This is a genomic window from Mycolicibacterium sp. CBM1 (assembly GCF_054073305.1).
In genome coordinates, this window is record NZ_JBSXPP010000013.1 from 1 (window position 1) to 57671 (window position 57671).

General features: G+C 63.6%; 38 protein-coding genes and 1 pseudogene (1 of these 39 running past the window's edge). 16 read left to right on the forward strand and 23 right to left on the reverse strand.

What is annotated here, in order from left to right:
• From ACXDF8_RS17530 to ACXDF8_RS17545, 4 genes and pseudogenes are all read right to left on the reverse strand, one after another.
• A pseudogene (locus ACXDF8_RS17530) lies at positions 1-5782 on the reverse strand (amino acid adenylation domain-containing protein); the annotation flags it as partial.
• A 28-nt stretch (positions 5783-5810) separates the two neighbouring features.
• A complete protein-coding gene (locus ACXDF8_RS17535) occupies positions 5811-6038 on the reverse strand; it encodes an MbtH family protein (RefSeq protein ID WP_457224554.1) in 228 nt (75 codons plus the stop codon).
• A 299-nt stretch (positions 6039-6337) separates the two neighbouring features.
• Positions 6338-7606 (reverse strand): glycosyltransferase, encoded by a 1269-nt coding sequence (locus ACXDF8_RS17540; RefSeq protein WP_457224555.1) that lies wholly within the window; start codon positions 7604-7606, stop codon positions 6338-6340.
• 25 nt (positions 7607-7631) lie between these two features.
• Positions 7632-8363: a class I SAM-dependent methyltransferase gene (locus tag ACXDF8_RS17545; protein WP_457224686.1), complete on the reverse strand. Its 732-nt coding sequence runs from the start codon at positions 8361-8363 to the stop codon at positions 7632-7634.
• A 101-nt stretch (positions 8364-8464) separates the two neighbouring features.
• Here ACXDF8_RS17545 and ACXDF8_RS17550 point away from each other — a divergent pair, with 101 nt between their 5' ends.
• The 7 genes from ACXDF8_RS17550 (at position 8465) to ACXDF8_RS17580 (ending at position 17215) form a co-directional block, all read left to right on the forward strand.
• The gene (locus tag ACXDF8_RS17550) at positions 8465-8965 is read left to right on the forward strand and encodes a DUF2505 domain-containing protein (RefSeq protein WP_457224556.1); all 501 of its coding nucleotides are present in this window, start codon (positions 8465-8467) and stop codon (positions 8963-8965) included.
• 73 nt (positions 8966-9038) lie between these two features.
• Positions 9039-11243, forward strand: a complete 2205-nt coding sequence (locus ACXDF8_RS17555; RefSeq protein ID WP_457224557.1) for an acyltransferase family protein — start codon at positions 9039-9041, stop codon at positions 11241-11243.
• A gap of 96 nt (positions 11244-11339) precedes the next feature.
• Positions 11340-13538, forward strand: a complete 2199-nt coding sequence (locus ACXDF8_RS17560) for an acyltransferase family protein (protein ID WP_457224558.1) — start codon at positions 11340-11342, stop codon at positions 13536-13538.
• Positions 13539-13553: 15 nt separating this feature from the next.
• A complete protein-coding gene (locus ACXDF8_RS17565; protein WP_457224559.1) occupies positions 13554-14621 on the forward strand; it encodes an NAD-dependent epimerase/dehydratase family protein in 1068 nt (355 codons plus the stop codon).
• Positions 14622-14736: 115 nt separating this feature from the next.
• Complete coding sequence (locus ACXDF8_RS17570; RefSeq protein ID WP_457224560.1) at positions 14737-15666, forward strand: efflux ABC transporter ATPase subunit, DrrA-related; 930 nt, start codon at positions 14737-14739, stop codon at positions 15664-15666.
• Positions 15663-16418, forward strand: a complete 756-nt coding sequence (locus ACXDF8_RS17575; RefSeq protein WP_457224561.1) for an ABC transporter permease — start codon at positions 15663-15665, stop codon at positions 16416-16418. The genes ACXDF8_RS17570 and ACXDF8_RS17575 overlap by 4 nt, the downstream gene beginning before the upstream one ends.
• Positions 16415-17215 carry an ABC transporter permease gene (locus ACXDF8_RS17580; protein WP_457224562.1) on the forward strand — a complete coding sequence of 267 codons (801 nt, stop codon included), beginning with the start codon at positions 16415-16417 and terminating at the stop codon, positions 17213-17215. Before ACXDF8_RS17575 ends, ACXDF8_RS17580 begins: the two co-directional genes overlap by 4 nt.
• A gap of 2 nt (positions 17216-17217) precedes the next feature.
• Here the strand turns inward: ACXDF8_RS17580 and ACXDF8_RS17585 are convergent, their stop codons facing one another.
• The 6 genes from ACXDF8_RS17585 to ACXDF8_RS17610 form a co-directional block, all read right to left on the reverse strand.
• Positions 17218-18495 carry a glycosyltransferase gene (locus ACXDF8_RS17585; RefSeq protein ID WP_457224563.1) on the reverse strand — a complete coding sequence of 426 codons (1278 nt, stop codon included), beginning with the start codon at positions 18493-18495 and terminating at the stop codon, positions 17218-17220.
• Between the two features lie 314 nt (positions 18496-18809).
• A complete protein-coding gene (locus tag ACXDF8_RS17590) occupies positions 18810-20084 on the reverse strand; it encodes a glycosyltransferase (protein ID WP_457224564.1) in 1275 nt (424 codons plus the stop codon).
• Complete coding sequence (locus ACXDF8_RS17595; protein ID WP_457224565.1) at positions 20081-21313, reverse strand: acyltransferase family protein; 1233 nt, start codon at positions 21311-21313, stop codon at positions 20081-20083. Before ACXDF8_RS17595 ends, ACXDF8_RS17590 begins: the two co-directional genes overlap by 4 nt.
• A 12-nt stretch (positions 21314-21325) precedes the next feature.
• The gene (locus ACXDF8_RS17600; RefSeq protein WP_457224566.1) at positions 21326-22315 is read right to left on the reverse strand and encodes an NAD-dependent epimerase/dehydratase family protein; all 990 of its coding nucleotides are present in this window, start codon (positions 22313-22315) and stop codon (positions 21326-21328) included.
• A gap of 46 nt (positions 22316-22361) precedes the next feature.
• The gene (locus tag ACXDF8_RS17605; RefSeq protein WP_457224567.1) at positions 22362-23687 is read right to left on the reverse strand and encodes a nucleotide sugar dehydrogenase; all 1326 of its coding nucleotides are present in this window, start codon (positions 23685-23687) and stop codon (positions 22362-22364) included.
• Positions 23688-23879: 192 nt separating this feature from the next.
• Positions 23880-25148 carry a glycosyltransferase gene (locus ACXDF8_RS17610; RefSeq protein WP_457224568.1) on the reverse strand — a complete coding sequence of 423 codons (1269 nt, stop codon included), beginning with the start codon at positions 25146-25148 and terminating at the stop codon, positions 23880-23882.
• A 176-nt stretch (positions 25149-25324) separates the two neighbouring features.
• Here ACXDF8_RS17610 and ACXDF8_RS17615 point away from each other — a divergent pair, with 176 nt between their 5' ends.
• Together ACXDF8_RS17615 and ACXDF8_RS17620 are read left to right on the forward strand one after the other, a co-directional pair.
• Positions 25325-26962, forward strand: a complete 1638-nt coding sequence (locus ACXDF8_RS17615) for a GMC oxidoreductase (protein WP_457224569.1) — start codon at positions 25325-25327, stop codon at positions 26960-26962.
• A 45-nt stretch (positions 26963-27007) separates the two neighbouring features.
• Positions 27008-28120, forward strand: coding sequence for a class I SAM-dependent methyltransferase (locus tag ACXDF8_RS17620; protein ID WP_457224570.1), 1113 nt, complete (start codon positions 27008-27010; stop codon positions 28118-28120).
• On the opposite strand, the gene ACXDF8_RS17625 is transcribed toward ACXDF8_RS17620, so the two are convergent.
• From ACXDF8_RS17625 to ACXDF8_RS17645, 5 genes are all read right to left on the reverse strand, one after another.
• Complete coding sequence (locus tag ACXDF8_RS17625) at positions 28040-29335, reverse strand: acyltransferase family protein (protein WP_457224571.1); 1296 nt, start codon at positions 29333-29335, stop codon at positions 28040-28042. The two genes, ACXDF8_RS17620 and ACXDF8_RS17625, sit on opposite strands and share 81 nt — an antisense overlap.
• Before the next feature lie 2 nt (positions 29336-29337).
• Positions 29338-30612 carry a glycosyltransferase gene (locus ACXDF8_RS17630; RefSeq protein ID WP_457224572.1) on the reverse strand — a complete coding sequence of 425 codons (1275 nt, stop codon included), beginning with the start codon at positions 30610-30612 and terminating at the stop codon, positions 29338-29340.
• A gap of 131 nt (positions 30613-30743) precedes the next feature.
• Positions 30744-31742: a Gfo/Idh/MocA family protein gene (locus ACXDF8_RS17635; protein ID WP_457224573.1), complete on the reverse strand. Its 999-nt coding sequence runs from the start codon at positions 31740-31742 to the stop codon at positions 30744-30746.
• Positions 31743-31873: 131 nt separating this feature from the next.
• On the reverse strand, positions 31874-32866 hold the full coding sequence (locus tag ACXDF8_RS17640) for a Gfo/Idh/MocA family protein (protein WP_457224574.1): 993 nt from the start codon (positions 32864-32866) through the stop codon (positions 31874-31876).
• Positions 32866-33714: a class I SAM-dependent methyltransferase gene (locus ACXDF8_RS17645; protein ID WP_457224575.1), complete on the reverse strand. Its 849-nt coding sequence runs from the start codon at positions 33712-33714 to the stop codon at positions 32866-32868. The genes ACXDF8_RS17640 and ACXDF8_RS17645 overlap by 1 nt, the downstream gene beginning before the upstream one ends.
• Before the next feature lie 254 nt (positions 33715-33968).
• Here ACXDF8_RS17645 and ACXDF8_RS17650 point away from each other — a divergent pair, with 254 nt between their 5' ends.
• The 3 genes from ACXDF8_RS17650 to ACXDF8_RS17660 are packed head-to-tail and all read left to right on the forward strand — an operon-like array spanning position 33969 to position 37554.
• Positions 33969-35045 carry a glycosyltransferase family 4 protein gene (locus tag ACXDF8_RS17650; RefSeq protein WP_457224576.1) on the forward strand — a complete coding sequence of 359 codons (1077 nt, stop codon included), beginning with the start codon at positions 33969-33971 and terminating at the stop codon, positions 35043-35045.
• 60 nt (positions 35046-35105) lie between these two features.
• Positions 35106-36755, forward strand: a complete 1650-nt coding sequence (locus ACXDF8_RS17655) for a GMC oxidoreductase (protein WP_457224577.1) — start codon at positions 35106-35108, stop codon at positions 36753-36755.
• A 22-nt stretch (positions 36756-36777) separates the two neighbouring features.
• Positions 36778-37554, forward strand: a complete 777-nt coding sequence (locus ACXDF8_RS17660) for an alpha/beta fold hydrolase (RefSeq protein WP_457224578.1) — start codon at positions 36778-36780, stop codon at positions 37552-37554.
• Here the strand turns inward: ACXDF8_RS17660 and ACXDF8_RS17665 are convergent.
• The 4 genes from ACXDF8_RS17665 to ACXDF8_RS17680 form a co-directional block, all read right to left on the reverse strand.
• Complete coding sequence (locus ACXDF8_RS17665; protein ID WP_457224579.1) at positions 37551-38540, reverse strand: Gfo/Idh/MocA family protein; 990 nt, start codon at positions 38538-38540, stop codon at positions 37551-37553. The two genes, ACXDF8_RS17660 and ACXDF8_RS17665, sit on opposite strands and share 4 nt — an antisense overlap.
• 3 nt (positions 38541-38543) lie before the next feature.
• Positions 38544-39356, reverse strand: a complete 813-nt coding sequence (locus ACXDF8_RS17670; RefSeq protein WP_457224580.1) for a TylF/MycF/NovP-related O-methyltransferase — start codon at positions 39354-39356, stop codon at positions 38544-38546.
• A 92-nt stretch (positions 39357-39448) separates the two neighbouring features.
• Positions 39449-40717: a glycosyltransferase gene (locus tag ACXDF8_RS17675; protein WP_457224581.1), complete on the reverse strand. Its 1269-nt coding sequence runs from the start codon at positions 40715-40717 to the stop codon at positions 39449-39451.
• A gap of 29 nt (positions 40718-40746) precedes the next feature.
• Complete coding sequence (locus tag ACXDF8_RS17680; protein WP_457224582.1) at positions 40747-41694, reverse strand: sulfotransferase family protein; 948 nt, start codon at positions 41692-41694, stop codon at positions 40747-40749.
• 175 nt (positions 41695-41869) lie between these two features.
• Here ACXDF8_RS17680 and ACXDF8_RS17685 point away from each other — a divergent pair, with 175 nt between their 5' ends.
• From ACXDF8_RS17685 to ACXDF8_RS17700, 4 genes are all read left to right on the forward strand, one after another.
• Positions 41870-43264, forward strand: a complete 1395-nt coding sequence (locus ACXDF8_RS17685) for a hypothetical protein (RefSeq protein ID WP_457224583.1) — start codon at positions 41870-41872, stop codon at positions 43262-43264.
• A gap of 533 nt (positions 43265-43797) precedes the next feature.
• Positions 43798-44217, forward strand: coding sequence for an MmpS family transport accessory protein (locus ACXDF8_RS17690; RefSeq protein WP_457224687.1), 420 nt, complete (start codon positions 43798-43800; stop codon positions 44215-44217).
• Positions 44214-47096 carry an MMPL/RND family transporter gene (locus ACXDF8_RS17695; protein ID WP_457224584.1) on the forward strand — a complete coding sequence of 961 codons (2883 nt, stop codon included), beginning with the start codon at positions 44214-44216 and terminating at the stop codon, positions 47094-47096. Before ACXDF8_RS17690 ends, ACXDF8_RS17695 begins: the two co-directional genes overlap by 4 nt.
• Positions 47097-50036, forward strand: a complete 2940-nt coding sequence (locus ACXDF8_RS17700) for an MMPL/RND family transporter (protein ID WP_457224585.1) — start codon at positions 47097-47099, stop codon at positions 50034-50036.
• Positions 50037-50045: 9 nt separating this feature from the next.
• Here ACXDF8_RS17700 and ACXDF8_RS17705 read toward each other — a convergent pair whose 3' ends face one another.
• The 4 genes in view from ACXDF8_RS17705 to ACXDF8_RS17720 are tightly spaced (at most 19 nt apart) and all read right to left on the reverse strand, a layout consistent with a single transcriptional unit that may run on beyond the window.
• On the reverse strand, positions 50046-51482 hold the full coding sequence (locus ACXDF8_RS17705; RefSeq protein ID WP_457224586.1) for a sugar nucleotide-binding protein: 1437 nt from the start codon (positions 51480-51482) through the stop codon (positions 50046-50048).
• Between the two features lie 17 nt (positions 51483-51499).
• A complete protein-coding gene (rfbB, locus tag ACXDF8_RS17710; RefSeq protein ID WP_457224587.1) occupies positions 51500-52498 on the reverse strand; it encodes a dTDP-glucose 4,6-dehydratase in 999 nt (332 codons plus the stop codon).
• Positions 52498-53367, reverse strand: a complete 870-nt coding sequence (gene rfbA / locus ACXDF8_RS17715) for a glucose-1-phosphate thymidylyltransferase RfbA (RefSeq protein WP_457224588.1) — start codon at positions 53365-53367, stop codon at positions 52498-52500. Before rfbA ends, rfbB begins: the two co-directional genes overlap by 1 nt.
• 19 nt (positions 53368-53386) lie before the next feature.
• On the reverse strand, positions 53387-57671 hold the 3' portion of the coding sequence (locus tag ACXDF8_RS17720; protein ID WP_457224589.1) for a beta-ketoacyl synthase N-terminal-like domain-containing protein. 2135 nt of this gene lie beyond the right edge of the window; 4285 of the gene's 6420 nt are visible here — the last part of the coding sequence; its start codon lies off the right edge, out of view; it ends in the stop codon at positions 53387-53389.

The window sequence follows — 57671 nt, forward strand, 5'->3', positions numbered from 1 at the left end:
CGGCTTTGCGGGATCGGCGATCATCGCGGCCAGGACCCGCTCGAGCCGCTCGATCAACGACGCGACTGCGGCCGCGTCGAATACCTCGGTGTCGTACTCCACCCGCAGCGTCAGCTCATCGCCGGGAATGGCTTGCACCGACACCGGGTAGTGGTTCGTTTCGTGGTGGCTGAAGTCGGTGATAGCCAATCCGTCGGCGCCCGACAATCGCGCCGCATCGATCGGGTAGTTCTCGTAGACGAAGAACGTGTCGAACAGATGATCCTGACCAAGCACCCGATGAATCTCACTGAGCGCCAGATGCTCATGATCCAACGTCCGGACATGATCGTTCTGCAACTGCGTCAACAACTCGACGGTGGTCGTCGACGCCCAAATCCTCGCTCGTACCGGCACCGTATTGATCAACAGACCCACCATCGAGTCCGCACCCAACACCTCATCAGGCCGCCCCGACACCGTCGTACCAAACGCCACATCGCACCGACCCGTCAGCGACATCAACACCCGCGCATACGCCGCCTGCAACACCGTGCTGACCGTCGTCTGACACGACCGCGCCAACTCCCCCAACGCCCGCGTGGTATCACCCGAGACCGAAAACGACGCAACAGCCCGCTCTCCCGGCACCCGGGCCGGCGGCCCGACCAGGCTCGGGGAATCGAAACCGGCGAGCACCTCGCCCCATACCGCGCGAGCCGGATCGAGATCACGCCCGGTCAACCAGCTGACGAATCGCCGGTAGGGCGGCGCCGGAGGCAGCCGCTGCCCGTAGTAACTGGCGAAGATCTCGCCCAGCAGAATCGGCAGTGACCATCCGTCGAGAACGATGTGATGATTGGTCAGGACGAATCGGTAGCGATCAGGCGCCGTCCGGATCAAGGCCGCCCGAAATGCCGGCTGATTCCCCAATTCGCATACAGCAATTCGCTCGTCAGCGCAGAGCTCGTCGATATGGTCGTCAGTGTCCAACGCGACGTACTGCCACGGCACCTCAGGATCGGCCGGGATGACCTGGACTGGCTCGGCGAACTTCTGCGAGAACCGGGCAGCCAGATTGGGATGCCGGGCCACCACCGCCTGCACCGCTGCCTGCAACCGATCCACGTCCAACGGACCCGACAACCCGACATACAACTGCACCGCGTACACGTCGTCCCCACCCAGCGCCGCGCTGGCGTGAAAGAATAACCCCTGCTGCAGAGGAGTCAGCGGCAGAGCATCAGCTATCCGCATACTGCCGCTGAAGCTCGTCGATCTGCTCCTGGGTCAGACAGGCCGCGATATCGGACGGTGTCAAACCGCCGCCACCGCTTCGGACATGGGCACAGATCCCGGAGAGAGCCTCGAACCACAGCTGGCTCATCCGATTGACCTGAGCCTGCTTGAGCGCCGACGGTGCCCACGTCCACTGGGCGGTGAGGACCGGGCCTGCGTCGGTGTCCACCGTGCCGGCGTTGAGCTCCAGGGTATGCATCAGCGGTATGGGCGGCTTCACGTTGGGACTGATGTTCGCCAAGCCGTCCCAGCAGATCTGCCATGCATCTCCGGACGTTTCGGCGCTTGTGGCACCCTGGCGTCCGAGATAGTTGAATCCGATCACCGGATCGGATCCATCCAGGTCGACCCCGTTGTTGAGGTAACGCAGAACGCCGTAATTGAGTCCCTCGGGGAGATTGCGAAGTTGTTCCTTTGCGGCCTTGACCACAGCGCCCAGCTTTGCGTCACCGGCCACCACCTGCGCCCAGGTCAGCCCGCCGACCTCCAGGGCGACCGGATATTTGGCGGTGAACCAGCCCACCGTCCGCGACAAGTCAACGTGGTCACCGACAGAGGCCACCAACTCCTCGTCGCGGCCGTGCCCCTCGACGTCGATCGAGATTGGTGTGCCACCGGTACCCAGGAATTCTGTTGCGGCTAAAGCAAAGGCGATTAACAGAATGTCGTGCACACCGGCATGGAATGCCGCCGGGACCTCCCCGAGCAGCACCTGGGTGGTCTCGATGTCGAGGTATGCCGATAGATTTCCCGAGGTGGTCAGCGTGTCCGTCTCAGGGCACACCACGGGCAACGCGGCCGGTGTGTCCGCGACCTGACGCCAAACATCAGCTCCTGCGACGACGTCGGCGCGCTGGGCGTAGTCGGCGAGCAGCGAGGCCCACCGCGCGAAGGACGTTCCCGGCTCGGGCAGCACGACCTGCTGACCGCCGCGGTGCTGAACCCAGGCGTAATTCAGATCCTCCAACAGGATTCGCCACGACACCCCGTCGATCGCCAGGTGATGCACGATGGCCACCAGCCGGCCGGTCGTTCTCACCCAGATCGCGCTGAACATGACCCCAGCGGCCGGGTTCAACTGTGTTCCGGCGTGCAGTACAGAGTCGTCAGTGAGCACGTCGACCGTGTGCAGGCGGGAGCGGGCATCGACCGAGCCTGCCTCCGGCACAACCAACGACCAGCCACCGGCATCGTCGCGATCGACCCGCAGGCGCAGCATCGCATGCCGATCCAGCAGAAGCTGCAGCATCGCGAGCACGTCGGCTTCACTGGTACCCACCGGCGCCTGCACCACGACTGTCTGATTGAAATGAGCGACCGGGCTGCCGGCGGCTTCCAGGCTCTCCAGCCAGCGGATGATCGGGGTGGCGATCACGGGACCGACTCCGTCGGTGGCCAGGTCGCTGTTGGCGTCCACCACCTGGGCGACCTGAGCCAACCGAGCCACCGTCTGCTCGAGGAAGACATCGCGCGGTCGGCACAGCACGCCGGCGGCGCGCGCCCGCGCCACCACCTGCATCGACAGGATGCTGTCTCCGCCCAACTCGAAGAACGACTCGTCCACGCCCACCCGTGCCAAGCCGAGGACCTGGGCATAAATACCAGCCAGGAGTTCCTCGACCGCGTCGGTAGGTGCCCGATAGGACTCGCCACCTTGATACTCCGGTGCGGGCAACGCCCGGATGTCGAGTTTGCCGTTGACGGTCAGCGGCAGCGCGTCGATCGCGACGACGGCGGCGGGCACCATGTACGCAGGCAGCGAGTCGGCCACCGCCGTCCGCGCCGCCGACGGGTCCGCGGATCCGGTGAGATAGGCGACCAGCCTCTTGTCGCCGGCGCGGTCCTCACGGGCGATCACCACTGCCTGCTCGACACCGTCCAATTGGCTGAAGGCAGCCTGGATTTCGCCGACCTCGATGCGATAGCCGCGGATCTTGACCTGCTCATCGGCCCGACCCACATACTCCAGCTGACCATCGGCGCTCCACCGCACGAGATCGCCGGTGCGATACATCCGCTGCCCCGGCGGCCCGAACGGACATGCCACAAATCGGGTTGCCGACAACCCGGCCCGCCCGACATAGCCGTACGCCAAACCGGATCCGGCGACGTACAGTTCTCCGACCACGCCGGCGGGCACCGGCTGCAACCAGCCGTCGAGGACGACGAAACCGAGGTTGGCCAGCGGATGGCCGATCGGACTGACGGCCTTGTCGGTGTCCGCCGGGGTGATCTCCCGAAATGACGCGTGCACGGTGGTCTCGGTGATGCCGTACATGTTGATCATGCGCGGAGACACCGGGTGGTTCTGCAGCCAGTTCCGAAGACGATGTGGTTCAAGGGCTTCCCCACCGAACACCACAGCCTTCAGCTTTAGCCGCTTCGACTCGTCCAAGGGGGCGTCGACGCTTTGCAGCGCATAGAACGCGGTCGGTGTCTGGCTCAGGACATCGACCTGCTCAGACACCAACAGAGCGTGTAACTCGTCGGGCGAGCGGACCACCGAGTCAGGAACCACGACAACCCGGCCGCCGTAGAGCAAGGCGCCCCAGATCTCCCACACCGAGAAGTCGAACGCCAGCGAATGGCACTGGGTCCACACCTGTTCCGCCAACTCCATCTCGGCGCCCAGGGCGTCGAGCAGACGAATCACGTTGTGGTGCGGTATCGCCACACCCTTCGGCGTGCCGGTGGTTCCCGAGGTGTAGATGACGTATGCGATATCGGCCCCGGTGGGCTCCGTCAACGCCGTAGCGGGTTGGCTGTCCACGGCGGGGTCGTTGAAGTCGACGATCTCGAGTGCGCGGCCGTCGAGGCGGGAACCGAACTCGGAAACGGTGATCGCGGCGACCGGTGCGGCGTCGTCGAGCACGAACTGCAGCCGGGCCTGCGGTACGGCAGGGTCGATAGCGACATATGTCGCACCGGTTTTCAGCACCGCGAGGATCGCCACGATCGCCTCAGCTGAGCGCGGCAGCACCAACGCCACCCGCTGGCCCGGCCCCGCACCACGACCTGCCAGCAGGTGGGCGAGCCGGTTTGAGGTTTCGTCAAGCCGGCGATATGTCCACGACTGGCCCGCGCAGCTGACCGCGACCGCGTCGGGAACTCGAACCGCCTGCGCGGCGAATGCCGCGGGGATCGACAACGACGTGCCGAGCGGCTGCGCGAGCGCGGCCCGATTGCCCCACAGGGCAAGGCCATCCCGCTCGGATGGACCCACTACGTCGATGGATGAGATCCGCCGCGTCGGATCGGCAGTCATCGCCACCAGGATCTGCACCAGCCGCCTGGTCACCTCGGCGGCATCCCAGTCCGCGAACAGGTGCTGCGCACCCACGGTACTGAGGAAGAGCTCGTCGCCGAGTCCGGAGAAGGTGAAGCCGGAATTGCCGCCGAGGCCGGAATTGGTCATCGATGCCGATGCCGGAGCACCACCGAAGTCCAGCGAGAACGCCGCCGGGAAGAAATTGATGACCTTCCGGTGGCCGTTCTGCGCACCGCGCTCCAGCGAGTGCACGGGAAAGCGCTGATGTTGCAAGGCTTCCTGGATCCGCGTGTCGACCTGAGCACAGAAATCACGCACGGACGCGTGCGCGGGGGTGGCCAGCACCAATGGCACCAGTCCGGCTGCCATTCCGGGCAGTGTCTTCAACTCCGGCCGCACTCGCCTGCTGACCGGGAAATCGAACACCACCTCGGAGCCCTCGGCGCACTGCCCGCGCAGCAGAAGTGCACTCGCCGCGGTGATGACCGAAGTGCGGGGCATGTCCCAGATCTGAGCCAGCTCGTCGACGCGGCGCAGGACCGCAGCATCCAATTGGACAGGCGCCGAACGCCAGTCGGATTCGGACTCGGCGGCATCCGCCGAGGCCCGATTGTCGGATGCGCCGTCCCCGGGCAGATTCGCAATCCAGTACGCCTGGTCCTCGAGATAGTCACCGGAGGCTTCGTAGTTCAGTTCGCACTCGAGCAGGTCGTGCAGGGACCCGAAGAACGCCGGTGGGATCAGATCACCGGAGATGGTGGCCGAGTAGAGGGATGCGACGCGGTTGACGAGCAACCAGATTCCCGCGCCGTCTATGACGATGTGATGGAAACACCCGAACACATACGATTCCGCGGGGCCCGTCTGAAATAGGGCGTATTTGAAAAGGGGTCCCGTGAATGGCATCGGGGTGCGCTGAATCGACAAGGCGATTTCGTGAACATCGCGTTCCGGATCATTCGAGGCGCTCACGTCGAAGAAATCGATATCGATCTCTGGGTAATCGATAACCCGCTGGAAAACCCTGCCCTCTTCCTCGAAGAACGCGGCCCGGACCGGCTCGGCCTCTCGCATCGCACGCTGCAACGCCCACTCGAAGGCGTCGCGGTCCAGCGGACCCTCGATCTTCATGAGCATGCCGATTTGCCAGTCGGTACCGCTGTGACCCGTCTCCTGCGCAAGCCAGATATCCAGCTGCGCGCGCGAAAGCGGAAGCGCGTCTTCGTTGAGCTCCATCAAGTCTCCCAGACCCAAACCCGTCGAATTAGTCGGAGGCTCGGCTACCCGCCAGCCGGTCGCGCAGACTCTTCGGCCGGATGTCCGGCCAGCTCTGTTCGATGTAATCCAGACATGCCGACCGGTCCGCTTCGCCGTAGATCACGCGCCAGCCGGCTGGGATGTCAGCGAATGTCGGCCACAGGCTGTGCTGCTCCTCGTCGTTGATCAAGACGACAAAGGTGCCCTCGTCATCATCGAACGGGTTGGTGCTCACCGCGTCTCCCGACACTCTCGTCAATATGGGTAGAACAAGTTCCAAACCATACTTCCTGGCTATGACGCATGTCACGAAGTTCGCTGTGACTCACATCACGAACAGCGACCCCTCGTCTAGATCGTCAGCACTCCGAGCCCGTGGCCACGGCTTTCCTTCCGGTTGGGCATTGAGCGCTGCTGGTTCAGCCATCCAACGACGGACTGCCGCAGCGGCGAACAAGTCTGCAACGGGCTTACGGTCGTTAGCGGCCAGAGCCAGCAACACCGCACGGCAGTGCCGACGGCGATCCGTTCGGGTCACTCGACGCAGTTGTCGCGGGCGTGCTCCTCCAAACGGTCGGCGGCAACTTTCGCGGCGATAGCTGGCTCCGTCATCCCGGTGGCCAGGTCGCGCGCCCGGGCCGTGTAGTCCGGGGCGAGGATGGTGCTCAGGTCGGCGACCAACGATGTTTCCGTAACGGTGGAGAACCGGCGTGCGGTGCCCACCTTCAGCCGCTTGACCGCGGTGCCGTAGACGGCGTGGACAAGATCCCAGAACAGGATCAGCTGGGGGACTCCCGCGCGCATCGCGATCGGTGTCGTGCTCGAGCCGCCGTGGTGGACAACGGCCCGGCAGGCGGGAAAAACGGTTGCGTAGTTCATCAAACCGACCACCTTGACGCGGTCAGAATGCGGGGCAGTGCTGAAATCGGTCGCGGCGGCGCCGACCAACGCACGCTCGCCGAGGCGGGTGCAGGCGGCGTCGATCATCGCAATCGTGTCGGCGGGCGATTCCACTGGGATGCTCCCGAAGCCGAAGAAAATGGGGGGTTTGCCTTTTGCGATCCATGCCAGAACCTCGTCATCGGTCTCAGCCCCCAACTCCAGCGTCAGCGTCCCGACAAAAGGTCGTTGCCGCTCGCGATCGGCCCATTCCGCGGCGAGACCGGGAAAGCAGGACTCGTCGTAAGCCTGGATTTCCAGCGATCCGCGGTCGGTGATCCGCCGGGGTGCGGAGTGCGTCGCCTTGGGTAAGCCGAGTTCTCGGCGCTGGGTGTCCTCGACCTTCTTCGTTCCGCGCCACGCCGCCCACCAGAACGCGCGGACCAGAGCGCGGCCCACCGCCGCCGGCAGGAAGGGCAGCACTCGGGCGTTGGGCCGCAGCGGGAAGTAGTGCAAGGTGGCCAGCGGTATTCCGTGGTACTCGGCGACGTTGGCCGCGGCATCCTCGAAGTTGATGCCGGTGAAAATCAGGTCGGCGCCGTCGGCCAGTGACATCAGCGTCGCGCTCATGTCCTGCCAACCCTGGAAAAGCGGGCCCGAGATTTTCCCTCGCGCCCTGGCCATCTCCCGGACTTTCCACGGACTACTGAAAAAGCAGGTCCAGTAATCGCGGTGGGCGTCCAGGACCGACCGGGAATTCGGTCCGAATCCGACCGTGTCGGGCACCGCAGCCTTGGCAAATTCGACCAGGTCGGGCGGCACCGCCATGGACACGTCGTGGCCCCGGCGCACCAGTTCCCGACCGACCGCAGCACTGGGCTCGATATCCCCTCGACTGCCCCACGTGGCGAGCACGAACTTCATCGAACTGTCTCTCGGGCAGCGGCCACTACTGCGGGGAAGAAGCGCTCATGGCGAGGAACTCGCCGAGATAGCGCGGCGGCTTGAGATTCAGCAGACGGGTGCGGTCGGCCTTGAGGTCGGCATAAGACAGCGCCGACACCTGCTCGGGCGAGTACGAGAGGGTCGATTCGGGAACGCCTTTCCGTACGAATCCAACCCCCTGGTCGCACCGGAGAACGCCAACCACGAGGTCGGGACGGGTGCTGCGCAATTGAACGATCGCTTTCCAGACATCACCGTTCCAGATACCGATCTTCAACGGCCCCGACTGCTGCGCCATGAATTCGTCCCACGACTGCGCACGCCGGCCGGCTAGCTCGAAGGGCGGGTTGCAGTCATGCAGGAAGATGACACCGTCGTCTTTCAGATGGCGCACCGTATTTTCGACGTCGCGCACTACCTGCTCGTAGGTGTGCAGCCCGTCGATCAGCGCAACGTCGACCCGATGTTGGTCGAGAAATTCCTTCTCGTCTCGGAAAAAAGCATCGCTGGTGGTCTCGAAATACCGCGTGATACGCCCCTTGGCGTCGGCGAGCTGACGGGTGCGCTCGGTAAGCCGAAATGCCGGGTCGACAGCGATCTTGACGTCGGCGGTGATCCGCTGGAATGCCTGCCCGCGGGAGACGCCGATCTCCAGATAGACCGGGTCCGACCGCATGGCTAGTGCCTGTTGAACGGCCCTGATCCGGTTCACTCCGGGCATTGCGTCTGCCAACATCACCAGGCCGTTGTTGATATTCACGCGACGATCCTTACCACAAAGGGGTTCGGGCACATGGGGGTTTCGGCCCACTGGCCGTTAGGTAACAATGGGCGGCTATGTCGCACGCATTCGAAGTCGTGAGTGATTCCGCCGCTAGCGTCGAGGCGATTTATGCCGCGTTCGGGCGTGAGGACTACTGGCTGGACCGTCTCGCCGGCGACAACGCATCCACATTGGATTCTCTGGTCGTCGACGCAGACGGTGTGGTCGATATACACATCACCCAGCACCTCGGTCGACAGGTGTTGCCGGGCCTGGTTGCCAAAGTCGTACCCGGAGATCTGAGGCTGACGTACCGCGAGACCTGGCGAGAAGTCGGTGACGGCCGCGTATGCGGCGAGGTCAAGGTGTCTGCTTCGGGCGGCGTCGGATCAAGCCGCGCGGCGAATTGGCTGGCTCCCGCCGGCGATGCGTCCCAACTGCGCTCCGCCGTGCAGGTTGAGGTCAGAATTCCGCTGGTGGGTGGGCAACTTGAGAAATCTATCGGTGCCGGCCTGGCAAAGAGCATCCCCGCGACGCTGCGCTACACCACCACCTGGATCGCCGAACACTTCTAAACCTCCTCTTATTGACGTGCACGAATGTAAGAATGCCTCGACCAACAGACGCGGCCGCTCAGTAAGTAGGTAGATGATCTTGCGCCAGGCGCACAGCGTTAGTCCTACCGAGAACGAGCAGACGGAACGATCGGAAAAAGGCACGTTCCGCGCGGACATCGAGGGCTTGCGTGCGGTCGCTGTGCTGGCGGTCGTCCTGTTTCACGCTGCCGTTCCGGGAGTCGGCGGCGGATATGTCGGCGTCGACGTGTTCTTCGTCATCTCCGGATTCCTGATCACCGGATTGCTGTGGCGTGAAGTCAGTGGAACCGGCAGGGTGCGACTGAGCAGTTTTTACGGCGCACGCGCCCGTCGATTGTTGCCGGCCTCGGCCACCGTCGGGGCGATCACGATGGTTTCCTCGGCAATCCTGTTGCCGCCGTTGCAAGCTCGATCTGCCATCGGCGACGGCATCGCCAGCGCTCTCTACGTCAGCAATTACCAGTTCCTCCTTCGAGGCGTCGATTACTTCTCCAATCACGTGGCGACGTCGCCGTTCCTGCATTACTGGTCGCTGGGCGTCGAGGAGCAGTTCTATCTGGTGTGGGCGCCCATGCTGCTCGGTACGTTGTGGCTGACCCGGATGGCCCGTCGAGGTCGACGGTGTCCCAGACCCGGCGCATCGGCCGTGTCCAAACGCCCGTTCATCGCGGTCCTGACCGTCGTTGTCACGGTGTCGTTTCTGCTCTCCTTTCTGTCGAGCTACGTTCTGCCTGCTGCGGCGTTCTATTCGCTACCCACCCGGGCATGGCAGCTCGGCGCCGGCGGACTTGTCGCGCTGACTGCTGTTCAGTGGCAACGACTCTCGTCGCGAGCTGCCGCCATCGCCAGCTGGGCCGGGCTGGCAATGATCGTGTTCGCGTGCGGGTGGCTGAGTCCGACCACCCTGTATCCGGGCGCCGCGGCACTGCTGCCCACCCTCGGTGCGGTATTGGTCATCGGAGCCGGATGCTCGACAAGGACACACGGCGGTGCAGTTCTGCTCTCGTCCGCACCGATGCGCGCCATCGGCCGCATCTCCTACTCGTTGTACCTGTGGCATTGGCCCGTGCTCGTTCTCGCCCCGTTCGCGCTGGGCCATTCGCTCGACTTGGCCCAACGGATCATCGCAGCCCTGCTGTCGGCCGGACTCGCCTGGCTGACCCTGCGCTATCTGGAGAATCCACTGCGCTTCGCGCCGAAGATCCGCAGCTCCGCCTGGCGCAGCCTAGGGCTCGGCGCAGTGGCGACCGTTGTCGCGGTCTGCGTCGGGATCGGACTGCTCAAAGTGGTTCCCACGCCCATCGGGCGCGGTGCATCTGCTGCACCGCCGAACTTCACCGGAACAACCGTCCCCACAGGTTCCCCGGCCGACGCCTATGACGCCGCGGTGAAGCGCGCCTTCGCCCAGGTCCAAGCGGCAGTCACAGCAGCGGCCGACCTCACGGTCGTCCCCGCCAATCTCACTCCCCCGCTGCTGGAGACCGTTGCCGAGAAGAAGGCTCTGGCGTTCAACGGGTGCCTGCGCGAGCCGTTCGAGAGTGGGCAGCCCGAATGCGCCATGGGCGATACCTCGTCGTCGACGACAGTCGCCCTGGTGGGCGATTCGCACGCCGCTATGTGGGCCCCGGCTTTCCGACAAATCGCCACACAACGGCATTGGCGCTTGGAGTTGCTGGCCAAGGGGGCCTGCCCATTACTGGATGCACCGATCACCAATCCGCTGAGCCACCTGGCCGAGGCCCTTGCACACTGTGGGGAATGGCGCGGTCAGATCCTGCGCCGGTTGGAATCGGAGCGGCCGCGGCTGATCGTGCTGAGTCTGTGGCATGGCTACGGGACCGCGGAAGCCTTGTCCGGCTACCGGGCGTACGACGCCGCATGGATCAAGAGTTTCGGCCGGCTGGTGGAGCGCCTACGCGCCACCGGTGCGCAGGTCCTGGTGCTGGGCCCCATCCCCGATCCGCATTTCCACGTGCCGGTCTGTCTGTCGGGCTTTCTCGACGACGTACAGGCGTGCACTCCGACTCGGTCCACCGCGGTCAACGTCTCGGGCATTTCCGCCGAGGCAGCCGCGACCAATGCGGGCGGCGGAGAATACGTCGACACCACCGATCTGTTCTGCGCCGCCGAACGCTGCCCGGTCATCGTTGGCAATACCCTCGTTTACCTGGACGAGAACCACATGTCGCTGGAGTGGTCACGGGCGCTGGCCCCAGTAGCCGGGGCTCTCGCTGACCGCGCGTTAGCCCATAGCTAGCCAACATGAGGCGGTTCTCGAATTCACCTCTCGCGCCTGTGCGCGAGTGTAAGAATGCCTCGAATCAATTGACGTATTCGCTTATTCAGCAGGTAGGTGACATTGGCCCACGCCGACAGCATCAGAGCTAGCAAAGAACAGCGAAGTCGGCGCTCCGAACAGGACTACTTCCGCCCGGACATCGAGGGTCTGCGCGCCGTCGCCGTGTTGGGTGTCGTCATGTTCCACGCCGCCGTGCCGGGTATCGGTGGCGGCTACGTGGGTGTCGATGTGTTCTTCGTGATCTCCGGCTTTCTGATCACCGGATTGCTCTGGCGGGAAGTGAGCGGCACCGGAAGCGTGCGCCTGCGCACGTTCTACGGCGCGCGCGCCCGCCGGCTCCTGCCCGCGTCGGCCGCGGTCGGCGTCATCACGATGGTCGTGTCGGTGCTTGTCCTACCCCCGCTGCGGGTGCCCACAGTGCTCTACGACGGCATCGCCAGTGCGCTCTACGTCGGCAACTACTGGTTCATTCTCGACAACATCAACTATTTCGCCGACTCACTGACGCCGTCGCCGTTCCTGCACTACTGGTCGTTGGGGGTCGAAGAACAGTTCTATCTGGTGTGGGCGCCGCTCATGCTCGGCACCGCCTGGGCGATCCGGCGGTTCCGCCGCGACCGGGTGCGTGCGATCGCGTCCTCGCGGCGCCCCTATCTCATTGTCCTGGGACTGGTGGCGGCGATGTCGTTCGCGCTGTCGCTGGTGATCACCTATGTCGTTCCGCCGGCGGCATTCTTCTCACTGCCGACCCGGGCCTGGCAGCTGGCGGTCGGTGGGCTGGTTGCGCTGACAGCCCTTGAATGGCAACGCCTGTCACCGCGGCTGGCGGCGGTCGGCGGCTGGGCAGGGCTCGCGCTGATCGTACTCGGTTGTGTGTGGTTCACCGCGACGACGCCGTTTCCCGGCACCGCCGCGCTGCTGCCCACCCTCGGCGCGGCGCTGGTGATCGGAACCGGTTGTGCAACAACGACGAAGGGCTGCGGGCAGCTCCTGAGCACGTCGCCGATGCGCGCGGTCGGCCGCATCTCCTATTCCTGGTACCTCTGGCACTGGCCGGTGCTGGTATTGGCACCGGTGCTGCTCGGTCATCCGCTGGAGCTCGCCGAGCGGGTCGTCGCGGCACTACTGGCGGCGGGACTCGCGTGGTTGACGCTGCGCTATCTGGAGAACCCGTTGCGATTCGCCCCGCAGATCCGCGACTTCCCCTGGCGCAGCCTCGGTCTCGGTGCGGTGGCTACCGCGGTCGCGGTCTTCGTCGGTCTTGGGCTGTTGAAGGCAGTACCCACACCCGTCGGCCGTGGCGCCCCGGCCACTCCGATGGCTTTCACGATCACACCGGCGTTGGCGGCGGGTTCGGACATGGCGGCCTACGACGCCGCCGTCACGCGGACCTTCGCCCAGGTGCAGTCCGCGCTCGCGGCCGCCCTGACGAACAAGCCCGTGCCGTCCAATCTCGCGCCGCCGCTGGACAATCTGACCGGCGAGCAGCGAAACCTCACCTACAACGGCTGCCTGCGGACGCCCTACGAGAGCGGCCAGCCCGACTGCGCGATGGGGGACACCTCGTCTGACACCACCGTCGCCCTGATCGGTGACTCGCATGTCGCGATGTGGACTCCGGCCTTCCAGGAGTTGGCCGCTCAACGGCACTGGCGGTTGCAGCTGATGGCCAAAGAAGCCTGCCCGATCATGGACGTCGCCGTCGGCACCGCCCTGCGTCGTCTGATCGAATCCGTTCAGTACTGCCAGAATTGGCGCGCAGCGGTCATGGCTCGACTGAAGGCGCAGCCGCCGCGCCTGGTCGTCGTGAGCGTGTTCCGCGGATACGGCTACGACGAGATGATGACCGGATTCAAGGCGTACAACCCCGCCTGGATAGAAAGCCTGGCTCGGCTTGTGCGTTCACTGCGCGAGATCGGCACCCAGGTGTTGGTGCTGGGCCCAATCGCGAGTCCACATGTCAATGTGCCGATTTGCCTTTCCGGCCACCTCGATGACGCGACTGCCTGCGCGCTATCGCGGACATCGGCGGTGGACCAGTCCGGCATCGCCGCCGAAGCGGCCGCCACCGCCACCGGCGGGGGTCAGTATGCCGACCTTTCCGATCTGTTCTGCACCCCGGACCGTTGCCCGGTCGTCGTCGGCAACACGTTGATCTATATGGACGTGAGCCATTTGTCCATCCCCTACTCCCGGCAGTTGGCACCGGCCATCGGTGCGCTGACCGACCGCGCGCTGGCACACGGCCATTAATCAGGAGGCTTCGCCTTGTCCAACTCTGTACTGATCACCGGTGGAGCCGGATTCATCGGATCCGCGCTCACGCGCCGACTTGTCGAGGCCGGTTATGACGTCGCGGTGATGGACGTCCTGCTTCCGCAGGTACACGCCGAAGGCGCAATCATCGACCTGCCGACATCGGTGCGGTTGTTCACCGGCGACGTCACCCACGCACCGGACTGCGACGCTGTGCTACGGATGTTCAAGCCAGCGCAGATCGTCCATCTCGCCGCCGAGACCGGCACGGCACAGTCACTTTCCGAGGCCACCCGGCACGGTTCAGTCAACGTCGTGGGGACGACGCAACTGCTCGACGCATTGAGCCGCAGTGGGCACGTACCCGACCAGTTGGTGCTGGCGTCATCGCGGGCCGTCTACGGCGAAGGTGCCTGGCGATCCGGCACCGAGACGTTCTATCCAGAGCCGCGCAGCCATGCTCAGCTACTCGCCGGTGTATGGGATCCTCAAGGCCCCAAAGGTGATTCCGCCGTTCCGCTCGCCAGCAGCGCGAGCCGCACCGAGCCCCGACCCACCAACATCTACGCGGCGACCAAACTCGCCCAAGAACACATCCTGGCGGCGTGGACGTCGGCGCACGACACCAAGCTCAGCGTTCTGCGCCTGCAGAACGTCTACGGACCAGGCCAGTCGCTGACGAACTCCTACACCGGGATCGTGGCGCTCTTCGCGCGGCTGGCGCGTGAGAAGCACGCCTTGGAGGTCTACGAGGACGGCCGGATCCTGCGGGATTTCGTCTATATCGATGACGTTGTCGAGGGGCTTGTCTCAGCGATCGACAGTACCGCCGCGCCGTCTCGTTACGTCGATATCGGGTCGGGTGTCCCGACCACCATCCATGAGCTCGCACAGCAACTCGCGGCGATCTGCGGCGCCCCCGACCCCGTCGTGGTCGGCAAGTTCCGTGACGGCGACGTACGCGCCGCGCGGTGTGACATCGAGCCGGCGACGACCGACCTCGGTTGGCGTCCGAAGTGGTCGCTCGAGGAAGGTATGCGCGCGCTACTCGACTGGATCGCCAAATCAACAACAACCTAGCGAAGCCACCGATCAGATCCCCCAAGAGATTGGTCATTGTCTTGAGTTTCTCGGTTAGGACGAAGACGTCGCTACTCCGCCCGAAGCGACCCTGCTCACGCTATGGTCAATATTTGTGATCGAGCTTGACGGAGTAGCAAAGACATTCGACGGGGATGTCCTGGCACTGCAGGACGTGAGCTTTTCCGTTGCTACCGGATCGATCTGCGCATTGCTCGGTCACAACGGCGCGGGAAAGACCACCACGATCAACATCCTGTCCACGTTGACGCGACCGAGCTACGGCCGGGCAATCGTGGCCGGGTTCGACGTCGTTCAGGAGCCCGGCCAGGTACGGGCATCCATCGGAATGACGGGGCAGCACGCTGCGCTCGACTGGCAGCTCAGCGGGCGAGAGAACTTGGTCATGTTCGGCCGGCTGCGCGGAATGCGCCGCAAGGACGCACGCGCACGGGCCGACACCTTGATCGACCAGTTTGACCTGGCGCACGCCGCCGACCGGCGCGTGGTCACCTATTCCGGCGGTATGCGGCGGCGCATCGACATCGCCGCCGCGCTCGTGGTGCCCCCTAAAGTGCTCTTTCTCGACGAACCGACAACCGGCTTGGATCCGCGCAGCCGTCGTACGGTGTGGGATCTGGTGTCGGCGTTGGCCGCCGACGGCGTGACCGTCCTGCTCACGACCCAGTACCTCGAAGAGGCCGACGTGCTCAGCGATTCGATCGTCGTGATCGATCACGGTCGGGTGATCGCCAGCGGCACGTCCGAAGACCTCAAGAGCCGCATGGGATTCAGCTATTGCACGGTCAGTCCCGTGGACCCGGCCGACCTGCACAAGATCCTGGCCGTACTCGCTGATCTTAGAGACGCCGAAGCCGACGAAGAGGCCAACACGGTGTCGGTGTTGGCAACCAACGGCGTTGCCACATTGAGTGAGGTGTTTCGCCGGGTCGACCAGCTCGACATCGAGCTAGCGGACATTTCGCTGCGCAAACCGTCGCTGGATGAGGTGTTCCTGCATCTCACAGGCAGTGTCACCGCGTGACCGCAGTAGCTGTCCTGACCGAACGCATCGTTCGGGAAGCATTGCGCGGTGACTTGCCGTTCGCGGTTCTGGCGCCGGCCGGCAACTTCGTGATCTTCAATCTCGCGCTGCGCAACGTGATCGACACCGGTGGCATCACCTACGCCCAGTATGTCCTTCCCGTCATCCTCGTCCAGGTGACACTGCTCGGCGCGTTGACCACCGTCGACCGGGCTGCCCGAGAACACCGGTCCGAACTCGGGATTCGGCTCCGCACATTGCCGCTGTCCACGTTGACACCCCTGGCAGCGCGCATGCTGTACTGCCTCGTCCGAGCAGCGATCGCTTTGCTCGCCACGATCGGCATCGGGTACGCGTTCGGATTCCGAATGACCGGTGGACTGGGCTATCTGACGGCGTTCGTCGTGCTCGTCATGACTTTCACGCTGGCTTTGTCACTCGTCTCGGATGCCATCGGCGTATGGCTTTCAGGCTCGTCGATCGCCAGCGAAGGCGGCACGAGTCAGGTCCTGTTGGTGCCCCAACTCCTGCTCGTCATGCTGTCCACTGGGATGGCGCCGGTGGAGTCGTTTCCGGACTGGCTACACGGGTTCGTGCAATACCAGCCGGTCTCTCTGATAACCGCAACCCTGCGACAGCTGGCAGCAGGCGATATCGCCGTCGGCGACCTCGTGAGCAGCTTCGCCTGGTGCGGTGGATTGTTCGTAGTGTGCGGAGCGCTGGCTATACGGATGCAGAGGCGGACCCAATGACCACGAACACGCCACTGCGGAGTTCGCTCGTCAACGAGAGCTTGGTGTTCGCGGGCCAGCTGCTCACCCACTGGCGCCGGGCGCCAGTCGTGCCGATCCAATCCATACTCTTCCCGACGTTCCTGCTGATTACGTACTACCTGCTGGTTGGCAAGTCGATATTCCGAATCACCGGGACCGACAGCCTCTATGGCTTGGTGCCGACGTGCGCCATTGCCGGCGCCTTCTCCGGGGCCATCGCGGCCGGACTCACCCTTTCGATCGAACGCGACGGCGGCCTCATCAGCCAATTGTGGGTATTGCCGGTGCACCGAGCCAGCGCTCTGACCGGCAGGCTGATCGCGGAGGCCGCGCGGACTCTGGCAAGTACTGCCGTGATCACCTTGGTCGGCATCGGGCTCGGACTGCGCTTCCACGGCAGTTGGCTCGCGCTGCTCCTATTTCTGTTGGTGCCGGTGATGGTCGTTATCGTCTTTGCGATGGCAGTGATAGCACTTGCAACGCGCTCCAAGGACGGCACCGTCCTCATCTGGCTGGGGCTGCCGGCAATCACCGCGGTCTTCGCGAGCTCAGGCTCTCCGCCGGTTGAATCGCTGCCCTCCTGGATGTGGCCGCTCCTGCGGTTCCAGCCGATGGAGCCGATCACCGAGACCATGCGGACCCTCGCCCAAGGTGGCCTCCCGTGGTGGCCGCTGCTGTGGGGGACGCTCTGGACACTTGCCGGCGCCGCGATCGTCGGTCCACTGGCTGTTCGCGGGTACCGTGCCGCCGCCGAATCCGGGGGCGCTCGCGGTTGAGGTCAACCGCCACGTGAGATAGCGAACTTCTCGACAAGGTCAGCCGTGGCCGCAACGCTATCGGCGGGCTTGGTCATCTGCGCGGCCAGTGCGCGGGCTCGGGCCGCACAGTCCGGTGCGAGGATCTTGCGAAGATCCGCAATCAGCGTCTTCTCGGTGGTCGCCAAGAAGCGCCGTCCCGTGCCGACTTTCAGTCGCTTGAGCCGGCCCGCCCAGAACGTCTGATCGGGCAACATCCACAGGATCATCGTGGGGCGCCCCGAACGCAGGCCCGCGTTCGTGGTGCCTGAACCACCGTGGTGCACGATCGCGCGGCATGCCGGAAACACCTGCGCGTAGTTGATCGTGCCGACGGTCTTGACGTGGTCAAAGTGCGGGACGTTACTGAAGTCGTTCGTGCCGGAGCCGATCAATGCCCGCTCACCGAGTTGCGCGCACACCCTGGCGATCATGGCGACGATGTCGTCGGCACGTTCGATCGGCATACTGCCGAAGCCGAAGAATATCGGCGGTGTTCCACCGGCAATCCAGGACTCGACGTCTCTGTCGTCGCCCGTGGGCATTTCCAGGGTGAGCCCACCGACAAACGGCCGGCGGGGCGGCGACTGGGCATTCCACCTCGCCCATTCCTGCGCCAGCCCCGGAAAGCACACCGCGTCGTAGGCCTGAATTTCCATTGCTCCGGATTCGGCAATCCGTCGGGTCCAGTGTCCCCATGCCTTCGGCAAGCCCAGGGCTTTGCGCTGGGCGTCGTCATTGGCCCGGTGTCCCAGCCAAGTCAGCCACTCGGATCCCGTCATGACCAATCGCCCAACCCGCGGGGGGAGAAACGGAAGGAGGCGGCCATTGGCGCGCAGCGGGAAATGCTGGAGCGTGGCAAACGGGATGTCCCGATACTCCGCGACATTGGCGGCAATACCTTCGTAATTCATTCCGGTGAGCAGCAAGTCGGCTCCGGCGGCGAGCGCCGTCAGCGTTTCGCCAGCCGCTTGCCGACCTTGGTCGATGGGATCGGCGAATTCCCGCATCAGCCGATTCAATTCGCGGACACGCCAGGGCTTGCTGAACAACAACTTGAAATAATCCTGGTGTGGATCGATGACGGCTTTCACGGTCGGGCCGTAAGCGACCGCTTCGGGCCCAGCGGAGCGCGCGAAGTCAACCAGGTCGGGCGCGACCACCAAGGAGACGTCATGCCCGCGCCGCGTCAGTTCGCGGCCGAGCACCGCGAAAGGCTCGACCTCACCGCGGCTACCCCAGTTGGCCAGGACAAACTTCATAGCGATCCTGGCCCTCCTTCATCCGAGTACGCGTGCGCGCGCCGGGAGTCTAACCGACGAGGCCTCACCGTCGGATTCGATCGATGATGCCGAAACCACCATTATTGACGCGCTCGAATGTATGACTGTCTCGACTCACGAGAAAAGGCAATAAACCAGATAGGTGACCTTGCGACAAACCGAGGGCGTTAGCGCTTCCCCAGACGAACAGCAGAGCCGACACTCGGCAAACTCAGGACTGCGCCGAGACATCGAGGGCATGCGCGCAATCGCGATCGCGGTTATGAACTGATCAGGCGTCGGCCGTCAGACGCTCAGTCGTGGCACCGCGAGCCGACGAATTCCTCTACGAGATCTGCTGCCCACCTGGTGCTTTCAGCAGGGTCCGTCATCCGGGTGGCGACCTCGCGAGCCCTGTCGAGATACTGCGGGGCCAGGATCTTCTGCAGGTCTGCGACCAACGATTTCGTGGTCGTTCGCGAAAAGCGTCTATGGGTGCCCACTCGGAGGCGCTCGATTACGGCGCCCCACATCTGTCGATCGGGCGCCGACCAAAGAATCAGTGTCGGTACGCCAGCCCGCAGAGCACCCGCAGTCGTGCCCGCACCACCGTGGTGGACAACCGCGCGGCACGCCGGAAAGATAGCGGCATAGTTCATCCTGTTCACCACCTTGACATGTTCGGCCGAACTCTCGGGGCTGAAGCCGCTAGAGCCGGCGCAGACCAATGCGCGCTCTCCCAATAGCGCGCACGCATCGCCGATCATCGCCAACGTTTCTGCCGGCGATTTCATCGCCATGCTGCCGAAAGCGAAACAGATGGGCAGTGAACCCGCGGCAATCCATGATGCGACCTCATCATCGGCATCCGTAGGCATCTGCAGCGTCAGGGTCCCGACAAAGGGGCGTTGGTCCTCGAATCGCGCCCACTCGGTTGTCAAGCCGGGAAAGCACACCTCGTCATAGGCTTGGAGTTCCAGCGTTCCGCGCTCGGTAATGCGTCGGGTAGCGGCACGCGAATCCTTCGGTAGCCCCAATTCCAGGCGCTGCCTCTTCTCCGCCTTCCCGGCTATGCGCGAGGTAATCCACCAGAACACAGTCATCGTCGCCCTACTTAACGGCGCCGGCAAGTACCACAGAACCTGGCCGTTGGGACGCAGCGGGTAGTAATGCAGTGTGACCATTGGGATGTCGTAGTATTCCGCGACATTGTCGGCGAGGTCCTCGAAGACTTGGCCGTGGAACAGCAGGTCCGCCCCCTCGGTCACGGACATCAGAACACTGCCCAGCTCCGACCTACATCGTTCCTGGAACTCCCAGTCCTCTCGGTATAGCCTTTTCAACCTGCGTATCTGCCATAGCCGATGGGCGGACTCACCGGATTGGTTCGCACCGGCGTTCTTTGCCAACGCAGTCTGAGAATCTGGTCCGTACGCTACGGCGGTGAACCCGGCAGATTCAACGAAGTTGATCTGGTCAGGCGGTACGGCCACCAGCACGTCGTGGCCTCGGCGCATCAGCTCGCAACCGACAGCCAGCGAGGGTTCGACGTCGCCCCGGGTTCCGTAGGCGGCCAACACAATTTTCATCGTGGCGTCTCCGTCTCAGGCTGCTGCAATGCTATAGGTGCCGAGGAAGATTCGTCTCCCATCGCAAGCACATCGGATTCCGTGCTGGCTACCCGTCCCCTCTTTTCGAAACGAGATTTGAGAGAAGCCGCCGGCTTTTCGACGACGAACCAACTGACCGCGGCCAGTGGCACGGTGAAGATGGTTGCCACCACCGCGAAAACAACTGGATTGAGGAAAGCAAGTCCACAGATGACCAGCAATTGTTGCACCGGCCATGCATAGATGTAGACGCCGTAGGACAGATCCGTACGGAGCCGGAATCGCTTGTTGCGAATAAGTGCGCCAGTGACGATGACGGCGTAGGCCAGCGGAAGGGCCGCAAGCAATCGGTAGTTCGGCAAAAGTCCGGCCGCCAGAACGACGACCACACTCAGCGCGACGAGTGACCATCGAGCGGGTATCACGTTTTGGATCTGGTAGATGAGAGCACCAGCCCAGAACATGACAGCGAAGCGTGCGACGATCGCCTGCACGAATAGCGCTGCGGTAGTGGGATCCATGGGAGTCTGTGATTCCGCCAGGTCAGCGAACGCGCTCCATGGTGGCAGTGACGCCGACCAGATCAATGCCAGCGCGAACAACGCAGGAATGAACCACTTGCGACGCAGCAGCCCGATTACACCGAATCCCGCGACAGCGATGTAGCACAACACTTCCCAGATCAGGGTCCACAGCGATCCGTTCCACACTCCGGACACCGGAATGCCACTGGGCGTACCACCGATGCCCTGCTCGGTCAGTAACACCGCGCTGTTTCCGAAAACGTACTCGAGCGGCGCCCGGGACAGCAGCAACTTACCGGCCGGGCCGCCCTGGATGGCAACCCCGATCGGAGCGATAACGAACGCCGTGACGATCAGGCAGAACCAAAAGCCGGGCAGGATACGCAGCGCCCGGGCGGCGAAGTAAACGCGAACCCGTGGGCGCCTGAACCAGCTCCAGGTGATGAGGAACCCCGAGATCGCGAAGAAACCGTCCACCCATAGGTCTCTGAGGAGTTGGTGAGCGGGCGCGAACGACAGTTGGCGGCCGGTCAGCAGCCAGGAATGATAGACGATGACGCCTGTCGCCATGGCCAATCGGCACGCGTTAAGTGCGTTGCGACGCGGATCGAATTCGCTTCCCAGGCTCTTTCCGGCCGCGACCGCCGGGCTGCCCTCTGCCTCAGATGTGGGTTCAGCGGTCACCGGAACCGATCCCTAGCTCGATTCTTCGAGGTACCACGGGTTGGCCCGTGCCCACTCGATGGTCCGGCGGATGCCTTCCTCCACGTCGACCTTCAGACGCCAACCCAGCTCTCGCTGCGCCTTGGTCGAGTCCGGGATGCGGCGGGGAATGTCTTCGTATCGGCCGCCGAAACGTTCGGTTGTATCAACGGGTTCGGCGCTGGACACCGAGTCGACCCCGGCAATCTCGATCGCGAGATTCACCGCTTCGCGCATGCTCGTTTCGACCATGCTCCCGACGTTGTAGGCCTCACCGATCGCCGTATCGCTATCGGCGGCGAGCAAGGTGCCTGCGACCGCGTCGTCTACGAAGGTGAAGCACCGAGTCTGGTCACCGGAGTCGTACAGCAACGGCTTCCGGCCGTTGAGGATGCGGTGAACTGTCTGCGACACCACGAAGATCGGATTCTGTCGTGGACCATACACATTGAAGTAACGAACCACTGTTACCGGCAGCCCGCGGGCGGCGTGCATGGCGAAAACCAGATGCTCGGCCATCCCCTTGCTGGTGCTGTAGCTCCAGCGCGCCGTCTTCGTCGATCCGAGCACCCGGTCGTGGTCCTCGGCCCACGGCGGATTGGGGTTCTTGCCGAATACCTCGGATGTGCTGGCGAACACCACACGAATCCCGTTGCGGTCACTCAACTCCAGAACGTTGCGGGTTCCGATCACGTTCACGTCAAGGACGCGAAGCGGATCGTTCATGTAGTTCTCGACCCCCACGACCGCGGCGAGGTGAAAAACCGTGTCGACATCGGGTGTCAAGGCCTTCTCAAGCGCCGCCACATCAGTGACATCACCTTGGACGAACCGAAAGTTGGGATGGTTGTCGAAGTCGATACTGCTGTCACGAGTGTTCTTGGCGAAGTCGAAAACGGTGACCGTGTCGCCCCGCTCCAGCAGCGCCGTCACCAAGTGCGATCCGATGAAACCGTAGCCGCCCGTGACGACGACATTGGACATAGTTGCTCTTTCGTTGTGTATGAAGGTGCGGACGACGGCCGGTCGCCTACCGGCCGATCCCCTTGTAGACAAAGCCGGCCGCCCGTGCAGCGGCCGGGTCGAAGCTGTTGCGTCCGTCGAGAAACACGCAGCCATCGGCCGTCAGATCTGCAAGCCGGACCAGCGGAATCTGATGGAATTCCCGATGCCCCGCGAGGACGACCAGGGCATCGGCATCCTTGACAGCGGACTCGATATCGGGACTCAGCGGAACCTTGGTAACCGTGTGGGCCTCCTCATCCGGCACCCACGGGTCGTGCACCGAGAGCTGGCAGCCCGACTCCTCGAGCAGCGCGACGACGTACTTGGTCGGAGTGAGCCGACAGTCACCGGTGTTGTTCTTGAACGCGATGCCCAGCACTGCAATCTTGCTGTTCTCGATCGCCTTGCCCTGATCAGCCAGCAGCTCGGTGAGCAACTCATAGGTGTAGCGGGGCATCGTGTCGTTGACAGTCCGCGACGTCTTCGGCACGTGTAGATCTAGCCCGAGCGACTCGCCCAAGTGGTTGACGAACCAGGGGTCTTTGGTCAGGCAATAGCCACCTACACCCATGCTCGGCATCAGGATGTTGACGTTGTGGGCTCCCTTGGGCATCGAGTTCGCCGCCGCAATGACCTGCAGCACGTCCATGTCCAGGCGGTCGCAGACCTTGGCCAGCTCGTTGGCCATCGCGATGTTGAGGTCGATCCAGAGGTTGTCGGCGAGCTTGACCATCTCGGCCGTCCGCGGATCCTCGACGATGATCGATTCCAACCCCAGTCCGTGCCGCCATAGGGTGGCACAACTGCGCGCGCTCCGTTCGTCGACGGCGCCGACCACCACGGGTATCGATGTCAGTTCCCTGATCGCCTGCCCTTCGGCAAGCCGCTCAGGACAGAACGCGAGCCCGAAGTCGACGCCGGCCTTGAGCCCGGATACCTCTTCCAGCAGGGGCCGGACGACCGTTTCGGTGGTGTCGGGCGGCACTGTGCTTTTCAGTATCACGAGGTGCCCGGGACGTAGATGCTCACCAACAGCGCGCGCCGCTGCCTTGATGTCGTCGACGATGGGCTCATAGTCCGGCCCAAGCGGCGTGCCCACAGTCACGATGACGAAGTCGTTATCAGCGATCACGCTGAAGTCCGACGTGGCCCGAAGGCGGCCCACCTGTGCGCTATTGGCGACGAGCTCTCCGAGGCCAGGCTCCGGCACACTGGTCCGGCCCTGGTTGATCTCATCGACGATGTTGGGCCGAACGTCGATACCCGTTACCGGCCAACCGCGGTCGGCCAGGACGGCACCGATTACCGTGCCGATGTAGCCGAAGCCCACCACCGCAATCCCCGACTGCATGCCGCGAACCAAGAGGTCGGTCTCAGCATCACTTCGTCCGAACGCGCCTCTAGCCATACCCGTTCTTAGCTCCTTCGGATCCCCCGTGCACGTCTTGGCAATGACCCGTGCCTCACGACCAGGCTAGTCGCTCGGCAGCCTAATTGAAGGTTGACGGCGTCGGCTCGATATTCGGGCGGCTGGCAGCAGTGATCAGGCACCGCACCTGGCGCGTGCAAATTCCTCCACACGGTCGGCTGCAGCAATGACGCTGCCGGCACGCGTCGTCATCCGCGGAGCGATCTCTGCGGCGCGTGCGGCGTACTCCGGGGCCAGTATCCGGCGTAGGTCCTTGACCAGCGATTTCTGAGTGGCGGTGGAGAAGCGCCGGCCAACCCCAACCTTGAGTCGTTTGAGCTGAGCGGCGAAGAACGGCTGGTCCGGCAGCGTCCACAGCACAAGCTGCGGAACACCCGCGCGCAGGCACGCGGCCAAGGTGCCCGAGCCGCCGTGATGCACGACCGCGCGGCACGACGGAAAAATTGTCGCGTAGTTCACCTGGCCGACCACTTTCACATGGTCGAAATGCGGGACACCGCCGTAATCGGTCCCGCCGGCGCCGACGATCGCACGCTCCCCTAATTGTGCACACGCTGCAGCGATCATGGCGATCGTGTCGGCCGGTGATCCGATCGGGACACTGCCAAACCCGAAGAATATCGGCGGCGATCCGTCGGCAATCCACGACAACACGGCCTCATCCGAGTCGGTCGGCGACGCCATCGCCAGCGCGCCGACGAACGGCCGCTGACCACCCCACTTGGCCCATTCGACCGACAGGCCCGGAAAGACCATCTCGTCGTATGCCTGGATTTCCAGCGAATTCCGGTCCGCGACCCGGCGCGGCACCGGACCGGACGCCTTGGGCAGCCCCAGTTCCTGGCGCTGGGCGTCCTCGCCCTTACGGGTCCCGCGCCACGCGGTCCACTCGTTGACCATCATGGCCATGCGACTCAGCGGTGCGGGCAGCAGCGGCAGAAGCTGCCCGTGCACGCGGTAGGGAAAGTAGTGCAGAGTCACCAGCGGGATGTCGTAGGCCTCCGCGACGTTCGCCGCAGGCTGTTCGAATATCAGCCCGGTGAGCAACAGGTCGCTGCCCTGGGCCACCGATGCCAGCGTCCTTGTCATGTCCGCCCAGCACTCGTCGGCGAATTGCGCGGTTTCGCTGGCCATCCTGTTGAGCTCTTTGAGCTTCCATGGGGTGCGGCCGTAGCAGGTGAAATACCGCCACTGCAGTTCCAGGATGGCCTTGGAATCCAGTCCGTAGGAAATCGCGGGGAGCCCGGCTGCCTCGGCGAAATTCACCAGATTGGGCGGGACGACCATGCGTACGTCGTGCCCTCTGCGCAACAGCTCGCGGCCCACTACCACCGCGGGCTCGATATCGCCTCGACCGCCGTAGCTGGACAGCACAAGTTTCATCGCCGGTTCTGGCCTTTCGGTCCTCCCGCGGGCACACCGTCAGGAGCAACGGACATTATTACCGGTTTTCTGACGAGCCAGTAAGCGTTCGGCCATGCCTTGGGCTCAACGTTGGTACGATCCCGAATCGCCGAGCCCAGGCCATTCTTTGGGCCATCACGCTGAGGAGCTCGATTTTGGCTGACCGCGCATCTGCTGCGCGCGATACGGAACGCATCGAGTGGGACGTGATCGTGGTGGGTACCGGCATGGGCGGCGGAACCTTGGGCTATCGGCTGGCCCAATCCGGCCGCCGAGTGCTCTTCGTCGAGAAGGGCCTCTCGACACTGCCCGGCACACCGAGAACGATCCGGTCGGCGATGCCGGAGCTCGCCGAGCCGATGACCACCCGGTCCGCGTCGGGCTACTACGACGCCCTGGCCCGGGGCGGGCGCTCAACCGACGAGGTCGAAGACATCAGCGGCCGATTCCCCAAGAAGTTCGTACCGTTCATCGGCGGCGGAACCGGTGGATCTTCCGCGCTCTACGGCATGGTGTGCGAGCGATTTTTCGCGCGAGACTTCACTCCTCGGCAGAATTTCGCCGACCCTGGCGATTCCACCGTGCCCGAGGCATGGCCAGTGACCTACGACGAGATGCGGCCCTGGTACGCCGACGCCGAGAAGCTATTCGGCGTCCGTGGCCAGCCCGATCCACTGCGCCCCGAGGCGGACACGAACCTTCCTGCTGCACCGCCATTTTCGACAGATAACCAGCAATTGGTCGGGCATCTGATCGACCGCGGACTTCATCCGTATCACTTGCCGATGGCTTGTGAATACACCGCGGACTGCGCCACCTGCCAGACGTACCTCTGCTCCCGCTCATGTAAGAACGACGCCGCGCGCAATTGCGTGCTGCCGGCGATCACCGAACACGGCGCCCAGCTGTTGACCGAATGTCGGGTTGTACGCCTCGAGGCCGACCGCACCGGGGTGCGACAGGTGATTTGCGAGCATCCGTCGGGGCGACTTGCTCTGACGGCGAAGGTGGTAGTTCTGGCCGCCGGCGCACTGGCGACTCCGGTGCTGCTGCTCAACTCCCGATCAGGAGACTGGCCGCGCGGGTTGGCCAACGGTTCGGACATGTTGGGCCGCAACCTGATGCGCCACCTACTCGACCCGATCGAGATCTGGCCGGAACCTGACTCCACGATCACGGCGGCCAATAAGGAGATCGGACTCAACGACTTCTACTTCTACCAGGGTCAGAAGTACGGCACCGTGCAGTCGTTCGGTTCGATACCGCCGATGGAGTGGCTGCTCAACCGCCCCGGTCCGCAAGCGCGGGCGCTGCGCCTGATGAGCCCGGCGGTTCGTCGGGTCTACGAGAAGTTCTTCACCGGCGGGCTGATCCTCGCCGCGATGATGGAGGACCTCCCTTATCTGGACAACCGCGTGTTGTTATCAGACCGCCCCGGCACCGACGGACGCCAACGGATGCGGATGCAATACCGTTTGCGCACAAACGACCTCGAACGCCACGCGGCATTCCTGCGACTGTTCAAGGACGTGCTTAAGCCGTTTCGTACGCGCGGTCTGGGCAGTGGCAAGGACAACTCGAACATGGGCCACGTCTGCGGCACCTGCCGATTCGGCACCGATCCCACAACCAGCGTGCTGAATCCGCACAACCGCGCACACGAGCTGGACAATCTCTACGTGGTGGACACCTCGTTTTTCCCATCCAGCGCGGGCCTCAACCCAAGCCTGACGGTGGCCGCCAACGCATTGCGGGTGGCCGCGCATATGAACCAAGCACACTTCGCCACCTAACCCGCCGAGTAGGTCCTAGTCTGTCCGGAAACTGGAGGTGAAACGTTGGGCGTTGTCGACAGCGGGACGGTGGACCGGACGAACCAAACCGTTGACCGGACGAACATCCATCGAATCTGGCGAGCGGTCCTCGTCGTCATCGCGCTCGGCGTAGCGACGGCGTGCTACTACGCGCCGGTTCTCCTCATTGTGATCGGCGTGCTGCTGGTCCTCCTGCTCTTCGCCCGCCTGGTGTACCGCGACCGCGGCCGCTACATCCCCAACTTGTACGCGCGGGACATCAGGATTTACGACGAGCCGTACCAAGCGTTCATCACGCAATCGATGACCCAGTTGCGCCGCTGTCGGATTGCTGGGCACCCACTCTTGTGGGAGGCCTCGCGATTGCCTGAACCAACCACCGAGAATTCCGACGAACTACTCCTCGATCTCGGTGTGTGGATCGGCTGGTCGACACGGCTGACATCCGACGCGTCGGGCCGGACGGTATACGGCTTCGATACCTTCCAAGGGCTCGTCGAAGACTGGCAGATCGAGGACCAATTCCTGATCAAACAGGGCACTTTCTCACTCTCAGATCCGTTGGCGAAACGCTTCATCCACGACACCGGGGTCAGCCTGCAGGACGGCGTGCCTGCCGCGCTGGGCCGCAAGGTTCAGTACGTCAAGGGCAGCACCTACGACACGCTGGCTCCCTTCCTGGCGAATCACCCACACGCCCCGATCAGGCTTTTCCACATGGATCTGGATACCTACGAGAGCTGCCTGCACGGGCTGGAAACGTGCAAAGACCACTTCGTCGAAGGTTCGATCCTCGTCTTCGACGAGTACCTGGTCACCAACGGAGAGATGCGCGCCTTTTTCGAATTCCAGAGCCGTTATGAGCTGGAATGGAATTATCGCTCCTGGGGGCTCGAGGTTGGCGAGATGAACGCCGAGATGGTTACCTCGCGGTGGAAACGAGCCATGTACTACACAGCCGCAGTGACCATGCACCTACTGGATGGTCGCTACCTGTGGAAATTCCTCACCAAGCGCTATTGGCGGTTCTGGCTAGGCGCACCGATAGGCGACATTCTATTCATGCTCGGCGCCGCCGGACTGCGGAAGTCGGTGAGCCTGGAGATCACTGGACTGGGGAAACTTGACTTGAGGTAGCGACGCGCATTGGCCATCACCCAGCCGCAACACCCCCTGCCCCGCTGGATGTGGACCGTTCGGAGTCTTGTCCTTACGCCTGAGACGGGACTTCAACGAAAGCGCGGGCTTCTCGATCAGAAACCAACTCAACGCGGCCAGCGGCAGGGTCACCGCGGCGGCAACGATCGCGAATATCGGTGGGGCGAGAACAGCAAGCCCGCAGATCACCAGGAGCTGCTGGATCGGAAACGCGTAGATGTAGACGCCGTACGACACGTCGGTCCGTAGTGTCAGCCGCTCACTGCGGAGCAGAGCACCCGAAACGATGATGGCGTATGCCAACGGAATTGCCCCCAAGAGCCGGTAATTCGGCATCAAACTTGCCGCAAGCACGACGCCGACGCTCAGAAACACCAAAGACCAGCGGGCCGGGATTACATTCCGAAACTGAAACAACAGCGCGCCAGCCAGAAACATCAAGGCGAAGCGCGCGGCAGCTCCTTCCGCTATCAACATTGTGGTCGCGGCATCGATGGGCGGACGTTTGTCAGGGGGTGTTTCGATTATCACCTTCATCGACGGGAGCATCGCAGACCAGCACAGCACCAGCGCGAGCAGAATAGGAACAACCCACCGGAAACGTAACAGTCCGAAGACGCCGAGAGCAGCAATTGTTATGTAGCACAGAACTTCCCAGAAAAGGGTCCAGAGTGAACCATTCCATTCTCCGAACCATGGCACCCCGAGTGGCGTCCCGGCGATGTCGTGCTTGAATACCTGCACGCCGCTGTTTCCCAGCACGTAGTCGTACGGTGAACGTGAAAGCAGCAATTTCCCAACCGAACCACCCTGGATCGCCACGGCAATCGGGGCGATGACGAACGCGGTCACGATCAGGCATACCCACAATCCCGGAAGAAGCCGCAGACCACGAGCGGCGAAATAGTCGCGTGCTCGCGGATTCCTGAACCAACTCCAGGTGATGAGAAAGCCCGAGATTGCAAAGAATCCGTCCACAAAGCCGTCTCCGAGAAGCTGGTGAACCGGTTCGAACGAGATGCCACGACCAGTCAGCGGCCACGAATGCCAGAGGATGACTCCTGTCGCCAATATCAACCGCCACGCGTTCAATGCATTCTTGCGGGAGTCGAACGCCTGTCCGAGCGTGCACTTCCGCGACAGACTGACGCTGTCCTTTGCGTTGCCGCCGACGACGTCAGGATTTGCACTCATGATCAGCACACCCGCCCTTCGCGGACGAACCTTTCCACCAGATCGGTGGCGACAGAGACACTTTCGGAGGGCGTAGTCATGTGGGTCGCGAACTGGCGAGCACGCGTGCGGTAGTCCGGGGCCAACACCTTGCGCAGGTCTGCGACCAACGACGTCTCGGTAGTCGTGGCGAATCGCCGCCCAGCGCCCACCTTCAGTCGCTTGAGCTGGTTTGTCCGCAGTCCCTGATCGGGCAGCGTCCATAGCCCGACTTGCGGCACTCCGGCCCTCAAGCACGCGGCGATCGTACCGGCGCCGCTGTGGTGGACGACCGCACGACAGCGGGGAAAGACGTCCGAAAAATTGACCAGCCCCACCACCTTGGTGTGCTCTGGGTGGGGGTTCGAACTGAAGTCAGTGCGGGCGGCTCCCACTACGGCACGTTCGCCCAGCTGTTCACAGACGGCGCCAATCATGGCAATCGTGTCTGCCGGTGAGCCGACCGGAACACTGCCGAAGCCGAAGAAAATCGGCGGCGTCCCCCCGGCGATCCACGACGCGACCTCGTCGTCGGAGTCCGTCGCCGACTCGAGTGTCAGTGTGCCGACGAACGGGCGTTGACCGCCTAGCCTCGCCCATTCGGCTGACAGTCCGGGGATCCATGCCTCGTCATAACCCTGGATTTCCAGGGAGCCACGTCCTGCGATGCGCTCAGGCCACGGTGTTGTCGCCGGTGGCAGGCCGAGCAATCGGCGCTGGAGATCTTCGACGTCCTTGACCGGCCCGCTCCACGACATCCGTTCGTACGCCTTCATCACCGCACGACCCAGAGGCGCCGGCAGCATAGGCAGGACCCTCCCATTGGGGCGGGTCGGAAAGAACTCGACTGTGACCAGCGGGATGTCGTAGTACTCAGCGATGTTCGCCGAGAACTGCTCGAATCCGTAGCCCGCGATGATCAGGTCCGCGCCCTTGGCCAGCGACTGAAGCGTCGAGAATGCCTCCGCTGTCCAGCACTTGGTGACGATTTCCCCGATCTCTGTCCCGAGCTTCCCCAAATCCTTTAACTTCCATGGGATTCGGAAGAAGGCTGTCCAGTAGTCGCGCTGCGCGTCCATCATCGCTTGCGATTCGTCACCCCACGAGACCGCCGTGAGCCCGGCCGCTTCGGCGAATCCGACGACGTTCGGCGGGACGGCAATCGTCACGTCGTGGCCCCTGCGGAGTAACTCCCGACCGATGACGATGCTCGGCTCGACATCCCCACGGACACCGTGGCACGCCAGCACCACCTTCATTGCAGATCTAGCCTCTCAACCTCATGCGCGTGCGCACGGTCCAGGACACCGGCAAGTATCGCTTGTTTTTTGACGACCAAGCATGTGTTTGGCTAACTGGGAGCTCTCTTGCTGATCGCCGGGCACATCGGTCAGCTCGGCTCGCGGACCGGGAGGCCTGCGGCGCGGTAGACCGCGTCGATCACACTCATGTTCTCGACTGCGTCCTGTGGCGATGTCCGCACCGGCTCTCCGCGCAGCACCGAACCGGCGAAAGCGTCCAGTTGGAAGGAGTACGTGGGGCGGCGCGAGAAGCGCTCAGTCCTCTTTCCGTTCGCTGACCGGACCCTGAGCAGCGGGAGGAGGTTTGGTGTCGCAGGACTGAGCCAGCGCAGCTCGCCGTCATCTCCGATTACTCTGGCGCTCGCCCGAAACAGGTTCCCCGACCACAACGCGCACCGCAGTCGACCACTGTGGCCGTTTGCGTACCGCAGGTCGGCCTTCATAGCTCGGTCCACCTTGGGCTTCTGAAGTTTGACCTGTGCCGAAACGACCTCAGGGGTCGAACCACCGAATGTGCGAGCCATGTTCGTCACATAACTGCCGGCGTCCATCATCGCGCCGCCGCCGAGGGCGTAGTTGTAACAGTTGGCCTTGAATCTCGGCAGCAGCACACACAGTGTGACGTCCACTCGCCGCAGAGTGCCGAGTTCCCCTGACGCGATGATCTGCTCGACGCGCCTAGTCAACGGATGGTGGCGGAACTGGATCGCTTCCATCACCACCCGGTCCGACCCGGCAGCCATGTCGGCGACTTCCCGAGCTTCAGCGGCGTTGGCCGTGAACGGCTTCTCGACAAGCACGTGCTTGCCCGCGGCAAGTGCCGCCTTCGTCCATCTGCCGTGCATGCTGGTCGGCACCAGGACGTAGATGGCATCGACGTCCGGATCATCGAGCACCGCCTGATAACTGCCGTGCGCCTTGGCGATGTCGTATTTCGCGGCAAATTCGGCGGCGCTCGCGGGATCACGTGCACCCACCGCTGCGACTACGACGTCGTGGTTGTCCCGAGCCGGATTGATGATCGTCGTCGGCGCGAAGCTGGAAGCTCCCAGGATTCCGATGCGTAACCGGCCTGCACTGTCTGGCATAGCTTCTCTCTTCTCTTAGTGCGACCGCCGGCGGAAAGTAGGTTGATACCGCGGCACCTGGTCACCGACGCGATACTAGGAGACGTTCCAGCAAATCAGTCCGGAATTGACGTAACGGTCAGGCGCGGGGTTCAGCTCGGCTGTCTTATGGGAAGCCCGGCGGCTCGGTAGATCGAGTCGATGACGGTCATGGTCTCGATCGCGTCGTCTGGCGTCGTGTGCACCTGCTCACCCCGCAGCACCGCCGCGGCGAACGCATCCAGTTGATACGCGTAGGTGGGGCGGCGGGGGAATCGTTCCACCCGTTTGCCGCTCCCAGACCGCACCGAGACCCGATGAAACAGGTGGGGCACCAAGGGATTGAGTGCGTAGAGCTCGCCGCGATCACCTGTCACCCGCAGACTTATTCTCAGCAGATCAGTTGACCACATCGAACAGCGCAGCCGACCCGTATGTCCGGCCGGAAACCGCAGCTGAGCAGTCATCGCCCGGTCTATCCGGCGATCGCGCAACTTTGCCTGCGCCGACACAACCTCCGGGGTTTCACCACCGAAGGTGCGCATCATGTGGACCGCGTAACATCCGGCGTCCATGGTGGCGCCACCGGCAAGGGCGTAGTTGTAACGGATGTCGGAGAATTTGGGTAGCGGAAAGCAGAACGCGACATCTACCCGCTGCAGGCTGCCCAACTCGCCCGACGCGATGATCTCCACCGCCCGTGACGACAACGGGTGATAGCGATAGTGAAATGCCTCCATCACCACCCTGTCCGACCGAGCCGCCAACTCGGCGATTTCGCGGGCCTCGGCGGCGTTGGCGGTGAACGGCTTCTCGCACAACACATGCTTGCCCGCTTCGATCGCGGCGCGCGTCCACTTGCCGTGCAGGCCATTTGGCAACGGGTTGTAGATCGCATCGATATCAGGGGCGGCAATCAGCGCCTCATAGCTGTCATCCACCCGGGCGATGCCATGATTGGCCGCGAAGGCCCGAGCGCGCGCCACATCCCGCGCCGCCACCGAAGCTACCACGACCTCGGGATTGTCCCTCGCCGGTTTGATCACCGCTGCCGGGGCGATCGTGGCTGCACCCAGGATACCGATCCGCAACTGACGGTCTGTCATCAGCGGTCGAATTCCAGAAGCGTCAGTGTGGCTATCGTCGGCCAGTTCATGCCGACCCACCGACGAAGTGGTCGATGTATCGGCAATCCCCGGGTTTTCGGCAACAATTGGTCGAACACCGGGCCGCGGCCTCGCGGTAGCGGCAGGTCGTGCACCGCCCGAACACCCGGCACGGTGTCGGCCAACTTTGCGAGCTCGCGGACCGTCAGACTGAACGGCGTCCGCGGCCAGTCACCTCGCATGACTTTCCACAATCGTGGCCGAGCGGCCAGCAGTGCCTGCGACTTCGGCGGCAGGTCGAACATCATCTGTCCGCCCGGAAACCGGCGCGCGCACTCTCCGATCAGATCCAACGCCTCCCTGGGTTGCAGGTACGGCAGCAGACCCTCGGCAGTGATGAAAACCCCGCCCTGGGAATCCACCTGATCCATCCAGCTGAAATCCAGCACCGACTGCGTGCAGGCCCGCACGCGGGGCGAGTCGGGCAGTAGCCGTTGCCGGAGTTCGATAATCGCCGGCAGATCCACAGTCAGCCAATGGAATTCATGGCCGACGCCGGCGGCTTCGAGACGCCAGAAACTCGTCTGCATTCCTTCACCCAGAGCGACCACAGTGGCTTCCGGATGCGCTGAGAGATAGCCGCGGGTGCCGTGGTCGAAAGCAAGCGTGCGCAACGCGAGATCTTGTCGATCGGCGGAGAGCTTGAATCTGCTGAAGTCGTAGTCCATCGATTCGACCAGACGAATCGCCATCGGGTCGTCGACGATGGAGTCGGCACGCCCGGCTTCACTGGCACGACACCACAACGTCACCAGCGCCGTGTCAGTTACCGGCATGACAACGGTCATCGCACAGATGCTCCTTGCGTAACAGCTTCAATCCGGGCACTGCAAATATCAGTTCTCCGAACCCAGCCGCTCAGGTGGCCGTGAATAGGGTACGCCAACCGCCCATTGTCCTAACACCGATTACGGACCAATGTCCACGAGTTGTCCCATAGGCTCTGGCCGTGTTCGCCGCCGGTGAGAGCCCTGCCCCCTTGATCGTGGTGGTCTCAAACGTCAGCAGATTCGGCGGTGGCGGCGTAGTCGGATTTCGGGACATGCTTCTGGGGCTCCGCAAAAAACGGCCCGACATCGACCTCGTCGCGGTCATCCCGCAGCGGGGCGATGTCGCCAGGAGATGTGCTGATGACGGGATCGAAGCGAAGATCGCGTGGACGCCGTGGTGGGGTTTTGGCAAATGGTCACGGTCACGGTTCATCGACCCGCACGTGCTGATTGGATGGCTTCCCTACACCGCGATACTGCTGCCGGGGATTGCCCAGGCAATGGTCTTCTTCATCCGGCGTCGGCCGGCGATGGTCCTCACCAACACCATGACGATCCCGTCGCACGCCATCGCCGCGAAGATGCTCGGCATCCCCCACTACTGGATTGTTCGGGAATTCGGGCGTGACGACCATCAGCTGTGGTTCCTGTTCGGGTATCGCAGAACGGTCCGGATGCTCGGCCGACTATCGGAGTCGGTGATCTGCAATTCACACGCCGTCGAGCGCGCGATGCTGGAGTTGAACCCCACGATGAAAACCCGTGTGCTATACCCCGCTGTCGACACCGAACTCGGCACACCACCGCAACGACAGCCAGGTGAACGCATGCGTACCATCCTGGTCGGCTATTTCTCCGAGGCCAAGGGGCAGGAACTGGCTATCAAAGCCATCGCCATTGCCAGACGAGCCGGCACCGATATCGAGTTGACCCTGGTCGGTACGGGAAGCCACGAGCCGCTGCGCAGCCTTGCTCAGCGCTTGGGGGTTGACGATCTGTTGGCCGTTCACGGACCGACCCGCGACCTACGGCCCTACTGGGCCGGCGCTCACGTTGGCCTGATGTGCAGCCAGAGCGAGGCTTTCGGCCGCGTCACGGTCGAGGCGATGCGGGCCGGGCTCCCGGTATGCGGGACGAACTCGGGTGGCACCCCGGAGATCATCGAGCCCGGCGTCGCCGGACTTCTCAGCCCGGCCGGCGACGCAGACTCGCTCGCGGCCAACTTGATGACGCTCGAAGCCGACGAAGCTCTTCGTCGCCATCTCGCGCACGGCGCCTTAGAGTCGTCTCAGCGCTTCCAGCGTGACCGCCACGACGACGAACTCGCAACCTTTCTCGGACTGCGTTGATACCATCCCGAATCGCCCGGATCAGGCCAGTATTGGGCCATCTCAACGAGGAGTTCGATTGTGCCTGAGGGCGAACTGACCGGACGTGAGGCCGAACGCATCGAGTGGGATGTCATCGTCGTGGGTGCTGGCATGGGTGGTGGAATGCTCGGCCAGCTGCTGGCACGCGCAGGCCGCCGAGTTCTTTTCGTGGAGAAGGGGCGTTCAACTCTGCCCGGAACGCCGGGAACGATCCGCTCGGCGATGCCGGAGATCGCCGAGCCGCAGGCCTCCCGGTCGAAGAAGACCTATTACGAGACGTTGGCCCGCGCCGGGCGCAGTAATGACGAAATAACCGATATCAGCGGTCGCCGCCCGAGACGATTTGTGCCGTACATCGGCGCAGGCCCCGGCGGATCGTCGGCTCTCTACGGGATGGTCTGCGAACGGTTTTTCGTGGACGATTTCACCCCCCGCCAATTTTTCACCGACCCCGGAGAATCCACTGTTCCGGAGTCCTGGCCGATCGCCTACGAACAGCTTGCGCCCTGGTACACAGAAGCCGAGAAACTACTCGGGGTTCGTGGCGATGCTGATCCACTGCGGCCGGAATCCGCCGCCGTCGGACTTCCCGCCGCGCCGCCCTTCTCAGCCGACAACCAGCCGCTGGTCAACTATCTCGCGGGGCGCGGGCTGCATCCCTATCACCTGCCGATGGCCTGTGACTACACCGACGATTGCGCCACCTGTCAGGCCTACCTGTGCGGGAAGGGATGCAAGAATGACGGCGCCCGCGCCGGAGTTCTGCCCGCGGTCACCGAGTACGGCGCTCATATGTTGGACGATTGCCGAGTCCTACGACTCGAGGCAGACCACGCACGAGTGCAACGGGTGATCTGCCAGCGCCGCAACGACATGCTCGCACTCAAAGCCAAAATAGTGGTGCTGGCCGCAGGCGCGCTGGCCACCCCGGTGCTGTTGCTGAATTCTCGGTCTGGAGACTGGTCGCGTGGACTGGCCAACGGCTCAGACATGGTGGGCCGCAACCTGATGCGCCACGTGATGGACTGGATCGAGATCTGGCCGCAACGCGGCTGCAAGATCACGGCCGAGAACAAGGAAATCGGGCTCAATGACTTCTACTTCATCGACGGCCAGAAGTACGGCACTGTGCAGTCGGCCAGCTCGATGGCCTCGTTGGCACCGATCGACATGATGATGAATCAGCCCGGCTGGATATCGAAAGGGCTACGGTGGGCCAGCCCAGCGGCCCGCCCGATCTACGACAGGGTGATCAGCGGCGGCCTTGTGCTCGCCGCGATCATGGAAGATCTGCCCTATCGGGACAATCGCGTCCTGCCCAGTGATCGGCCGAGTAACGACGGCCGCCAGCGGCTGCGACTTCAATACCGCATGCACCGAGGGGAGAAAGAACGCCGCGAGGTATTCTTGGGTGCGCTCAAAGAGGTGTTGCAGCCCTTCCGCACGCTCACCCTGCGCACTGGCGAAAACAACGGAACCCTCGGCCACGTCTGCGGAACAGTTCGTTTCGGCTCCGATCCGGCCACCAGTGTGCTGGATCCGCAGAACCGGGCACATGAGGTCGACAACCTCTACGTGGTTGACGCATCCTTCTTCCCGTCCAGCAGCGGTATCAATCCGAGCCTGACGGTCGCAGCCAACGCCCTTCGGGTCGCCGAGCACATCAACACCACGTGTTTCCCCAATTGACCTGGCCGATAGCATCACAGGAGTGGATCTGTTCGTACGCGAATCCGGTCCGGTCGACGGCCCCACCATCGTCTTCCTTCACGGCGGGCTGCTGAGCGGTTGGACCTGGAAACCTGTGGTCGAACGATTGCAGCAGTACCACTGCTTGGTCCCCGATCTACCCCAGTATGGCAAGAGCTTTCACCAAGGACCGTTCGAGATGGGCCGAGCCGCCGACGCGATTGGCGAGCTCATCCGCAGCCGGGCCACCGCCGGCAGAGCACACCTGGTCGGCTATTCGCTGGGCGCACAGGTCGGCGTCCAACTGCTGGCAAGCCAGCCGCAGCTGGTCAATCGAGCAGTGCTCAGCAGCACCTTCGTCAACACGATGCCCGCTGTACATCTGACGCGATGCCTGGCGGGTCTACTCGCCCGGATCCCGTGGTTTCGATGGGCGATGATCGACCGCTTCTGGGATGAACGCCACGCGGCCGAGAACGGCGACTATCTCGACGATGCACGCCTGAATTCCGGTGCCCAGCTTGCTCACATTGCGGTGGCATCCGCGGGATTCACCCGGCCCGAAGGCATCGACGAGTGCGGTGTGCCAGCATTGTTCGTCACTGGCGGTGAGGAGTTGAGGATGATCCGCCTCGCGGCCGCGGCGCTTGCGCAATCCATGCCCAAGGGGGTCGACAGAGTCGCTGTCGGGATGAGTCACGACTGGCCGCTGGGCAATCCGGATCTCTTCTCGCGCACCGTCGACGCCTGGCTCCGCGGGGATTGTCTGCCTGCCGAAATCAGCGTTCCTACGCCTTAGGCCGGCTCCCGCACGGGAAGGCCGGCAGCACGATAGATTGCATCGATAAGGGTCATGTTTTCGACCGCCTGTGCCGCAGTTGTTTTCACCGGCTCGCCACGCAAGATCGCCGCCGCGAAGGCCTCCAACTGATAGTCGTAAGTCGTGCGCGACTTGAAGAAGCGCTCCACTCGGTGGCTGTCGGCTGATCGGACCGAGAACTGCTGGAACGGGACAACAGGATTGAGTCGCAATTCGCCCCGATCACCAATCACCCTGGCGGTCACGTGCGGCAGATCGGACGACCACAGCGAGCAACGGAGCTGCCCGGTATGTCCTTCGGGGAATCGCAACTCGGCAGTCATGGCGCGGTCCACCTCAGGACTGTGCAGTTTAGCCTGTGCCGAAACAACTTCCGGTGTTGAACTACCGAACACGCGAAGCATGTCTACCGCGTAACTACCGAGATCCATGAGCGAGCCGCCACCCATGGAGTACTTGTAGGCATTGGAGGAGAACTTGTGCAGCCAGAAGCAGTCTGCGGCCTCCACCCTCTGCAGGGTGCCCAGCTCCCCGGAGGCGATGATCTGCTCGACTCGGTCCGCAAACGGATGGTAGCGGTAGTGAAATGCCTCCATCACGACCCGATCGGACTGCGCCGCCAGGTCAGCGATCTCCCGAGCCTCCTCAGCATTGGCCGTGAACGGCTTCTCACACAGCACGTGCTTGCCCGCCTCCAGTGCAGCCCGAGTCCACCTGCCGTGCAGGGCATTCGGCAACGGGTTGTACACCGCATCGATATCGGGGTCGTCGATCAACGCCTCATAGCTGTCATACACACGGGCGATGCCGTGCTTGGCCGCGAAGCCTTGAGCGCGCGCCACGTCACGTGCCGCCACCGCGGCGACGACCACCTCAGCATTCTTGTTGGCCGGCTTGACCAACGCCGCAGGGGCAATGCGGGCTGTACCCAAAGTGCCGATCCGCACTTGAGTACCCTCAGGCATGCGCTATTTGCGCCACAACACGCCAGTGCCGTCGATGTCGACGATCTCCGCGGTGATCCCGTGCTTGGTCCGGTAGTCGGTGACGGCTTGCTCGCACGCCTTCACCGCAAGGTAGTCGTCGACAATGCAGAATCCCCCTGGCGACAGTCGTGGATACAGCGCGTCGAGGGCCTGGATTGTGGACTCGTAGAGGTCACCGTCGAGACGCAAGACCGAGATTTGTTCGATCGGCGCGTCCTGCAGGGTGTCTTTGAACCAGCCGGGGAGAAAACGGACCTGATCGTCCAGCAGGCCATAGCGCTCGAAGTTCTTCTTGACGTCAGCTTCCGAGACGCCCAAGATTCCTGCGGCCAGCTCCGCCCGAATCCCTTTGTCCGCCTTATAATTTACGCTGTCGGATCGTGGGACACCCTGGAAAGAATCACACAGCCACACGTTACGTTTTGTATCGCCATAGGCGGCGAGGACCGCCCGCATCAGGATGCACGCGCCGCCGCGCCACACGCCGGTTTCGACGAGATCGCCGGGGACATCGTCGGCCAGGACTGTCTCCACACACTCCTGCAGACTGGTGAGCCGCTTCATCCCGATCATCGTCTCGGCCTCGGCCGGCCAGTCCAGGCCCGCCTCCCGCAGGTTTTGATCACGCACGCCGGCACCGCGGAGCTTGGGGCCGAAGGTATTGGCCGCTTTGAGCAGGATGCGGCGACGCAGCGGCCAGTCCGAGGGCATCCGCTCGTGCATCCCGAACCTGGTCAAGTTGCGTCGGAGCAGGTCGAGGTACAGCGACCGCACGTCGTAGTCGGTAATGGTCAAAATGGCCCTATCTCGCATGCCAGCATTTCGGCGCTGAGTCTAAACTTGCGGGGCCGTCAGTCGACGGCGTTTTCCCGGATCGGCTCGTCGGGTCAGCCAACCTGATTGCGACGAGCGAAGTCCTCCAGGAGGTCGGCGGCCTTCGCCACGCTGTCAGCGGGCCTGATCATCCGGGTCGCGAGATCGCGGGCGCGATCGAGGTACTCCGGGGCAAGGATCGTGCGCAGATCAGCAACCAGCGTCTTCTCGGACGCCGACGAAAAGCGCCGCGAGCTACCCACCTTCAGCGCCTTGACCGCGGCGCCCCACATGACCTGAACGTCAGCCATCCAGAGAATCAACGTCGGGACTCCGGCCCGCAGGCCGGCCGCCGTGGTACCCGCGCCGCCGTGATGCACGACCGCCCGGCACGACGGGAAGATCGTTGCATAGTTGACCGCACCCACCACTTTCACATGGTCGAAGGAAGGGACGTCGCTGAAATCGGTCCAGCCCGCGCATACCAGCGCGCGCTCACCCACCTGCCTGCAGGCTCCGGCAATCATGCGGATCGTGTCGGCCGGCGACTCGACCGGAATGCTGCCGAACCCGAAGCAGATCGGCGGCGTCCCCGCGGCGATCCACGACATGACGTCGTTGTCGGCCTCCGTCGCCATTTCCAGCGTCAAGGTGCCGACGAAGGGCCGCTGGCAGTCCCATTCCGCCCACTCTGCCGCGAGCCCGGGAAACAGCACCTCGTCGTAGGCCTGGATCTCCAAGAGGCGACGTTCGGCGATCCGGCCTGGCACGGGGCCTGTCGCCGGCGGCAGGCCTAATTCGCGGCGTTGCATACCAACGACTCGCTTCACGCCGAACCAGATCAGCTGCTCGTAGAGCTTCATGGCCGTGCGGATTGCGGGCGCGGGCAGCGTGGGAAAGAGCTGGCCGTTGACTCGCATCGGAAACCACAGCACCGTCGCCAGCGGGACATTGCAGTACTCTGCAACGTCGAAAACCAGTTCCTCATAGCTGATCCCGGTGACGAGCAGAGCTGTGCCGTTCGCAGCGGATATCAGCGTTGCGCTCATCTCCCCCCAGGCCCGAGTGCCAGGCTCCCGAGATTCTCGGAAGTGCTTTTGCACATCGCGGACTTTCCAGAAGTTGCGGAAGAAGTAGCCCCAGAAATCGCGGGTGTCTTCCAGCCACACCTTCGTATCGGGTCCGTACGCAATAGCCGGAAGACCGACCGACTCCACCGACCCGATCAGGTCGGGCGGCACCGCCATCAGAACATCGTGACCACGCCGCATCAGCTCGCGACCGATAGCGATGCCGGGGTCAACGTCTCCACGAGTCCCGTAAAAAGCCAGCACAAATTTCATCGGGTAGTCCAGGTTCTCCGATCGCGGGCTTAGGCCCACGTCCCCTTGCGGCGGTGAACCAGCGCTAGCGTCTCGAGGCCGACCTTGACAATGAACGGCGGCATCAACCGGTCGACGTTGCGGTAACGACGGAAGTCGTTGAATGCCTGCCGGAACCCGCGCTCGCTCGCCCCATACGTCTCGAAGACTCGATCGAGTTCGGACTCGTCGAACGTCTCGTCACGCGCTGCCGCCGCGAGCGCTTCGTAAACCGTGCGGATCCAGTCGGTGCCGAAGGGCTCGGTTACGGGGCCGCGGGTCTGATGGTGGCGAAGATCCGGCGTCAGGAACTCATCGATTTCCCCCTCCTCCTGCGAGTCGAGATCGATGGCGAGCGCGGTGGAAATCCGCTTCAGTTCCCGGCGCCAGTCCGCGAGGAGGTTGGAGTACTCGACGAACACCCTAGGCACGCCACGGGTGTCGCGTTCGGCCAGCAGACTGTACTTCAGCCACCACGCACAGGTGAGCGCCGGCGACGCCCCCACATAATTCTGCTGGTTGGCGCGCTTCTCCAACGAGCCGATGATCTCGTCCGGATGGCGTACCGCAACCACTGCCGCGACATCGAATCCGGCCTGACGCGCCGCCTCGAACCAGATGGCCGACAGGGTCGTCGTCTTCGGTTCCTTGATGACCATGACCGGAGCGGCCGGCAGGCTTCTGAGGTAATCACTGAGCTTGGCAACCCACGCGGCATTCCGTTCGACATCGAAAGCGCCGTCCCGGTAAGAATCCAGCGCCATGTCGTACCCGGAGCTGCCGTGGTCGTGGAGGATCGCTTGGTTGAGATGGATGACGGCGCGCGCCTCGAAAAAGCCGCGCGGATTCTCGGAATTCGCCCCCAGCAAGCCCGGCGGGAGCGCGCCGCCGGACAGCGAGAGAACCCGCGCCAGCGCCGACGTCCCCGACCGGCCGCTGCCCAACACAAAGAGCGCCACCGGGCGGGTCCGAGTCCCCGGCAGCGCGCCGTCTTGCGGATTCTCAGCCCTGGGCCGACTTGTGATCACAGCGGCAGAATAGGGTTCCCGCGCGAGCTTCGCCGAGGATTGCGCCGTTGCGGTTCCCCGGCCAACCTCGCCAAATCGGAACAGCCGGTCGGATACCCTGACGCTCGTGTCAATCCAGGACCATCGTGCGCCCGCACCCAACGATGAACGGCTGGACAACCGGCTTGTACTGATGGACCAAGCCTTCTACGCGGGGCATCACGCCGTAGGCCAGAAGGAAGTGATGCAGGTCGGCTGGCTTTACCAACACCCGGTGGATCTCCAGCAACTGGAGCGGTTTCGCCTCGAACTCGGCAACGGCATGATGGGAAGGCTGATCGAGCGGTCGCCGCTGCCATTCGGCCGATGGCGGTGGGTCGCCGACCCGCATCCGGCCGAACTCGACGTCGCGACAGCCACTCGTCCTCGCCCCGAACTCGGCAACTGGTTCGACGAACACACACAACTACCTATTGATCCGGAATCGGGACCCGGCTGGCGAATCGGTGTTCAACCCTTCGACGACGGTTCAACCGCGATCAGCCTGGTGCTGTCCCACTACGTCATCGACGGCATCGGCGCTGCCGTGGCCGTGACCGAGGCACTCTGGGGAGTTTCACGCGATCTTGGCTACCCACCCCCGCGATCACGCTCTGCCCTAAGTGCACTGGTGCAAGATGCGCACGAAACCTTACGAGACGCACCGGCCGTCGCGCGGGCGTTCCTCGCGGGGGTAAAGGAAGCCCGCCGCCGCCAGCAAGATGTCGTCCACACTCGGGCACAGGCGTCACTGCCGGCCATTGCGCCGACGAGCGGGGCAAATGACCTCGTGATCGTGCCGAACGTCTGGATCCGAATCCCGTTGGACCAGTGGAATTCCCGCGCGGAGGCTTTGGCGGGAACTGCAAGCGCGCTGGCCGCGGCGTTCACCGCGCGACTCGACCGGCACATGGGCCGCGTCCACGGCAACGCGGAAGACGTCAAGATGTTGCTGACCGTCAACACCCGCACCGCCGAGGATTCCCGCGCCGTCGCCGTCTCGTTCGTTCGGGTCGGCGTCGACCCAGCAGGCGCGACGACCGATCTGACCGCTGCCCGAGCCGCGATTAAAGAGGCGCTCAAGGACGCGAAAGACGCCCCCGACGAGTCGGCAGAGCTTGTCGCACTGACTCCGTTCACCCCCAAGCGAGCTTGGAAACATCTGATGGACTACGCGGTCAGCGACCCCGAGCGGCCCGCGGTGTGTTCGAATCTCGGGGACACCGGTCCGGCAGCGAGCCGCCCCGACGGCACGCTGTGCGACGGGATGTTCGCCCGGGGAGCGAGCCAGCATGTCACGAGGGGCTGGCTCGAACGAACGGGAAGCCAGCTACAGGTTTTCGTCGGCACCTCAATGGAGATGAACCAGGTCGGCGTCTGCGTTCGCGGCTACCAGCCGGGGTCGGTGACGACGAAGGCGGAATTGCGCGTGCTCGCTGAGCGCACGCTGTCTGAGTTCGGTCTGACCGGCGATATCGACTAGCGAAACCGCACCGAAGTTGATGCCATCCGCTCGACCATTTAGTGCTTGCGGACGCGTCAATGAAACCAGTATGAAGGCAATATAACAGTTAGCCGTAACGGCAGATTTACGCATACGTAAGCGCGTATGCTCCGCTGTTGCATCGGCAAAGTGCCCATACGGAGGCCATCATCATGGTTGACTCTCGTCGAGATCGGTCGCGCTTTCGACGGCACCGCTCGTTTGCGGGAACAGCCGCACGGGCGACTGTGACGCCCGCCACAGAGGCTTGCCGCGAGATGCCGCGCTTCGATGCATAGGTCCAGAGTCCAGCCGGTGGCTGGTGTGAGAAGCGGAAGCGCTCGAAAGACGGGAAAGGTCGGCCTGCGGTGATCGAAGGACGTTTGCCCGACGTTGAGCAAACTCAGCCCGATGTCGCCACGTTACCGCCCCGCGACAGTCCCTCCCAGCCCGGTGCTGATTCGTCACCACAGCCGCCGGCACCACGTGAGGCTCGCAAAGGTCGTCGAAACCGGCGATCGATGTTGAAGTCTTTGGGGCGGTTGTGGATTCCGCTGGTCGTGATCGCCGTGCTTGCTGCCGGGGGGCTGACCGTTTCGCGCCTACACGGCATCTTCGGCTCAGAGAAAACTCTGAGCTATGGCGATACCAAGAACGACAAGGGCAAGCCCTACAACCCGAAGAAAATGAAGTACGAGATTTTCGGGCCGCCGGGGACGGCGGCTCAGATCAGCTATTTCGACGAAGACGGAAACCCGGTACACACCGACACGACGCTGCCCTGGTCACTGGAGTTCCCGATCTCCGCGGCGGCAGGCATCGGCAGCATCGCCGCCCAAGGCGATAGTGAGACCATCGGGTGCCGTATCACCGTGGATGGCGAAGTGAAGGCCGAAGAGACCACGACTCACGAAGTAAGCTCATTCGTCTCCTGCCTGCTGAAGGCCGCATGAGCACCCATGAGTTGCACGCCGGGCAGGAGCGGGTGGCGCACACGATCCGCAGGTTCTCGGCGCTGGTCATCTTGGGCTGGCTGGCGATTGTCATCGGCTTTACCCTCGGCGTACCAACTTTGGAACAGGTGGAGGCCGAACATGCGGTCTCGCAGAATTCCACCGATGCGCCGTCCTACAAAGCTGCTATGCGCGGGTCTGAGGTCTTTCAGGAAACAGCCAACGGCGGCGCGGCCGCCATGATCGTGTTGGAGGGTCAACAACCCCTCGGCGACGACGCCCACGAGTACTACGACCGGCTGATCCGCCAATTGCGTAGCGACACCAAGCATGTCCAGCACATCCAAAATTTCTGGGGTGACCCACTCACCAGCGCCGCAGCCGAAAGCAACGACGGTAAAGCCGCCTACGTTCAGATAGTCGTCTCCGGTAAACCGGGCGAAGCAGTGGCCAACGAGTCGATCAAGGCTGTGCAGCACATCGTCTCGGAGACTCCGGCACCGCCGGGGATCAAGACCTATGTGACCGGACCCGCTGCTCTTGCCGCCGACATGAGCGTCAGCGGCAACAGCACCGTCACCACCATCACCCTGGTGAGCATCGCGGTAATCCTGGTGACGCTGCTCATCGTCTACCGTGCGCCACTCACCGTGCTGGTCTTACTGCTGGTGGTGGGCATACAGCTACAGGCCGCTCGCGGATTCGTCGCGCTACTCGGACATCACGAGATCATCGGGTTGACCACCTTCGCGGTCAACCTGATGGTGGCTCTGGTGATCGCGGCCGGAACGGACTATGGGATCTTCTTCATCGGGCGATATCACGAAGCGCGCCTGGCCGGTGAAGACCGCGAGACGGCCTACTACACGACCTACCGCGGCGTCGCCCATGTCGTTTTGGCTACCGGCCTGACAGTCGCCGGAGCTACCTTCTGCCTCAGTTTCACCCGGCTGCCCGCGTTCCAAGCGCTCGGTGTTCCGTGCGCGGTGGGCATCTTGGTCGCGGTCGCGGTCGCCCTCACACTGGTGCCCGCAGTCATTGCCGCGGGGAGTCGTTTCGGGCTCTTCGAGCCCAAGCGCAAGAAGGCGGCGCGCGGATGGCGCCGGATCGGAACGGCGATCGTCCGATGGCCGGGACCGATCCTCGTCGCGTCGTTGGCCGTCACGCTGGTCGGGCTGCTGACGCTGCCGGGATTCAAACCCGATTACAACGACCAGCACTTCCTGCCGAGAAACATTCCCGCCACGCAGGGCATCACCGCAGCTGCTCGGCATTTTCCGCCGTCGGCAATGATGATGCCCGAGATTCTGATGGTGGAGACCGACCATGATCTGCGCAATTCGGCAGACTTTCTGGTGCTGAACAAACTCGCCAAGGCCGTGCTCGCCGTTCCGGGTATCGAGAAGGTTCAGGCTGTCACGCGGCCCGAGGGAACGCCGATCGCCCACACAACGATCCCGTATCTGATGAGCGCGCAGCAAGCCGGCCAGCAGCAATTCATGTTCTTCCAGAAGCAACGCATGGAAGACCTGCTTACCCAGGCCGACCAGCTCGGACAGACCATCACGATCATGTCCCATATGTACGACCTGATGAAGCAGATGTCGGCAACGATGCACAGCATGGTCATCAGCACGCATGAAATGGCTGATATCACCATGGAATTGCGTGACCATATTGCGGACTTCGATGATTTCTTTAGGCCGATCCGAAACTATTTCTACTGGGAACCACACTGCTTCGACATCCCCGTCTGCTGGGCGGTGAGAAGTATTTTCGACATCCTCGACGGGGTTGACGGGCTGACCGACAAGCTGCAGCAGCTCGTGGTGAATCTCGATCAGATGGACGTGATCATGCCTCAGCTGCTCGCGCAGTTCCCCGAGATGATCGCGATCATGACGAGCATGCGAGCGATGCTACTCACGATGCATAGCACGATGTCCGGCGTCTTCAGCCAGATGGACGACAACGGCAGCAATTCGACCGCGATGGGCAAAGCTTTCGACGCCGCCCAGAACGACGATTCGTTCTATGTTCCACCCGAGGTCTTCAAGAACGAAGATTTCAAGCGGGTCATGAAGATCTTCATCTCACCGGACGGCAAAGCCACTCGGATGCTCATTTCCCAGAAGGGCGACCCCACCTCGCCCGACGGCGTCGGCCGGGTCGATGCGATCAAGAGCGCAGCCGAGGAAGCGCTCAAGGGGACCCCGTTGGAGGGATCACAGATTTCCCTGTCCGGTACAGCAGCCCTGGTCAAAGACACGGTCACCGGAACGAAATTCGATCTCATCATCGCGGTCGTTTCAGCGCTTTGCCTGATCTTCATCGTCATGCTCATCGTGACGCGAAGTCTCATCGCCGCCATGGTCATCGTCGGCACGGTGCTCGTTTCGCTCGGCGCGTCCTTCGGCCTGGCGGTATTCGTTTGGCAGTACCTACTCGGAATACAATTGCACTGGTCTGTCTTCGTGATGACGGTAATTATTCTGCTCGCGGTGGGCTCCGACTACAATTTGTTGCTGGTCGCCAGAATGAAAGAAGAACTGCATGCCGGTATCAATACCGGCATCATCCGGGCAATGGCCGGCACCGGTAAGGTGGTAACCACTGCCGGCTTGGTATTCGCGTTCACCATGGCCTCGATGATGGTCAGCGACGTCATCAGCATCGGGCAGGTGGGTACGACCATAGCCATCGGTCTGCTGTTCGACACGCTCGTCGTGCGGGCGTTCATGACACCGTCCATCGCCGCATTGCTGGGCCGCTGGTTCTGGTGGCCACAACGGGTACGTCCTCGCCCTGCCAGCGCCATGCTGCGGCCCACGGGACCGCGTCCATTGGTACGCGCCTTGTTGCTGAACCAAGAGAAGTAAGTGTCGGAAACCGATCTCAGGACAGAGCCGACCACTCAGCGCCACCGGCCGTTGTGGGCGAGGTCGATCCGAACGCTGTCGCCGATCATCATTCTGGTCTGGTTGGCGGTGACAGTTCTCGTCACCTTCTTCGTCCCCTGGCTGGAGACCGTCGGCCGAGACCATTCGGTACCGATGGCTCCGCAGGACGCCCCCGCTGTTATAGCTATGCACCGGATGGGCAGCGAGTTCAAGGAGTCCACTTCCGACAGTTTCGCGATGCTGGTGATGGAGGGGCAGCAGGAACTCGGCGACGACGCGCACGCCTACTACGACACGCTGATACGCGCATTGAAGAGCGACACCAAGCATGTCGAGCATGTGCAGGACTTGTGGGGAGATCGACTCACCGCGGCCGGAGCCCAAAGCAAAGACGGCAAGGCCGTCTACGTGCAATTGAGTCTGGCCGGTAACCAAGGCACAACGCTTGGCCAGCAATCGATTGCCGCGGTCCGCGGCATCGTCGAACGCACGCCTCCTCCGCCCGGCATCGCGGTCTACGTCACCGGCCCAGCCGCCCTCGTCTCCGACATGCAGCATGCCGGCGACCACTCCATGATCAAGATGACCGCCGTCGGCGGCGTCATCATTCTCGCGGTTCTTCTTCTGGTCTATCGGTCCATCGTCACGGTCATTGGCCTGTTGTTGACGGTCGGCATTGAGGTACTCGTTGCCCGCGGCGTTGTCGCGTTTCTCGCCGACCACAACGTCATCGCGCTCTCGACGTTCGCCACCAGCCTGCTGGTTGCACTGGCGATGGCCGCAGGAACCGACTATGGCATCTTCTTTTTCGGCCGATACCACGAAGCCCGTCAGGCGGGCGAGGACATCGAGACCGCCTTCTACAGCACCTTCCGCAGTGTCGCTCCCGTTGTGTTGGGAAGCGGCCTGACCATAGCCGGCGCCATGCTGTGCCTGAGCTTCACCCGGCTGCCCATCTTCCAGAGCATGGGCGTTCCGTCCGCTGTGGGCATGCTCGCCGCCGTCGCGGTGGCGGTGACACTGGTCCCATCATTTCTGGCCGTCGGAAGCCGCTTCAGATTGTTCGACCCCAAGGTCCGGATCAGAACCGGTCGGTGGCGACGCATCGGCACGGCGGTGGTGCGGTGGCCGGTACCCATTCTCGTCTCGACGATTGCGATCGCACTGGTTGGCCTGCTGGCGCTGCCGGGCTATCAGACTAGCTACAACGATCGGCTCTACATACCGCAGAATCTGCCCGCCAATGTCGGGAATGCCGCAGCTGACCGGCACTTCTCCCAAGCCAGGATGATGCCCGAGATTCTGATGATCGAATCCGATCACGACATGCGGAATCCGTCGGATTTCCTGATCCTGCACAAACTGGCGAAAGCAATTTTCAAGGTGCCGGGCATTTCGCGTGTACAGGGGATAACCCGGCCCGAGGGCACGCCGATTGAGCACACCTCCATACCCTTCCTCATGGACATGCAGAACGCAGGCATGCAAAGCAGCCTGACTTTCATGAAAGCTCGTATGAACGACCTGCTCACGCAGGTCGGGATGATCAACAGACAAATCGCGTTGATGAAACGCATGTATGAACTGCAGAAGCAGCTCAACACGATAACGCACAACTCCTTCTTGACGACGAAGGAAATGTCGCAACTCGTGACGGTGCTCATGGGTAGCGCAGCTGACTTCGACGACTTCTTCAGGCCGATCCGAAATTACCTGCACTGGGAGCCGCATTGTTACGACATTCCCGTGTGCTGGACGGTCCGGTCGATCTTCGAGGCGATCGACGGCATCACCTCACTGAACGACAAAATGAAAGAGATGCTGGTCCACTTTGCGAACTTAGATCAGCTGATGCCACAGCTCCTAGCCCAAATCCCACAGATGATCGCGATCATGGAGTCGATGCGGGACATGATGCTGAAAATGCACAGCACCATGTCGGGCACATTTGGAGTACTGGACGATTCAAATCTGAACACCACAGCCATGGGGCAGGCTTTCGACGCCGCACAGGACGACGATTCCTTCTATCTGCCGCCGGAAGTATTCGACAACCCTGACTTCAGGCGGGCGATGAGCGCTTACCTGTCGCCGGACGGAAAAGCGGCGCGGTTCATCATCTCGCACAAGGACGAACCGGCGTCCCCCGAAGGCATCGCCAGTATCGCCAAGATCAGGTTGGCCGCCGAGGAAGCCCTCAAGACCACCCCTTTGCAGGGGTCCACGATCTACATCGCCGGCACCGCAGCAACATTCAAAGACTTCAGCGACGGCTCCAAATACGATCTCCTGATCGCCGCCGTCGGCGCGCTCTGTCTGATCTTCATCATTATGTTGATCATCACGCGGAGCCTGATCGCGTCGCTGGTGATCGTGGGCACCGTCGCGCTTTCCTTGGGTGCCTCATTTGGGCTTTCAGTGCTGCTGTGGCAGTACCTTCTGGGGATCAAACTGCACTGGATGGTGCTGCCGATGTCAGTGATCGTGCTGTTGGCGGTCGGCTCCGACTACAACCTGCTGCTGGTGTCCCGAATTAAAGAAGAGTTGGGCGCCGGCATCAACACCGGCATCATCCGCGCCATGGGCGGCACCGGAAAAGTCGTGACAAATGCCGGCCTCGTGTTCGCGTTCACCATGGCCGCGATGGTCACCAGCGATCTACGGATCATCGGTCAGGTCGGCACGACCATTGGCTTGGGACTGCTGTTCGACACCCTGGTCGTACGGTCGTTCATGACGCCATCGATCGCCGTGTTGCTCGGGCGGTGGTTCTGGTGGCCGCAGATCGTCCGTCCACGCCCGGCCAGCTTCATGCTCCGGTCCGAAGGCACGCGTGCATCGGTGCGGGCCTACATGCTGGCGCGCGAGAACAGCGACGACGATCCGGTCACCGCCGAGATACCAAAGACGACGGTTTGACGGGATCGGCTAGCCGGCTCCAGACGTGGCGCGGATTTCCGACCGGACGTAGTCCACTAATGCCTCACCGGCGTCCGTCGGCACGAATCCGGTGGATTCGATTTTGCTCAAGTCGAGCCCGCTGTTGTGGGGCCGAGGCGCAACAGGATTCGTCGCCTTACTGAAGTATTGCTCGGTGGATACCCCGGTGATCCGGTTCGGATCGTGGCCCGCCACCTCGAAGGTGCGCCGCGCCACATCGGCCCAGGAGGTCACCGGTCCGGCCCCGGTCACGTTATACGTCCCGTAGGGCGCGCGGGTTTCGGTCAGGTGCCGGATCGCCCGGGCCAGTTCCGAGGTGAATGTCAACCGACCCACTTGGTCGTCGACCACCGCCGGGTCGATACCGCGGTCGGCGAGAGAAAGCATAGTGCGCACAAAGTTTCGTCCGTCCCCGATCACCCACGAGGCTCGCACAATGTAGTGCCGATCCAGTGTGGCGATGATCTGGTCGCCAGCGGCCTTCGTCTGCCCATAGACACCGAGCGGGGACATCGGGTCGTCCTCGCGGTAGGGCCGTGTCGCAGTGCCGTCGAAGACGTAGTCGCTCGACACGTGGATGAGCGTAAGACGATGTTGGGCAGCAACTCTCGCCAGTTCAGTCACACCGGCGACGTTGGCCGCCCACGCCGCCGCACGCCCTTCGGGGGTCTCGGCGGCATCCACCGCGGTATACGCCGCAGCGTTGATGATCGTGTCGTAGTCACGCCATGAGCGTGCGGAGGCCAACTCCCCCGAGGTGAGGTCGAGCTCGGCGCGGGTGGCGAACTCCACGTGGGCGGCGTCGGCATACTCCGCGCGAAGGGCGCGGCCCAACTGGCCACCGGCGCCGATCACGAGTGTCTTCCGCGGCTGGATAGGGACAACGTCGGACAGTGGTCCTTGGGCCCGGTCCTTCGCGGAGAGTTCCGCTCGATCCAACGGGATCGGCCAATCGACGGCGATCGTCTCGTCCGCCGGATTCAGCGATGTGTAGACACCGTCCGGGGAGTAGTGGTCGTTGACCAGGTAGGTGTAGGCGGTATTGGGCTCCAGAGTCTGAAAACCGTTGCCGACGCCCTGCGGGACGAACACGGCCCGCGAGGGGTCGACCTCCGCGGTGACCACGGTGCCGAACGTGGGACCGTCCCGCAGATCGACCCACGCACAGAAGATCCGGCCCGTCGCCACCGAGATGTACTTGTCCCACGGCTCGGCATGAATCCCACGGGTCGTACCCGCGGACTCGTTGAAGGACACGTTGTTCTGCACCGGCCCGAAGTCGGGCATCCCGGCCGCCACCATCTTCGCTCGCTGCCAGTTCTCCTTGAACCAGCCCCGATTGTCGCCGTGAACGGGCAATTCCCAGATGGTGAGCCCTGGAATGGCGGTACTCACCGCGCGCAGCGTCTTGCCGAGCTCCGTCATTGAGTTGCGCTCCCCTGTCATTGCCCGATTCGGGCGTAGAACGCTTCGGTGGCATCTTTGGCGGGTGCCCACCAGTCCTCGTGCGTGCGGTACCACTCGATCGTCGCGGCCAGGCCGTGCTCAAAATCGGGATACATTGGCCGCCAGCCGAGTTCGTCGCGCAGTTTGGTCGCGTCGATGGCGTACCGAAGGTCGTGTCCGGTCCGGTCCGGAACGTTCTCATAAGCATCTGCAGGCTCGCCCATGATGGTCAGGATCAACTCGACGACGGTCTTGTTGTCCTTTTCACCATTGGCGCCGATGAGGTACGTCTCGCCGATCCGGCCCTTTTCCAGGATGAGCAGTACCGCCGACGAGTGGTCGTCGGCGTGGATCCAGTCGCGGACGTTGAGTCCGTCGCCGTAGAGCTTGGGGCGAGTGCCGCGCAGGACGTTCGTGATCTGGCGCGGGATGAACTTCTCGACGTGCTGGTATGGGCCGTAGTTGTTCGAGCAGTTCGATATCGTCGCCGCCAGGCCGTACGACCGCATCCACGCTCGTACCAGCAGATCGCTACCGGCTTTGGTCGACGAGTACGGCGACGACGGGTTGTACGGGCTGGATTCGGTGAACCGGCCGGGATCGTCCAAGGGCAGGTCGCCGTAGACCTCGTCGGTCGAAATGTGGTGGTAGCGGACACCGTAGCGGCGAACTGCCTCGAGCAGTGTGAAGGTACCGATCAGGTTGGTGTGCAGGAACGGTTCCGGGTCGTCGAGTGAATTGTCGTTGTGGGTCTCCGCCGCGTAGTGCACAACGCTGTCGGCGGAGGCGACCAGCTTGTCGACCACTTCGGCGTTGGCCACGTCACCGTGGACGAAGCTCACCCGGTCCTCGGGCAGGCCCGCCAAGGACGCCAAGTTCCCGGCGTAGGTGAGCTTGTCCAGCACCGTCACGTGGTGGTCGGAGTGCTCGACCAGATAGTGCACGAAGTTCGATCCGATGAACCCGGCGCCCCCGGTGACCAGCAGCCGAGCCACTACAGACCCCTTTCCAGCAGCCCCAGCAAGTAGGAGCCGTATCCCGATTTGACCAATTTGTCGGCCCGATCGCGTAGTTCATCGTCGGTGAGGAAGCCCTGGCGCCAGGCGATCTCTTCCGGCACCCCGATCTTGAGGCCGGTCCGCCGTTCCATCGTGCGCACGAAGTCCGCGGCGTCGGTCATCTGATCGAAGGTACCGGTGTCCAGCCACGCAGTCCCACGCGGTAGCACCTGCACCCGCAGGCGGCCCTGCTCGAGGTAGGCGCGATTGACGTCGGTGATCTCGTACTCCCCCCGGTCACTCGGCCTCAGCTCACGGGCGATGTCGACCACGTCGTTGTCGTAGAAGTACAACCCGGGGACCGCGTAGTTACTCTTGGGAACCTTCGGTTTCTCCTCCAGCGACATGACCATCCCGGCGCCGTCGAACTCCACCACCCCGTAGGCGGAGGGCTCGGCCACCCAATAGGCGAAGATCACGCCACCGTCGACGGTGGCGAACGACTTCAGCTGGGTGCCCAGGCCCGGCCCGTACAAGAGGTTGTCTCCCAAGACCAGGGCGACCTTGTCCGATCCGATGAAACCCGAGCCGATGGTGAAGGCCTGCGCCAGCCCATCGGGCGAAGGCTGCTGGGCGAAGGTGATCGACACCCCGAACCGTGATCCGTCACCAAGGAGCCGCTCGAAGGACTCTGCGTCGTGCGGTGTGGTGATGACCAGGATGTCCCGGATCCCGGCCAACATCAGCGTGGACAACGGGTAGTAGACCATCGGTTTGTCGTAGACGGGAATCAGCTGCTTGGAGACGCCCTGCGTGATCGGGTGCAGTCGCGTACCCGAGCCCCCCGCCAGGATGATTCCCCTCATGGCGTCATGGTATCGGCGGTCATGTGGTTCCGCGCGACCGCCGGACGATCCGCACACCCATGCCCAGCGTCTCGTAGATCCGCAGGTCGTCGACCCAGAACGAACCCTGGAACACAATCAGCACGCCGACGTCGTCCCGCGTCACCGACAGGATGTCGATTTCGCTTCGGGTGCGCATGTTGGTCGGCACCACCTGCCCGCGGAACTTCCAGCTGAACGGCTGACCGACAGCGACGATCTCGAACTCGCTGTCCTCGCCACCGAGTCCGGACAACTTGGCCGCGGCGCGGGCAGCCTGCTGCATGGCCTCCAGGCCCAGCGAACCGGGTTGCACGGGATCCTGGAAGAAATGCGCCTTGAAGAACCACGCCTCGGGGCGCACGTCGAACTCGGCGACTAGCCGGCCCAGACCTTCCACTCCCCCGTCGGGCCAGAAGTTCACCCGGTCGATCACCTGCAGTCGGCCCTGGGCCAGCCACGGGTCACCGCGCAACTCGTCAGCGGTGTAGGGCATCGAGATCGGCGCAGGCGTCGAAAGCGACTCCAGCCGGCCCGGTTCGACCTTGAGGCCCACCTGATTCTTGAGCGCATCGGGGCTGAAGAACCCGAACGCCGTCTTCATCGTCATCACCACGTGGTCGCCCTGGGTGCAGGTAACGTCGAAGAAGACGATGGTCGAGCCACCGCCCTCGGCGTAGCGACTCAGCGTCGAGGTGATCCGCAGCGTTCCGACCTCGGCGGGCTTGACCAGCACCACCTCATCGCCGTCGAGATTGCGGAAGACGACGTCGTCGGGGCGGTTGGCGGCGAAGCCGTTGTACGACGACAGCCAACCGCAGGGTTGCAGCAGGATCTCGATCAGCACTGACAGCGGCACGGTCGAGGACTTGCCGTCCTCGAAGTACCAGGCGTCGGCGGGGACGTCGTATTCGGCGACGACGGTGCCGCCCTTGGTCGGCACGCCCGGCGGGCTGTCGACGCTGAGGATGCGTGAGACGAAGTGGTACGGCTCGTCGGGCAGTCGGGGCGCACGACGCGTGCCGTCGAAGGGCTTGTACAGCGAGCCGAACGCATCGGAGGGCATACCCCGCCCGCAGGCCAGCAGTGCGCCGTAGTCACCACGAACGTCCTTGGTGCCCTCCAGGATTCGCGCCGGGCCGGGTGCCCCGGGGGGCATCGGCCAGTCGGGCACCAGCCGCATGCCGAAGCGGCGGCAGCCGAAGACCTTGAATCCGTCGCTGCGGCAGAGCAATGCGGCGTAGACGGTCGGCGTTGGGCCGTCGACGATCTCCTCGATGAACACCTCGTAGTCGAGGTGGTGGTCGGCGTCCGGGGTGACCTGGCCTCGGCAGACGAAGCGGGCCATCTCGTCGGGCACCGGCTCGAAGCGCCAGCCGTCACGCTCGATGGTGAATCCGTAGGCGGCCATCGCGAACGACAGGGCTTGCGTGGCAGCGTCGGCCATCAGCGTGCCGGGCATGCAGGGATCGTTCTTGAAGTGCCCGTCGTAGAACCAAGCGTCCCTGGGCACCTCCGCCGTCGCCCTCAGATAGCCACGCCCCCACGGACCGCCGTCAGGCTGGAACTCCGCCACCTCGTCGATCAGCCGCAGCTTGCCGCGCGGTGTCTTCGGGGTACGGGAGTGCGCGGCGGCCCGTTCGAAACCGGGGCCGAAGCAGGCGAAGGCGTGGCCGTCAGTGAAGGCGTCGACGTCCGCACGGTCGAAGGAACGCTTCTGGGTAACCCGTGGTGGCTCGTCGCGATGTGCACCCTGGCGCGGCACGTCGTCGGCGGCATCCCACAAAACTCCGTCGGAGTGACTGAGTTCCTCGTTGGAGAAAAACCCGGCCTGCCCGTTGCGCACCGAGATCATCAGCCGGTCGCCGATGTAGCAGTCGTAGTGGAAGAAGAACAGCCGGGTGTCGCCATGTTTGGCGTGGCCGTCGATGTGGATGTCGTAGCGCAGGGTTTCACCGCCCTTGGGCAGCTCGCCCATGAACGTCAGGTCGCAGCCCAGTAGCCGGTACACCCGCTCGCCGCGATTGTGGAAGTCCGCGCCCAGCCAGGACGCCAGCAGCAGGTCGGCCTGGCCGGATTCGATGACCACACCCGGTGACATCCGCCCGTTGTGGATATACCAGGCATCGTGGTCGACGTCGGTCTCGGTGACGATGCGACCCGTGCCCATCGTGCCGGGCTCACCCTCGACGAGCATCACCCGATCGGCCAGCAGCAGTGGCGGTTCGGGCATGCGCACCAGACGGTCGTAGCGGTCCAGCTCGGCGAACTTCGGGCCGAAGACCTCGGAAATATTGCCCCCGGCAAGCACTTCGAGCTGAGACCGAGACCACAGCACCTGCTCAGGCACGGGAGCCGGTGCCGCGACCGGAGGCGGGGGTGGCGGTGCGGGTACCGCCGGGGCCGGGGCAGGGTTCGGCCGAGGCTCGGGCGCCGGGATGGTCGGCGAATTCGGCGGTGCCGCGACAGGTTGCGGTGCCTGAGTCAACCCCAGCGGCGACGGCGGTGCGTCGAGCGTGCCGGCCGAACGCCGGCCCGCAGCCATCGCCAGCATCTCTGCGCGCATCTTCAGGAAGGAGGCGTGTGCCTGTGCCTGCCGTTCGACGAACGCCGCATGTGCCTCACCGACCGACTCGACCAGGCTCATCGCCGCGGCTGCCCGGCCGCCGACTGCTGCCGTTGACCGAGCTTCGGCGCGAGCGGGCAGGAGTTCGGCCGCCGCGACGACGACTTCCTGCCGCGGGATCGGTAGCGGCGTGGGGTACGCCGGTGCCGCGGGCATCGTCTGCACAGTTCCGTGGTCCACTTCCGGCATCGGAGCGCTCCCGTTCTCAGCGACATGATGGGCTGGCGCGGTCGCCACCGGGACGACGTCGGGCCAATGGGCGGGCAGCGTCACGGTGCGGGAGTGCGCAGCGGACGCCGGGGCGGCTTGGTTGCGCAATTTCGTCATGCGGGCGTCGAACGCGTCGATCTGCACCGGCAGCCCGTGCACCCACAGCTTGGAGACGCTCTCGGCGAGCGCCCGAAGACCGCGGCGTTCCTGCGAGTCCAGCGCCACCGCCAGGTGCGGCCGGTCGCCGAGGATCTTCGGGATTGCACCGGTGAGGATGGCGCGCGGCCCGTGCTCGACGAAGACCCGCACACCGTCTTCCCACGCCTGCAGGATCGTCGCGGGGAAATCGATCGGCTCCACGGCCTGCTGGGTGATGGCTGCTGCCGAGGCCTCCGTCGTCGGCACATAAGCCCGGTTTCCCGCGTTGGTGTAGAACCGCACCCCCGGTGCGTCGTGAACTTCGCGGGTGTGGATGGCGCGCCAGGTCTCGGCAAACGGATCCATGGCGCTGCAATGGATCACCATGTCGAGACCGAGCGGGATGGCACTGGCCCCGCCGACCGAGTCGATGACCCGCTTACAGGCTGCCGGATCACCACCGATGACGCAGTCGTCGGGCGCTTGCACGATGGTCATGTACGCGCGCGGTTCGCGGGCCAGAGCGGCCTCGATGTCAGCCCGGGGCGCGGTGATACGCCAGCACTCCCACGGCGCCGGCTGCTCACCCAAGCCCCAGTCCGTCGCCGCGACGCGGCAACTGCCGGTCAGCTGCTCGCCGTACATGCCCGAGGCCTCGATCTCGCCGAGCATATCCTCCAGGTCGCGCCACACGCTAAATGCCAGAAGGGAATTGGTCTCGCCGGACGACAGGCCGATCGCCGCGGTCGGCGTCAGCCCGAGCATCGTACGGGAGAACTCCGCATGCGCCTGGCAGACCAGGGCACAGCCGGTGAGTTGGGTGCGTGGGTCCAATGCGGTGATGCCCGCGCCGTACAGGGGGCGGGCCAGATCACCGACGCCGCTCAGCCGTGCGGCGAGCGCATCACCGAGTTCGGGCCAGGCCAGGAAGAGATCTCGCCCCGCCCCCGGGTATGCCGCGGCCGCGCCGGTGAACATGAACGCCAGCTCGCCGGTCATCGGGGCGTCGCTGAAGGCGACACCGGGTATGGCCGGTGTCTCGCCGCGCTCCAACCGCTCCACCGCCGCCGTCCGAAGCGTGGCCAGCGACGACTGGCTGTCGGAGACCACCGAGCACCGCACCGGGCCGCTGCCACCGGGGTCGTGCCGCTTCATCCGGGCCAGCAGATCCGGGCGGCTGTCGGCGGCGTATCGCTCGCTGACCGGCACCGCCCCCAGAGCCAGCGGCCGCGGCCGTTGACCCGCGGCCGACAGCGTGACGCCGTCGGCGCGGCCGCCCAGTGACTCCAGCCAGACCGACGTCTGTACCTCG

Coding starts and splice junctions, on each gene's coding strand:
- ACXDF8_RS17540 (WP_457224555.1), bottom strand. CDS start 7,606: ATGAAGTTCGTGCTCGCCACGTGGGGCAGTCGAGGGGATATCGAGCCC.
- ACXDF8_RS17545 (WP_457224686.1), bottom strand. CDS start 8,363: ATGTTGGCAGACGCAATGCCCGGAGTGAACCGGATCAGGGCCGTTCAA.
- ACXDF8_RS17550 (WP_457224556.1), top strand. CDS start 8,465: ATGTCGCACGCATTCGAAGTCGTGAGTGATTCCGCCGCTAGCGTCGAG.
- ACXDF8_RS17555 (WP_457224557.1), top strand. CDS start 9,039: ATGATCTTGCGCCAGGCGCACAGCGTTAGTCCTACCGAGAACGAGCAG.
- ACXDF8_RS17580 (WP_457224562.1), top strand. CDS start 16,415: ATGACCACGAACACGCCACTGCGGAGTTCGCTCGTCAACGAGAGCTTG.
- ACXDF8_RS17585 (WP_457224563.1), bottom strand. CDS start 18,495: ATGAAGTTTGTCCTGGCCAACTGGGGTAGCCGCGGTGAGGTCGAGCCT.
- ACXDF8_RS17590 (WP_457224564.1), bottom strand. CDS start 20,084: ATGAAAATTGTGTTGGCCGCCTACGGAACCCGGGGCGACGTCGAACCC.
- ACXDF8_RS17600 (WP_457224566.1), bottom strand. CDS start 22,315: ATGTCCAATGTCGTCGTCACGGGCGGCTACGGTTTCATCGGATCGCAC.
- ACXDF8_RS17605 (WP_457224567.1), bottom strand. CDS start 23,687: ATGCAGTCGGGGATTGCGGTGGTGGGCTTCGGCTACATCGGCACGGTA.
- ACXDF8_RS17610 (WP_457224568.1), bottom strand. CDS start 25,148: ATGAAACTTGTGCTGTCCAGCTACGGCGGTCGAGGCGATATCGAGCCC.
- ACXDF8_RS17625 (WP_457224571.1), bottom strand. CDS start 29,335: ATGAGTGCAAATCCTGACGTCGTCGGCGGCAACGCAAAGGACAGCGTC.
- ACXDF8_RS17630 (WP_457224572.1), bottom strand. CDS start 30,612: ATGAAGGTGGTGCTGGCGTGCCACGGTGTCCGTGGGGATGTCGAGCCG.
- ACXDF8_RS17635 (WP_457224573.1), bottom strand. CDS start 31,742: ATGCCAGACAGTGCAGGCCGGTTACGCATCGGAATCCTGGGAGCTTCC.
- ACXDF8_RS17640 (WP_457224574.1), bottom strand. CDS start 32,866: ATGACAGACCGTCAGTTGCGGATCGGTATCCTGGGTGCAGCCACGATC.
- ACXDF8_RS17645 (WP_457224575.1), bottom strand. CDS start 33,714: ATGACCGTTGTCATGCCGGTAACTGACACGGCGCTGGTGACGTTGTGG.
- ACXDF8_RS17650 (WP_457224576.1), top strand. CDS start 33,969: ATGCTTCTGGGGCTCCGCAAAAAACGGCCCGACATCGACCTCGTCGCG.
- ACXDF8_RS17665 (WP_457224579.1), bottom strand. CDS start 38,540: ATGCCTGAGGGTACTCAAGTGCGGATCGGCACTTTGGGTACAGCCCGC.
- ACXDF8_RS17675 (WP_457224581.1), bottom strand. CDS start 40,717: ATGAAATTTGTGCTGGCTTTTTACGGGACTCGTGGAGACGTTGACCCC.
- ACXDF8_RS17695 (WP_457224584.1), top strand. CDS start 44,214: ATGAGCACCCATGAGTTGCACGCCGGGCAGGAGCGGGTGGCGCACACG.
- ACXDF8_RS17705 (WP_457224586.1), bottom strand. CDS start 51,482: ATGACGGAGCTCGGCAAGACGCTGCGCGCGGTGAGTACCGCCATTCCA.
- rfbA (WP_457224588.1), bottom strand. CDS start 53,367: ATGAGGGGAATCATCCTGGCGGGGGGCTCGGGTACGCGACTGCACCCG.